The sequence below is a fragment of the Pseudomonas sp. SJZ131 genome, assembly GCF_007828705.1.
Taxonomy (GTDB): domain Bacteria; phylum Pseudomonadota; class Gammaproteobacteria; order Pseudomonadales; family Pseudomonadaceae; genus Aquipseudomonas; species Aquipseudomonas prosekii.
The window spans coordinates 410,553-465,767 of sequence record NZ_VIVC01000005.1 but is presented as its reverse complement, the minus strand read 5'-3'; the positions used below and the strand labels follow the sequence as shown (position 1 = coordinate 465,767).

Here is a 55,215-nt window from a genome sequence, read left to right as displayed (position 1 = left end):
AGCGGCAAGTAGTTGAAGGTTCCGTTTCTGCGCACAGCAATGCGCAGGCGGAGTCTAATTCAGCCGTCTATGGATAAGAGATAGGAAGGGGCCGAGATTTATGTCAGGTGATGGCAGAGGTGTTTGTAGGAAGAGTCGATTTGGAGTGGAAGTTGATTAAATAACCGCCGCTCCCTCATTGGATTGGCGGTGTATTGGAGTTGATTTACGGCATCACCGGCGCCGTATAAACCAGCGTCGTCCCCAACGCCCACAGCAGCAGCAACACCAGCGGCGTATGCACCAGCAATTGCACGAACGAGAACCCGATCAAGTCGCGCGCCTTGAGGCCGAGTACGCCGAGCAGCGGCAGCATGTAGAACGGGTTGATCAGGTTCGGCAGGGCTTCGGCGGCGTTGTAGATTTGCACGGCCCAGCCGAGGTGATAGTTGAGGTCGTTGGCCACTTGCATGACGTACGGCGCTTCGATGATCCATTTGCCGCCGCCGGACGGGATGAAGAAACCGAGGATCGCCGAGTACACGCCCATCAACAGCGCGTAGGTATCGTGGGACGCGATCTGTACGAAAAAGGTTGAGATGTGGTGGGCCAGCGTCTGCGCGTCGGTGCCTTTGACGGTGGTCATCAGCGCAGCAATCGAGCCGTACAGCGGAAACTGGATCAGCACGCCAGTGGTCGTCGGCACCGCGCGGGACACCGCATCGAGAAAGCTGCGCGGGCGCCAGTGCAGCAGCGCGCCGAGCATCAGGAAAAGGAAGTTGTACGTATTCAAACCGGAAATCGCGCTGATCGCCGGTTTGGTCGAGAACTCGTGAAACAGCCAGCCTGCCGCCAGCAACACCAGCAAAATCGTCAGCAGCGGGCTGTGCTCCAGCCACTCGCCGGGACGCGTACGCGGTTGCAGTGGCGGCAGATTGAAGCTCGGATCGATCCCGCACGCAGCGGCGTCACGCGCAGTGTTCGGGCCGGGCGCGGTGGCGTAGGCGATGATCAGCGAGACCACGATCAGCGCCAGCAACAGCACGCCGGATTGCCAGAGAAAGATCGTTTCGGTGAACGGAATAACACCGGTGATCGACAGAATCGACGGCGGCAGGCTCGCCGGGTTCGCCTGCAATTGCGCGGCGGACGACGACAGGCCCAGCGCCCACACAGCGCCGAGACCCAGATACGCGGCGGCACCGGCGGCGCGATAATCCATTTTCAGATCGACACGGCGGGCGAGGGCGCGCACCAGCAAACCGCCGAACACCAGCGACAATCCCCAGTTGAGCAGCGAGGCGACCATCGAAATCAACGCCACCCACGCCACGGCGGACCTACCGTTTTTCGGGATCCGCGCCAAGCGGTCAATCAGCTTCACGGCGGGCGGCGAACTGGCGACCACATAACCGCCGATCACCACGAACGCCATCTGCATGGTGAACGGAATCAAACTCCAGAAACCGTCGCCGAACGCCATGGCGGCGTCGGTCGGTTTGGCGCCCATGGCCATCGTCGCCACGGCAACAATGATCACCGCGAGCGCGGCAAACACCCACGAATCTGGAAACCAGCGTTCGGCAAAACTGGAGCAGCGCAGGGCAAAACGGGCATAGCGGCTATCGTCGATATCAGCGGCCACGGGACTACCTCGAATTCTTATGATTATTGTGATGTTCCGGGCCGCAAGTGCCCGGCGGGTCAGGTGCCAACAGTAAAACAATCGACCGATTGTTGTGAGGGTGTTTTGGCCAAATCGGACTTTGGTCTAAGGCCTGAGGCACGGTTCTATCGGCGAAGTCGCGCGCGCGCCGGTCGTCATTATTTTTGGCCAACCCCGGCGCGCACTCTTCAGAAAATATCCTCAGCGCCGATGGCTAGGCTGCATCCCGCACAATTTTCTGCCCATCGGTGCTTTCCTCATGTTCAACAAACGCTTGAAGCAGGAGCTCTCGGCTCTTCGCGAAGAACTCTCCAGCCTCTTGCAAGTGAAGCAAAGCCTGGAAAGCGAGATGCTGGTTCTGACCCTTGAACCCGATGGGCGGATTCAATCGATCAACCAGAATTTCCTCGACGAGATGCGCTACAACAGCAGCGATCTGGTCGGGCGGCCACTTGAAGACATCGTGCCGGCGCACGTGAAATCCGATGAATTCCATCACCGCTTCAAAGCCGCGCTGAGTCGTGGCGAACACTTTGCCGGCGCCGTGCGTTTGCTGCGTGGCAACGGTGACGAGGCGTGGCTGCGTTCGATCGTGCAACCGGTGCGTTCTTCTGACGGGCGGATTCGGCATTTCTCGATTTTTTCCAGCGACCTGACCCGCACCATCGAAGCGTCCCGTGAACACGAAAACCTGATCGGTGCGCTGGTGCGTTCGACGGCGGTGATCGAATTCGACCTCAATGGCAACGTGCTGACAGCCAATGATCGCTTCCTTGATGGCATGGGTTACAGCCTGGCGCAGATCAAGGGCAAACATCACCGCACCTTTTGTGAACCGCAGGAATACAACAGCGCCGAGTATCAAAACTTCTGGCGGCGTTTGAACAACGGCGAGTTTGTCGCCGATCGTTTCAAGCGCGTCGACAGCCATGGCCGCGTGGTGTGGCTGGAGGCGTCCTACAACCCGGTGGTCGATGCCAATAACAAGCTCTACAAAGTAGTGAAGTTCGCTACGGTGATCACCGATCAGGTCAATCAGGAACAAGCCGTGGCCGAGGCCGCGAACATTGCCTACAGCACGTCGATCCAGACCGACAGCAGCGCCCAGCGCGGCACGGCGGTGGTCACGCAAGCGGTCGGCGTGATGCGCGATTTGGCCAGGCACATGCAAACCGCCGGTGAAGGCATCGAAGCGCTGAACGAGCAATCGCAGGTGATCGGCAATATCGTCAAAACCATCAGCGGCATCGCCGAACAGACCAATCTGCTCGCGCTCAACGCCGCCATCGAAGCGGCGCGCGCCGGTGAACAGGGGCGCGGATTTGCGGTGGTGGCCGACGAAGTGCGGCAACTGGCCTCGCGCACCAGCCAGGCCACCGATGAAATTGTCGGCGTGGTGCGGCAGAACCAGGACATGGCGCGCAACGCCGTGAGCCTGATGAGCGGCGGCAAATTGCAAGCCGAGCAAGGGTTGGCGCTGGCGGCGGAGGCGGGCACGGTGATCGTCGAGATTCAGGACGGCGCGCAGAAAGTGGTGAATGCGGTCGGCCAGTTCGCCAATCAACTGGCGACTTGATGCGCGGCGGGCGGTTGCCGTTACAATCGCCGTTTTACCCTTGGAGCAGACATCCATGACCGTTTCCCATCGCCGTCCGGTGCCGTTATCCAAGGCCTATCGCCTGCTCAATCACGGCCCGACCGTGCTGGTCAGCGCCGCCCACGATGGCCAGCGCAACATCATGGCTGCCGCGTGGGCGATGCCGCTGGACTTCGAACCGCCGAAAGTTGCGGTGGTGCTCGACAAATCCACTTGGACCCGGCAACTGCTCGAGGCATCGGGCACATTTGTGCTGAACGTGCCCTGCGCCGCGCAGGCCGATATCGTCCAGACCGTCGGCTCGACGTCGGGCCTGGCGCTGAGTCAGCAGCCCGGCGAGGACAAGTTTCAGGCTTACGGCTTGCAAACCTTCAGCGGCGAACTGATCGACGCGCCGATGCTCGAAGGCTGCGTCGCGTGGCTCGAATGCCGACTGCTGCCCGAACCGCACAATCATCAGCAATACGACCTGTTCCTCGCCGAAGTCATCGCCGCGCAAGCGGACGACCGCGTGTTCAGCGAAGGGCGCTGGCACTTTGAAGGGCACGATGATTTGCGCACCTTGCACCACGTCGCCGGCGGGCACTTCCTGAAGATTGGCGATCCGCTGGATGGCAAGACGCTGGTGAAATAAGCCAAACGCATAAACTCCTGTCTGGGAACGAGCCTGCTGGCGATTGCGGTAAGTCAGCTGTCTTGAAAACGATGCCTGGCAGAATATCGCCAAAATTATCGAGTTGTCCTCATCTGGATTTATGAATGTATTACAGCAGGTAATTATTGTTTTACGATAATTTATGCCTTAGGGTTTGCGTTCATTCACTTTCTCCAGGCATCTCCCATGACATCCAATCGTCTCGCTCATCTCAGTCAGCGCATGGCGGCAGTAACGCTGTTGCTTATCGTCGTCATGCTGGCACTCAATGCAGCTCTCTGGGTGTTCCCGATCATCGCCAGCAAAAATGGCTGGGGCCTGGGGTTTGCGCTGAGCGAGCGCCAACTCTCGGATATCGCCGACAGAGCAGCGCTGTTTCCCTGGTGGCAAACATTGGGCGCGATTGCGTTATCGAGCGTGCCATTACTGGCGCTGGCATTGGGGCTGGGGCACTTGCGGCAGTTGTTTCAGAGTTACGCTCGCGGTGAGTATTTTTCCAGCGAGGCGGCTCGGCACTTTGGCAAGGTCGGACGCGCCGTGGCGATTTGGGTATTGCTCGATTTCCTCTGCGAACCGCTGTTGAGCGTGTGGGTCACGATGCTCGAACCTGTTGGCCAGCGCATGATGTCAGTGAGCATCACGGCACCGAGTTTTGTCGCGCTGTTCCTGGCCGCGTGTATTTCGATCATCGCGCGTATCCTGTTGCAGGCCAGTGAAGTGGATTCTGAAAACCGTACCTTCGTTTGAGATTTTTATGTCAATTGTGATTCATCTGGATGTGATGCTTGCGCTGCGCAAAGTCAAATCCAAAGACCTCGCGGCAGCCATCGGTATTACCGAGGCCAACCTGTCGTTGCTCAAACAAGGCAAGGTCAAAGGCCTGCGCTTGGCAACCCTGGACGCGATCTGCCAATACCTGAAATGCCAGCCGGGCGATCTGTTGATCCATGTACCCGACGTCGAATAAAACCAGGCATCAGTTGCAGCCATGCACGCGTGGCCGCAACCGGTGACCAATCGCTGATCAGTTCAGCGCGGCAACCACTGGTTCATCGATAACTCCAGCCTGCCGGTCCAGCGTTTCCGGCATCGCCACCAACAGCAACACCAGCGCGGCAGCCGCCACCGCCGCCAAGGTCAGAAACGCCGCGCTGTAACCTGCTTGCTGGACCACCAGTCCGGCCAAGCCATTACTCAGCGCGGCGCCGAGGCCAAATACCGTCGACAGCGCGCCGAGGCTGACATTGAAGCGCCCGGTGCCTTGGGTCAGGTCCTTGATCACCACGGGAAACAACGCGCCGAAGATCCCCGCGCCGACGCCGTCGAGCAACTGCACGGCGACCAGCCAATACGGATCGTCCGACAGCGTATAGAGCACGCCGCGCAATGGCAGAATCAGGAAACCGGCGAGCAGCAACGGTTTGCGTCCCCACACATCAGCCTTCCATCCCACCAGCAAAGCTACCGGGACCATCACCAATTGCGCGGCGACGATGCAGGCAGAGGTCAGCGGCGTGGCCATTTGCAGATTCACCAGAGACAATTTCTGACTCACCAGCGGCAGCATGGCGGCGTTCGCCAAATGAAACAGTCCACAGCAGATCGCGAAAATCAGCAGCGGCCGATTGTGCAGCAGCACGTTGAGCCCGGAAGGCTGTTCGCCGTGGGCCGGGCCTTGCGGGTCGAGGCCTCGGGCGACGTCATGGTCGATGGCGTGCGGCGCGATAAAACTGATCGCAATCACGCTGGCCAGCGCCATCACCGCCATCAAATAAAACACCGCCACCGGACCGAACAAATAGGCAAACCCGCCGGCCAACAATGCGGCAGCCGCGTTGCCGGCGTGGTTGAAGGTTTCATTGCGCCCGGTGCGGCGGGTGAACGCGCGCGGCCCGGTAATGCCCAGCGAAATCGCGGAAATCGCCGGGGCAAACGCCGACGCGGCGACCGCGCTCAATGCTTGGGTCAGCGCCACCAACGTGAAGGAAGTGATGAACGGCAGCAGCAGACAACTCACCGTCACCAGCAGCGCGGCGGCAATCACGACTGCGCGTTTGCGCCGGGTGCGGTCGATCAGCGCCCCCGCCGGGGTTTGCGTCAACAGCGCGGCGATGCCGGCCACGGTCATCACCAGGCCGATACTCGCCGGATCCCAGTTGTGCACCGCCAACAGATAAATCGCCAGGTACGGCCCGAGGCCGTCGCGCACGTCGGCAAGAAAGAAATTCAGCCCGTCGAGTGAGAGGGCGTTGCGACGATCGGTCGAAGCGTTCAAGGGCGGCCTCACAGGACGGAGCGCAGGCGCGTGCTGCGCATTCACAAAGACTCTTCAGCAATGACCGTCGGCCGCAGCGCGAAGTTGCAGTCGCTTTAAATCATCGGTGCCGCCGTGTTATGAAGCAGCACGTTCACGATGAGGCCAGGCAATGAGCAAGTTACGCGTTGGGATTATTTTTGGCGGCCGCTCGGCCGAGCATGAGGTGTCGCTGCAATCGGCGAAAAACATCGTCGATGCGCTGGATCGCTCACGTTTCGAGCCGGTGCTGATCGGTATCGACAAGCAGGGCCACTGGCACCTCAACGATCCCTCGAATTTCCTGCTCAACCAGGAAAACCCGGCGCTGATCGCCCTCAATCAATCCAATCGCGAGTTGGCGGTGGTGCCGGGCAAGGCCAGTCAGCAACTGGTCGAAACCAGCAGCCAGGAACTGCTCGGCCACGTCGATGTGATCTTCCCGATTGTCCACGGCACCCTCGGTGAGGATGGTTGCCTGCAAGGACTGTTGCGCATGGCCGACTTGCCGTTCGTTGGCTCCGATGTGCTCGGTTCGGCGGTGTGCATGGACAAGGACATCACCAAGCGCCTGTTGCGTGATGCCGGAATTGCCGTCGCGCCTTTCGTCACCCTCAACCGCGCCAGTGCTGCGCGGATTGACTTCGCCGAGGTGCAAGGCAAACTCGGCTTGCCGCTGTTCGTCAAACCGGCGAATCAGGGTTCTTCGGTCGGCGTCAGCAAAGTCACCAATGAAACCGAATACGCGGCAGCAGTCGAACTGGCGCTCGGCTTCGACGAAAAAGTCCTGGTCGAATCCGCCGTTATCGGTCGCGAAATCGAATGCGCGGTGCTCGGCAATGACCAACCGATTGCCAGCGGCTGCGGCGAGATCGTGGTGCGCAGCGGCTTCTATTCCTACGACAGCAAATACATCGACGACCAGGCTGCCGAAGTCGTGGTCCCGGCCAACATCAGCGCCGCGTCCAGCGAACGCATCCGCGCCCTGGCGGTAGAAGCGTTCCAGTTGCTCGGCTGCTCCGGGCTGGCGCGGGTCGACGTGTTCCTGACCGACAGCGGCGAAGTGCTGATCAACGAAATCAACTCACTGCCCGGCTTCACCCGCATCAGCATGTACCCTAAACTTTGGCAGGCGACGGGCATGAGCTATAGCGAGCTTGTGAGCCGCCTGATTGATTTGGCGGTGCAGAGGCATGAGGTGCGCAAGGGGTTGAAGATTAGTCGGTAGCGTTGCGTGTAGGAAAACGCTGCGCTTGCCCGCAGGATCGGGAACACCGTCCACCAAAAAAGGCTTACCTCTCGGTAAGCCTTTTCTCCTGCCAGCGTAAGAATCAATCCCCCAACGCTTCTCCCTCACGTCGCGGGTCGGCCCCGCCGGCCAGTGCGGATTTTCCCTGTGCGTCCTTGACCCGAACGATTGCCTGGGTGCCGCTGGTCATGTCGATTTCGTTCAACGCGTGTCCCTTGTCGCGCAGCGCCTGGATCAGCGCCGGGCTGAATTGTCCTTGCTCGAGTTCGGTCGGGCCGTTGCGGCTGCCGAAGTTGGGCAGGTTGATGGCGGATTGCGGGTCGAGATTCCAGTCGAGCAGGCCGATGGTGGATTTGGCCACGTATTCGATGATTTGCGAGCCACCGGGGGAGCCGAGGGTGGCGAGGAATTCGCCGCTCTGGCGGTCGAAAATCAGGGTTGGCGCCATCGACGAGCGCGGGCGTTTGCCAGGTTCGACGCGGTTGGCGACTTTCTGCCCGTTTTCTTCGGGGATGAACGAGAAGTCGGTCATCTGATTGTTGAGCAGGAAGCCTTGGACCATCAGGTGCGAGCCGAACGCCGACTCGACGGTGGTAGTCATCGACACCGCGCCGCCCGCGTCATCGACTGCGACCACTTGCGAGGTGGAAATGCGCAGCGGCGAACGGTCGGGCGCGTAGGCCACTTGAATGCCCGGCGGTGTGCCGGGTTTGGCCGTGCCCGTGCTGCGGTCGCCGATCAGCGCGGCGCGGCTGGCGAGGTAGCTCGGGTCGATCAGGCCTTTGACCGGCACCGGCACGAAGTCGCTGTCGGCGACATATTGCGCGCGGTCGGCGTAGGCTTGGCGTTCGGCTTCGGCGATCAGATGCACCGCTTCAGGCGTCGGTTCGATGCCGGCGGGTTTGTTGGTTTTGACTGGTTTCAGCGGCGCGAGCGCGAAACGCGGGTCGCGGGTTTCCAGAGCTTGCAACGTGCCGAGAATCTGCGCGATGGCGATCCCGCCGGAGGAGGGCGGCGGCATGCCGCAAACCTGCCAGCGTTTGTAATCGGTGCACAGCGGCGCGCGTTCCTTGGCCTGATAACCCTGAAGATCGTTCAGCGACAAACTGCCGGGGTTTTGATGGCCCTGGACCTTGGCGACGATTTCTTCGGCAATCGGCCCTTTGTACAACGCGTCGGGACCTTCTTTGGCGATCCGTTTCAGCGCGGCCGCGAGGGGCGGATTTTTCAGCAAGGTGCCGGTGGCTTTCGGGCTGCCGTCGGCGTTGAGAAAGTACGCCATCATGTCTGGCGAGCGGCGCATCGACGAGTCGGAAGCAATCAGTTGATGCAAACGCGGCGAAATCGCAAAGCCTTGCTCCGCGAGTTTGATCGCCGGCTCGAACAGCGTCGCCCACGGCAGTCGCCCATGCTGCTGATGCGCCAATTCGAGTGCGCGCAACACCCCCGGCGTACCCACCGAACGACCACCGATTTGCGCCTGGGTGAACGGCATCGGTTGGCCATCGGCCTGTAGGAAAAGTTTCTCGGTGGCGCCGGACGGAGCGGTCTCGCGACCGTCATACGTGCGCACAGCCTTGCCGTCCCACAACACAATCAACGCACCGCCGCCGATGCCCGAAGATTGCGGCTCTACCAGCGTTAGCACCGCTTGCATCGCAATCGCCGCATCAATCGCCGAACCGCCCTGACGCAACATCGCTCGCCCAGCCTCGGCCGCCAGTGGATTGGCTGCCGCCGCCATGTGTTTCGAGGCGTGACGAGTTTGCAGATCCGTGCGAAAACCCGAAGCGGCTTCCGGGGCGAGGGGCAGGTTTGCAGTGGGTGGGGCGTTGCACGCGGCGAGGGTCAGCGCGCTGGCGAGCAGCGAAATCGCTGACAGACGATAGCGATTGAGGTGGAAGGCTGAGAACACGTGAGGCACTCCGTCCGTGGGAAAGGTCTGGCGACTGTATCGACCGACCGGGCAGGACGCAAACCAGCGCCGAGCGCGACAGTGGGTTTTGACCTTCAGCAACCGGTGGATTTTCTGTAGGGGCGAAGGCCACCGCGCCGTCAGAACATTAATTCTTCCCGGAGCTGGCTGCCATGCGCGCTCAACGCCTTGATTCACGAGACTTTTTTCGACGCATAAAAAAACGGCCTACCTTTCGGTAAGCCGTTTTTAGTACTTGGTGGCTACACAGGGACTTGAACCCCGGACCCCAGCATTATGAATGCTATGCTCTAACCAACTGAGCTATGTAGCCAAGTGGCGCGCATTATTCACCTGGAATGCAGATGCGTCAAGCGTAAATCTAAAATATTTCTCTACACTTTCAACCGCTTATCCTCCCGGCCCGAAAATACGGGACGAAACGGCGGCTCAACTCAGCTGAAATCTCCCAGTATTGGCGCTCAACGCCTTGCTGCCCTGGCTCAACGTATCGGCGGCGAGGTTCACGGCGCGGGCGCCTTCGAGCAATCTCACCGCAGCCTGATCGACTTGTTGAATGTTGCCGCTGACTTCGTCGGCGGTGCTCGCCTGTTCTTCGACGGCGGTGGCGATTTGCGCGAGGGTGTCGGTGACGCTTTGCACGGCGCTGGCGATTTCGCCCAGGCGTTCGCCGAGGCCGGTGACGGCTGCGGCATCGGACTGCGCCTGGCCGCACGCCGCTTCCATCAAACTCACTGCTTCGTTGACCGTATTGCGCAGGCTGTCGACGGTGCCGGCGATTTGCGCGGTGGACGATTGCGTGCGCTGGGACAAACTGCGCACTTCGTCGGCAACCACCGCAAAACCGCGACCTTGTTCACCGGCGCGCGCCGCTTCGATGGCGGCGTTGAGCGCGAGCAGGTTGGTTTGCTCGGCGACGCCACGAATGGTGTCGACGACCAATTGAATCTGCTGCCCTTGCTCACTGACCCGGCCCAGCGCGGCAGCCGTTTCGTTGAGGCGCTGATTGAGCTGCTGAATGCTCGCCGTGGTGCGTTGGCTGTCGCGGCTGCTGTCGGCGGCGATGCGTTGCGTATGCTGCGCGCTGCCGGATGCCTGTTCGCAACTGTGGGCGACGCCTTGCGAAGTCGCGGCCAATTGCGTGGCAGCGGCGGCGATCTGGCTGATCTGAATCTGTTGCGCCTCGACTTCGCCGAGGGCGCCGCTGGAGTGATCGTTGAGCGTGCGCACCGCGTTGCTCAGTTGCAGCGTCTCGTGATCGACGCCGAGCAAACTGTTGCGCAATTGCACCACGGCAACGTTGAGCGCGGTGCTGATCGCCGCCAGTTCATCGCGTCCCTGCACCGGCACTTGCACGCTCAAATTGCCGTCACGCAGCGCTTCGGCGAGCACGGTGATGCCGCTGGCGCTGCGGCGGATCGACGCTTGCAGACACACAAACAGATACAGCGCCGCCAGCAGCAGGCAACCGAGCACGCTCGCAACAAGGATGAATTGGCGGATCGCCGAGTTGTGGTAGTAATCCAGGCGTTGATCCAGCGACGTCAGCGATTGTTGACGCAGCGACGCGAGGTCGCCGAGCAGCGAATCGAGATTGCGCTCGAAGTCTTCAGGTTTGAGGTTGATGCTGCCGCCGAACACGCCGTCATCGAGCACTTTGAGGCTGGCATCCAGATGTTGCAGGCTGTCGTGATATTGCCCGGCCCAGGTTTGCAGCGCGTTCGGCAATCGCGCTTCGAGCAGGCCGGCGGTTTTCACCAGTTGCTCGCGGGCGTCACCGATGCGCCCACGCAAATCGCGCAATTGCAGACGGCTTTGCAACGTGAATTGCCCCGACACCACCGACGCCTGGCCGACGGCGGCGAGGCGGCCGACGCGCTCAATCAGGTCCGGCGCGTGCTGGGTCGAGATTTGTGTGAGCAAATAAGTTTCGAGCCACGGCGCCAGCGTCAGGCGATTGTCCATGGCGATCTGTTCGCGCAACGCTTGCAGCGCGCTCAGGGCATTGGTGAAACGTTCGTAACCGTCCGGCCACCAGCCGACGCTGCTGAGGCTTTTCGAGTCGAGGCCATTCAGCGCGGTTTGCAGGGCGTGAAAACGCGCCTGCGTTTGCGCTTCGGCGCCTTCATTGCTCAGCGCGTTGCCCAGGTCGGTGGTGGCTTGGGCGACGGCGGGTTGCACGGCGTCGAACGCGCCCATCGCGGCGATGGTCGCCGGGGTCGGCTGACGATTGGTTTCGGTGGCGCGCCAACGGGCGGCGCGATCACGTTGCGCGGCGAGCAGGTTGTCCAGCGCGTCCAATGCAAGCAATTGCCGAACGCCGGCACGTTCGCCGGAAATTAGCTGCAGTTTGTCCCGATAATCCAGACCGATCATCCACAAGCTGCCGGCCAGCGGCAGGATGAACAGCAGAAACAGCAACTGAAATTTGCGCGCGAAGCCAAAACGCCCCAGCAGCCCGATCCCCGGTGATAAAAAAGCCTGCATGCCCCATGACTCCTGTGAGCACCACGCACCATTGGCGTGCGCCGAGGTCGTTGCGACCGCGACTTGTGCCCTTTTAAAAGGCCTCGAAAGTTCACCCTCGCCAGCTCTGTAGGCCGGCTCTGTAGCGAAACTTCCCATTCTCGACTGCCTTTGTAAGGCAGCCGCGTTGAAGCGGATAAGCAAGGCAAGATTCAGACCATGGCGTTGCGCTATCACCTGCTGATCGACAAAAGTGCAAGTCGTTAGCTCGCTAAGGGGATAGCGCTGCTGCACTGAAAAATGGCACATTGGCGAACCTGCCCGCGTGCACCCATCTGCTGTACGGAAACTCTCATGGCTATCACCAACGTCCAATCCGGCGCTACGCCGGCGTCCGCGACACCGCAAAGCAGCCCGCTGGTCATGCGCATCATCGGCGCGGTGGCGCTGGCGCATTTGATCAACGACCTGATTCAGTCAGTGCTGCCATCGATTTACCCGATGCTCAAAGCCAACTATGGCCTGACCTTCACCCAGGTCGGACTGATCACCCTGACGTTCCAACTGACCGCGTCGCTGCTGCAGCCGTGGGTCGGTTATCACACCGATCGGCATCCGAAGCCGTGGCTGCTGCCGGCGGGGACGGTGTGCACGCTGATCGGTATTTTGATGATGTCGGTGGTCGGCAGTTTCCCGATGATTCTGCTGGCGGCGGCGCTGATCGGCATTGGTTCGTCGACCTTTCACCCGGAAGCCTCTCGCGTGGCGCGACTGGCTTCGGGCGGCCGCTATGGTTTGGCGCAATCGACGTTTCAGGTCGGCGGCAATGCCGGTTCGGCGTTTGGTCCCTTGCTGGCGGCGGCGATCATTATTCCGTTCGGCCAGGGCCATGTGGCGTGGTTCGGACTGTTCGCGGTGTTTGCGCTGTTCGTGCTCTATCGCATCAGCCGCTGGTACGCCAATCACCTGAACCTGTTCAAACTCAAGCAGGGCCAGGCTGCGACGCACGGCTTGTCGAAGAATCGGGTGATCAGCGCGTTGGTCGTGCTCGGTTTGCTGGTGTTCTCCAAGTATTTCTACATGGCGAGTTTCACCAGTTACTTCACGTTTTACCTGATCGAGAAATTCGACCTGTCGGTGGCCAGTTCGCAACTGCATCTGTTCCTGTTTCTGGGCGCGGTGGCGGCGGGGACGTTCTTCGGCGGGCCGATCGGCGACAAGATCGGGCGTAAAGCGGTGATCTGGTTTTCGATTCTCGGCGTTGCGCCGTTCACGCTGATTCTGCCGCACGTCGATCTGTTCTGGACCAGCATTCTCAGCGTGGTCATTGGCTTCATCCTCGCCTCGGCGTTCTCGGCGATTGTGGTGTACGCGCAGGAATTGGTGCCGGGCAATGTCGGAATGATCGCCGGAGTATTCTTCGGTCTGATGTTTGGTTTCGGCGGGATTGGCGCGGCGTTGCTGGGGCATTTGGCGGATGTTCACGGGATTGAATACGTGTACTTCCTGTGCTCGTTCCTGCCGCTGTTCGGGGTGCTGGCAATCTTCCTGCCGCGCACCAAAAAGGCCTGATGCGGTTTCAGGGGCATCACAAAAAAACCGCGCATTGAGCGCGGTTTTTTTTGCATTGTCGTCAGACCTTGGCGGGGTTTTGCTTCTCCGGATCGATGCCATACAGCGCAATCGCCTCGGCGACTTTTTCCCTTGGCAAGGTGCCTTCGTCGGCCAACGCTTTCAACGCGGCGACCGCGATGAAGTGCCGATCAACTTCGAAGAATTTACGCAACGATTCGCGCGTGTCCGACTGGCCGAAACCATCGGTGCCTAGCGCGACGAAGCGGCGTTTTGGCACGAATGGGCGGATCTGATCGGCGAAGATCTTCATGTAATCCGTCGCCACCACCACCGGACCTTGCTTGTCCTGCAGGCAGCTTTCGACGTAGCTGACGCGTTGCGTGTCTGCCGGGTGCAGCAGATTCCAGCGCTCGACATCCTGACCTTCGCGGCGCAATTCGGTGAGGCTGGTGACGCTCCACACCTCGCTGGTGACGCCGAAGTCGGCTTCCAGCAACTGCGCGGCGGCGTTGACTTCGAGCAGGATCGAACCGCAACCCATCAACTGCACATGCTTGCCTTCGCTCGGCGACGCGCTGGCCGAGAGCGTATACATGCCTTTGAGAATGCCTTCCTCGGCACCTTCGGGCATCTCCGGGTGGGCGTAGTTTTCGTTGAGCAGGGTGATGTAGTAATAGATGTCCTCGTTGTCGACATACATGCGGCGCATGCCGTCCTGGATGATCACGGCCAGTTCATAAGCGTAGGTCGGATCGTAGGAAACGCAGCATGGCACGGTCGATGACAACACGTGGCTGTGGCCATCGTCGTGTTGCAGGCCTTCGCCCATCAGCGTGGTGCGGCCGGACGTTGCGCCGAGCAAGAAGCCTCTGGCGCGCGCATCGCCAGCGGCCCAGGCGAGATCGCCGATGCGCTGGAAACCGAACATCGAATAGAAAATGTAAAACGGCACCATCGTCACGCCGTGGTTGCTGTACGACGTGCTGGCGGCGATCCACGAAGAAACCGCCCCGGATTCGTTGAGGCCTTCCTGCATGATCTGGCCGTCGCGGGCCTCTTTGTAATAGCTCAGTTGGCCGGCGTCCTGCGGCGTATACAGTTGGCCGACGTGGGAATGAATGCCGATCTGGCGGAACAAACTTTCCATGCCGAAAGTACGCGATTCGTCCGGCACAATCGGCACGATCACCTTGCCGATATTCGGGTCCTTGAGCAGCGTGCCGAGGATGCGCACGAACGCCATGGTGGTGGAAATCTCGCGGGTGCCGGTACCTTTCAGTTGCGTGTCCATGACCGACAGCGGCGGGATTTGCAGCGGCTCGGAAACACTCACCCGAGCAGGAATGTAACCGCCCAGTTGCGCGCGCCGGGCTTGCAGATAACGCGCTTCGACGCTGTCCTCGGCGGGCTTGAGGTAAGGCATGTCGGCCAATTGATCGTCAGTGATTTCCAGCGAGAAGCGATCGCGGAAGGCACGGATCGCGTCTTCACCCATCTTCTTCAATTGGTGATTGATGTTCTGTCCTTCGCCCGCTTCACCCATGCCGAAACCTTTGACGGTTTTCGCCAGGATCACGCTCGGTCCGCCGGTGTGGCGCATGGCGGCGGCGTAGGCGTTGTAGACTTTTTCCGGGTCGTGGCCGCCGCGCGAGAGCTTCCAGATTTCGTCGTCGGTGAGGTCGCTGACCAGCTCCAGCAGTTCGGGGTATTTGCCGAAGAAATGTTCGCGAACGTAAGCGCCGTTCTGCGATTTGTAGTTCTGATATTCGCCGTCCACGCATTCCATCATGCGTTGGCGCAGCAAGCCGCTTTTGTCCTTCTCCAGCAGCGCGTCCCAGCCGCCGCCCCAGATGACTTTGATCACGTTCCAGCCAGCCGCGCGGTACAGGCTTTCGAATTCCTGGATGACTTTGGCGTTGCCGCGCACCGGGCCGTCGAGGCGCTGCAAGTTGCAGTTGACGACGAAGATGATGTTGTCGAGTTTCTCGCGGCCGGCGAGCGAGATCGCCGCCAGTGATTCCGGTTGATCCATCTCGCCATCGCCGAGGAACGCCCAGACTTTGCGCCCCTGATGTTCCTTCAAACCACGGTCTTCGAGGTAGCGCATGAAGCGCGCCTGGTACGCGGCGGTGATCGGCCCCAGGCCCATGGACACGGTGGGGAATTGCCAGAAGTCCGGCATCAGCCGTGGGTGCGGGTAGGATGACACGCCATCGCGATCGGTCTCGCGGCGGAAGTTGTCCAGTTGTTCTTCGCTCAGGCGTCCTTCGAGGAACGCGCGGCCATAAATGCCCGGCGAGGAGTGGCCCTGGATGTACACCATGTCGCCGCCGAACTGCTCGGTGCGGCCACGGAAAAAGTGTTCGAAACCGACGTCATACAGCACGGCCGCCGAGGCGTAGGAGGCGATGTGTCCGCCGACGTTCGAATGCTTGCCGGCGCGCAACACCATGGCCAGCGCATTCCAGCGGATGTAGGCGTTGATGCGCCGTTCCACTGCCAGATCGCCGGGGTAGGGTTGCTGACGATCGACTGCCACGGTGTTGACGTAGGGCGTGGTCACGCGCCCGTAGAAATCGCCGTGTTGGGCGACATCGAAGTCCAACAACTGGTCGATCAGGTAATGGGCTCGAGGGCGGCCTTCGACGCTCAGAACCGATTCGATGGATTCGAGCCATTCGCGAGTTTCTTGTGGATCCTCGTCGCGAAACATTGATTGTTGTGCCATCGTCGTCTCCTTGAAAGTGCAGCGGCAGCACCGGTTTATCGGTACCTGGCGAAGGGGATTGGTAGCCGCCAATCCCTCGGAATGCGTGTAGTTGCAATTGCAACCAGTTGCGGAATTTATCGTGCTGCGCGTTACAATTGCAACTAAATCGATTTCATTGGAAGGGTGCAGCATGTCTTCAAGCGAGCCGGATACCTGGTTCAGATTCGTCAGGGCGCATCGCTGTCTGATCCGCGAAATCGAACGTCGTCTGGCCGCCGCCGGGCTCCCGGCCTACGCTTGGTACGACGCGTTGTGGGGGCTGGAAAGCGGCCCCAATGGCACGCGCCGCATGAATGAATTGGCCGATGTCATGGCCATCGAACGCTACAACCTCACTCGCCTGATCGATCGTCTGGAGGCCGAAGGCCTGGTCGAGCGCAGCCGTGCCAGCGACGACGGGCGTGGCGCGTATGCGGCGATCACCGAAAGCGGCAAAGTGCTGCGCAAAAAGATGTGGCTGATCTACGAAGGCGCGGTCGATGAGTTGTTTCTCGCGCAATTCGATGAACAGCAACAACGCTTTTTCAGTGATGCGCTGGAGCGCGCAGCGGCGGCCGCGCGCAACAGTTCCAAACCGGCGTAAGCGCACGGCTCATTGCAATTGATAACGCTGCATCGCTTGCTCGACGCGAGCCTGCGGAATCTGACCATCCTCGGCCAGGGCGCGCAGGGCCAAGGTGACAATCCAGCGTTTATCCACGGTCTGGCCCGGGGTCGGTTCGGCCGGCATTGAGGCGGTCGAGTCGGCGCCGAGTGCAACGAAACGCGCGGTAATGTGTGCGCCAATCTGATCGACCACGTGCTGCGCATAACCGGTCACTGCAATCACCGGGGAATTCTCGGCGCTCAGGCATTCGCGCAGGTGCGAAGAGCGCCGGGGCACGTCCGGATGCACGCGACTCCAGCGTTGCGCGCTATCGGCATCCCGCGCCAGGCGCGTGTAGCTGGGGCAACTCCACAATTCGCTGGCCACGCCCCAATCCTCGCGCAGCATCTGCGCGGCAGAAATCACCGAACGCAAGGCCAGTCCGGCGCCTAGCAAGCGCACTTTCGGCTGCTCGGCGTTGCCCACGGTTTCGCTGATTTTGTACATGCCTTTGAGGGCCTGATGAGCGCTGTGGTTGCTCATCGGGCCGGTGAAATCGTTGGGCTCATCGTGCAGCGCCATGTAATAAAACCCGTCGCTGCCCTCGACGTACAAACTGTGCAACGCTGCGAGTGCAATGGCGCGGGCTTCGGCGCCGCTGGCCGGGTCGAACGGCAGGCATTGCGGGTTGGCCGCGAGCCACAGCGGCACCCATGGGTGCGCGCCTTTCGGCCAGGCGCTGGACAGCGTTTCGATGTCATTGCAGACAATCCCGCGTTGCGCCGCTTCGCTGGATAACGCGCACAGTTCGGCTGAGGTCGCGGAGCTGGTGAGGTACAACAAGGGTCTTTCGCTGGCGCAGGCCTCTGGGCTGAACCGCAGGGGCCAGGCGCTGATGCGAGTGTGAAGGTGCGGCGTGTTATGGCTGCTTTCGACGCCCGGCGGCTGGTTGGAGCGCACTACCCAAACATTTTTTGAAGTCTGCGGATCGCGTTCCAGACGGTCGGCAATATCGATCATGGTGTAGAGCGGCGAAGCGCATTGCGCGTGGGATTGATCGGCGAGGGCCTGGATCTTTTCAATGCAGGCCTGGGCTGCCTGGCCGGTCTCGCGGGTGGTATTGAAGCTGGAAAAACCGATCATATTTCAACTCGCTCCGTGCGTTCCGTCGTTCTTGCACCATACTGCACGCCTCAATATGATTGCAAATGCAATGACATTCAGCGTGACTCAATGGAGTTTTGTTCGATGAATACGTCCTATCCCCTGACGCTCTACACGGCTGATACGCCCAACGGGCAGAAGATCAGTATTTTCCTAAAAGAGGCCGGCATCGACTGCGAACAGGTGAAATTCAATCTGTCCGAAGGGCGCCAGCATTCGCCGGAATACCTGCAGATCAACCCGAACGGCAAGATCCCGGCGATCGTTGATCACGAGGCTGGCGTCTCGGTTTTCGAATCGGCGGCGATCCTCGGTTACCTGTCGCAGAAGTACGATTGCCTGCAACCCAAATCCACCGCAGAGCAGTTGGTGGTGCAGCAATGGCTGTACTTCCAGGTCGGCGCCATTGGTCCGATGCTGGGCCAGTTGTGGTGGTTTTTACACGGCACTACCTCGGCGAATGAGCAGGCGATCACGCGTTATCGCAACGAGGCGTTGCGCATCTACGGCGTGGTCGACAAGCAATTGGCGAAAAGCACCTATCTGGCCTCGGACAACTATTCGATTGCCGACATCGCAGCGTTTCCGTGGTTGCGCACGCACGAAGAACTTGCGCTGGACATCTCGGCGTTCAGCCACGTCAATCGTTGGTTGCAGGCCATCGAGGCGCGGCCGGCAGTGCAGGCGGGGCTGGCTGACTCGCGGGAAACGCGCGCAAGTTAATGTCCTTCATTCAACACGAGCCTGATGTTCGAGAGCCGCGTTATCCCCTCGGGAAAGGGCGGCTCGGTTATTTGGAGTATTTACACAATCAATTAGCGTATGCTTTTATTCGATTAATGATCAGTCCGAAGTTAATACGTTCAGTGTGCAACCACGCTATTGCGGCAATCGCGCTTGAACGCAATTAGGTAGTGATCATTTATCTTTACTACAAGAAGGACTCTTGGGTTGGATATCGAAACATAATCGATGCCAAACGGGGATTCAAGAATCTGAATACTATAAGAAAACAGGATTTCTGATGAGTACTCGATTATTAAATTGCGACGTTATGGCCAAGCACGAGTCTGAGCCGGATTACCAATTGCGTTGTGCCTTTGAAAAGCACTTGCAGTCTCTCAATGGTTGTCACTATGCGTATTTTGTTACGCATAAAGGCCTGGACGTCAAACCGCGAATCATTTCCAACTACCCTGAGCGTTGGCTCAGGGCTTATAGAGCTGCCAACTATCATTTGATCGACCCGGTGATCAATCACGGGCTGAAATGCGTGGCGCCGTTCTCCTGGCGAGAAGCGCTCGAGGCCAAGGAGTCAGCACAGAGCGATGATGTATTCGCCTTGTCGCAGAAGTACCAGATCTCGATGGGCTACACCTTCAACCTGCATGACTCCAACGGGTTGTTCGCCGCGCTGAGCATTTGCAACACCGAGCGCCGCGTCGATTTCGAGCAAGTCATGCAGCAGCGCGCGGCGGAAATCCAGATGACCCTAATCCAGTTTCACAACAGCCTGACCGCCACTTTTGCGCCGAACGAGCTGTTTCCCGCGTCGGCGGATACCAGCCTGTCGGACCGCGAAATGGGCGTACTCAAGTGGGTGGTGATGGGCAAGGCTTATAGAGAGATCGCAGCGATGCACGCGATTTCCGTGCGCACCGTGAAGTTTCATATGTCCAACGTGGTTCACAAACTTCAGGTGCGCAACGCCAAGCAGGCAGTCTACAAGGCCGTCAGCCTGGGCCTGGTCTGATTCACGGGCGATTCAGGCGAGCGCGGTTGGCTGGCAGTTGATGTCCACCACCGCGCTCAATGGTTGGCCGTTCTTCGCTTCGATCGCCTCGACGAGGCGCTGATCGTTTTCGCGCGAAACCGGCATGTTCAGCAGCAGCACCTTCTCACCCGGCGAGGCTTCCCCGCTGTCGAGAATTTCGTAGTGCCAGCCGGCCTTGCGCACGATGCGCGACATGGCTTGGCTGACCACCGTGATGATCGATTCCAGACCAGCGCGGGCGGCGTAGGTGTGCATCGCCAGCAAGAGCATTTCAGTCAGGCCCAGTTGCCCCAGTCCCAGTGCACGGGAGCGCGTCTTGTCGACGAAAAATCGACTGGACTCGGCGATCCGGCAATTCTTCGGCAAGGTGTGCTCGAAGAAACTGCGAAACGGGCCTTCGACCATATACGGGTAAACGGTGTTGATCAGGCGCAGGCTGGCGAGTGAAACGCCTGAGCAGGTGCCGACAAGATAAGTCGAATGCGCATTATCGTATTCATCGACTTCATGCCCGCCGCAAATATTGACTCGCCAGTTAAGCCGGTCGGCGAACACTTCTTTTCTTAACCCATATAAGTTTCCCAGTAACTCTGGGGAAGCTTGCGAGTGCTCGACGTTATAAAAACTTACTTTGTCCATAATTGTTATTGTCCATCCCTGGAAGAAAAGGCAGTCGCGATTTTATCCCGCGCGCGGGGAGGATGAAGTGAAGTGCCGGGAAAATCAACTGTACCTAGATACAGTTGCCAGGCTTCATTGGCCAGTTGCTCGGTTAAATGCTCAACCGTTGTTGATTCGCACCAAGGTACAGTTGTCGGTTGTATTGGCAGCGTCAAGTATAGGCGGGCGATATCCAACGGCTGGTCATCCAACTCTTACAGGAATAACAATATGAGTGTCGTGAGCACGCGTCTGAAAACCAAAGAAGACATCACGCAACACGAAATATCTGCCTTGAAGACCCGGTTCAATCTTGCAGATGCCCATACGCACCAGGATCAGAGCCTTACCCAACAGAAGATCGTCGATAGCCTGCCTGAGTTGTGGTATCGCGCTCAGGGGCAGACTCAGTACAAGAGTGAACAGGAATTCATCAAGGCCTTCTTTACCTTTCACGGTCAGGAACATGCGCTCAAGCGCCATGATGAGATTTACCTGGTGTACGCCGCGTCTGTGGCCATGCACATCACCGCGACTTACTTGCGCAAGCGCGACATGAGCGTGGGCCTGATCGAACCGTGTTTCGATAACCTGCACGATTTGCTCAAGCACATGGAAGTGCCGTTGTCGCCGTTGGACGAGTCGCTGTTTCGGTCGGCCAAGGATGTCTACGCCAACCTGCAAACAGCGGCGGCCAAGGTTGATGCGATCTTCCTCGTGGACCCTAACAATCCGACCGGCACCAGTATGTTTGCCAACGGTGCGCAGACCTTCATGGAAGTGGCGCGTTATTGCCGCGACCATGGCAAGTTGCTGATTCTGGATTTCTGCTTCGCCGCGTTCATCAAAACAGCTGGGGGCAGTCGAGTTGACGCCTACGCCATCCTCGATGAGATCGGCACGCAGTACATCATCATGGAAGACACCGGTAAAACCTGGCCGCTGCAAGACACCAAGTGCGCCACGATCATGTCCAGCCGCGCACTTAATGCCGATATCTACAGCATCGTCACCAGCGTCCTGCTGAACGTTTCGCCGTTTATTCTCAATGTCGTCACGCAGTACATCAACGACAGCAGCGACGACGACTTCGAGTCGGTGCGCTCGGTACTCGATATCAATCGCGAGGCTGCGCAAAAGCACCTGCACGGCAACTTTCTCAAGTACCTGACGCCGATGGTCGAGACCAGCGTGGCGTGGTTCGAGATCCTGCGTGACGGTGTATCGGCCGACGATCTGCAAGCCTATCTGATGAACTACGACGTCTACGTCCTGCCCGGCAAATACTTCTTCTGGAACAAACCGCAGACCGGGCAGAAGTACATTCGCCTGGCACTGGCGCGCAAACCCGAAGAGTTCAAGTTGGCAGTCGAGACGATTGCGGTAGCGCTGGAGAATTATCATGAGTGAGGCCGGCGTGCCGATTATCGATGCCACCGTGTTCATGGGCATGCATCACAGCGATCCTGACATCCGTGCGAAATCACTGGGTTTCTTCAAACAGTTTTACCAACGCCAGGCGCTGATGAGCTTCGGCCAGATTGGTATCTGTGACGCGATCATCTGGAAAAAGAGCCGCGAGTTGCAGGATCTGTATTACCCGTTCATGGATGTTCTGCACACGGAAATGAACATCCAGCGTCAGGGTTACTGCAATAAGGTACTGCGCCGCGCCTGCCTGGAAGCGGAGTGGGCGCATTTGAACGTCGAGCAAAAACTGCTCGCCGCGCAAGTGGTCGAACATCGCCGGCCGCTGTTTACCCACGACCAGGCATTGCATCAACTGCCTGAACTGCAACCGTTCCTGCAGTCTTTCCCGCAATGGACTTCCGGCCCGGCGTTCCCGCCCTCGTTACAGGCGCTGTTCGAGCAATCTCGGGACATGCTGATCGAGCAAGAGGACTTCCGAAATGTCAGCTAAGAGTATTTTCGTTCCGCTCATCACGCCACTGGATCAGCACTCGGACATCTGTGAATCGAGCGTGCGCCAGTTATTGCAGTGTTCACATCCGTATGTGGACGGCTACATTCCGTGCCTGACTTCCGGCGAAGGCTGGCGACTGGAGCGGCGGGACTGGTTGCGCATGCTTGAACTGACGCTGGCGCATGCGCAGGACAAAACGGTGATCGCCGGAATCGAACGCGCCACTACCGCCGAAGTTCTTGAATATGCGCTGTTGGCGCAAGAGGCGGGGGCGCAGGCGATCATGTTTACTTCGCCGTTTGCGCCGGGCACGACTCAAGCAGAGATCATCGAGCACTATCGTGAAGTTCACGATTCGACTTCACTCGACCTTTACATCTACAACGAGTCGGCGCTGTCCGGTAATGAAAAAACCTTCGAGACCTTACTTGCCATCGGCGAACTGCCGCGGGTGATCGGGATCAAGGATTCGCCTTCCAATCCGCGCACGCAAAAAGAAATCGAGCGGTTGCGCGCAGAAGGTCTGGATTACTTCATCGGTTGGGAAATGCTGCTGGCGCGGGACTTGGAGTCTGACGGCAATGTTGTTTCGTTGGCCAATCTGGAACCGGCGCTATGCCGGTTGGCGATCAGTGCGCGGCAACAGTCGGTCGGCGAAATGATCGAGACACTCAACGGCTATTTCGACTTGGGCGCCGATGACTGGTACGCGCAGGTCAAGAAAGAACTCAAGGCCCGAGGTGTGATCAGCACAGACAAAGTGTTCGCAGAAAAGGGGTCGGCATAATGAGCGATCTGCAGAAAGAACTGTTCCTGGCCAATCGCGCTTGCATCAAGAAACTTGAACCGCTGGATAGCCGGCTTGCTGCGTTCGAACATGACTGGATCTATTCCACCATCGACAAGACGCGCACTGCGGATGCACCAACCGATCTCGCCGGATTACGTCAGCGTCTGGCCGCGTTGGTGGAAGAAGATCGCAGCGAAGTTCCGCCGAGCGCAGTGTATGTGGCTGAGCAGATGACGCGGGATGAGTTCAAGATCCTCGTTCAGGAGTTTGCTCTGGACGGTCTGACCGAGGCGCAGGTGTTTTATCACTTGATGCCAAGACTCAGCCTGGCCGCGCAAATGCCAGTGTTGCGGATGATGATCGACGAGTTCGGCTCCGGCAATCTCAAGCGCTCGCACACCACGCTGTATGTCGACCTACTCAAAGAACTGGAAATGCCGGTCGACCTGGAGTTTTACATCGACGCCAATTCCTCGGCGGGTTACTCGTTTCCCAACATGTTTTGCTGGTTGGCGATGCGCGCCGATGACCCTTCGTACTTCGCCGGGGTGATTACGTACTTCGAGACGGTCGTGCCGTTCTTCTTCGAGTGTTACACCACGATTTGCGAGCGGTTGCAGATCAAGGCGCATACCTATTATTCGGAGCACGTACACATCGATGTATTCCACGCCATCGAAGGCCAACGCTTGCTCAAAGCCATGGACGTTACCGGCGATCTGGATCCGGTAAAAGCCTGGAACGGCATCTGTATGGGCCGCGATATTACTAACGCAGCATTTGATGCCGCCGTGGCAAAGGCACAGCATCAAAAGCACTTCGATAAGGAGCGAATGATTGAACGAGCCTTCTGAATTTGATCATTCCGGCACTTTCACCGTCACCGTCGACAATCAGCAATACCAAGTGCCGCACGCCTGTCCGCACCGAGATGGCTGGTTAGTTCACGGCACGATCAATGAGCAGCGCAAAAGCATTACCTGCCCGTTGCATTTCTCGGTGTTCAGCCTGGAAACCGGTGAGCAACTAAGCGGTCCGCCGTGCGGCCGACTTGATGTGAAGCGCATGGCCTAGGGCGATTCACTAAGGTTATTTGCGGGCACTTTCCCGCGCCCAAAAAAAATCCCCGTATCAATCAATGATGACGGGGATTTTTTTGGTTTAGCGCGATCCGTGGAAAACCACGGCCTGCGTTAAACGTTGAAGCGGAAGTGCATCACGTCGCCGTCCTTGACGATGTAATCCTTGCCTTCCAAACGCCATTTGCCTGCTTCTTTGGTACCGGCTTCGCCCTTGTACTGGATGAAGTCGTCGTAGGCGATTACTTCGGCGCGGATGAAGCCTTTTTCGAAGTCGGTGTGGATCACGCCAGCGGCTTGTGGTGCGGTGGCACCGACGCGGACGGTCCAGGCGCGGACTTCTTCGACGCCGGCGGTGAAGTAGGTCTGCAAGTGCAGCATCTCGTAACCAGCGCGGATCACGCGGTTCAGGCCAGGCTCTTCGAGGCCCAGGGCTTCGAGGAACATGTCTTTCTCTTCGCCGTCTTCCAGTTCGGCGATTTCCGCTTCGATTTTGTTGCAGACCGGAACCACCATGGCGCCTTCTTCTTCGGCGATGGCTTTGACGATGTCCAGCAGCGGGTTGTTCTCGAAACCGTCTTCAGCGACGTTGGCGATGTACATGACCGGCTTGGTGGTCAGCAAGTGGAAACCACGAATCACCGCTTTGTCGTCGGCACCCATGGTTTTCATCAGCGTGCGCGCTGGTTTGCCGAGGGTGAAGTGGGCGATCAGTTGCTCGAGCAGGGCTTTCTGGACCACGGCGTCCTTGTCACCACCCTTGGCGTTGCGCGCGACTTTCTGCAGTTGCTTCTCGCAGCTGTCGAGGTCGGCGAAGATCAATTCCAGGTCGATGATTTCGATGTCGCGTTTCGGGTCGACACTGTTGGAGACGTGAATCACGTTCTCGTCTTCGAAGCAGCGGACTACGTGGGCGATGGCATCGGTTTCGCGGATATTGGCGAGGAACTTGTTGCCCAAGCCTTCACCTTTCGAGGCGCCAGCAACGAGGCCGGCGATGTCGACGAATTCCATGGTGGTCGGCAGGATGCGCTTTGGATTGACGATGGCTGCCAGAGCTTCCAGACGCGGATCCGGCATCGGCACGATCCCGGTGTTCGGCTCGATGGTGCAGAAGGGGAAGTTCTCGGCCGCGATCCCGGATTTGGTCAGGGCGTTGAACAGGGTGGACTTGCCGACGTTAGGCAGGCCGACGATGCCGCAATTGAATCCCATGGTGTATCCCCTCGGATTAGAGTCAGGCCTTCTGGCTGTGCAGGTTTTTCATCGCGCGGTTCCATTCCCCGGCGAGGATATCCGGCAGCACGCCGAGGGCAAAGTCGATGCTGGCATCGAGTTTTTCCTGTTCGGCGCGTGGCGCACGACCCAGGACGAAATTTGAAACCATACTGGCAACGCCCGGGTGGCCAATGCCAAGCCGCAAGCGGTGAAAGGTATTCTGATTGCCCAGTTGCGCAATGATGTCGCGCAACCCGTTGTGACCGCCATGGCCGCCGCCCTGTTTGAGCTTGGCAACGCCCGGAGGCAAGTCGAGTTCGTCGTGCGCCACGAGGATTTCTTCAGGCGTAATGCGGAAGAAATTGGCGAGTGCCGCGACGGCCTGGCCGCTGCGGTTCATGTACGTGGTGGGAATCAGCAGACGAACATCCTGACCCTGATGCGAATAGCGCCCGGTCAGGCCGAAATATTTACGATCCGCCACAAGGTTTACGCCTTGCGCGTTCGCGATGCGCTCAACAAAAAGGGCCCCTGCGTTATGCCGGGTCTGTTCGTATTCAGCGCCTGGATTTCCCAGGCCAACGATCAGTTTTATGGCAGTCACGATAGGGGCCCTTCCTTGGAGTGGTGGATAACATCGCCGCAATCAGGGAGTGCGGCGAAAGTGGACGACAAGTGCTCATTTACCATTATGTAAACTCCGCGTTTTCGCCCGCTTTCTCGCTACGTACTAGTCCGCGATGTTACCGGTCACTCCGGCGAACAGAGTGAAATTACTCTGCTGCGCCTTCTTCTGCTGCTGCGTCTTCTTCTGGAGCAACACGTGGAGCGTGAACGTTGGCTACTGCCTTGTCGTCACCGTGTGCCAGAGCAACAAACTCAACGCCTTTAGGGGCTTTGAGGTCGGACATGTGGATGATGTCGCCGATTTCGGCCTTGGACAGGTCGACTTCGATGAACTCAGGCAGGTCCTTCGGCAGGCAGGTCACTTCGATTTCCGAAGTCACGTGCGAAACTTCGCCGCCTTTCTTGATCGGAGCTTCTTCGCCGATGAAGTGTACAGGCACGATAGCAGTCAGCTTCTGACCAGCTACAACGCGTACGAAGTCAGCGTGCAGTACGTGGCCTTTAGCCGGGTGACGCTGCAGAGCCTTGATGATGACGTTCTGCTTTTTGCCGCCGATGTTCAGCTCGATGATGTGGCTGTAAGCCGCGTCGTTTTCGAGCAGTTTGGCAACTTCTTTAGCCAGCATGCTGATGGATTCAGGGGCTTTTTCGCCACCGTAAACTACAGCAGGTACCAGGCTTGCGAGACGACGCAGGCGGCGGCTCGCACCTTTCCCCAGGTCGGAACGCACTTCAGCATTCAGAGTAAAATCGTTCATGTTGTATCTCCAAAATAACCACATTCGCCCCAGCGGTTGCGACCAGCGCTAAAGGCGATATGGGCAAAAAAGCCCCGCCCCGACAGGAATGCCGGGGCGGGGCGCTTTTCGTCAACGAGACATTCGAGAAGGGCAGGGCCCTTAACGGAACATCGCGCTGATCGATTCTTCATTGCTGATGCGGCGAACCGCCTCGGCAACTACCGGCGCGATATCCAGTTGACGGATACGCGAGCAGGCTTGAGCAGCAGCGGACAACGGGATGGTGTTAGTCACCACCAGTTCGTCCAGCATGGAATTTTCGATGTTTTCGATCGCCCGACCGGACAGCACAGGGTGCGTGCAGTAAGCGAAAACCTTGGCAGCGCCATGCTCTTTCAGGGCCTTGGCCGCGTGGCACAGAGTGCCGGCGGTATCGACCATGTCATCGACCAGAATACAGGTGCGCCCTTCGACATCACCGATGATATGCATCACTTCAGAGTGATTGGCTTTCTCACGGCGTTTGTCGATGATCCCGAGATCCACACCCAGGGATTTGGCAACGGCACGTGCACGCACGACGCCACCAATGTCCGGAGAGACGATCATCAGGTTTTCGAAGCGCTGATCTTCAATGTCATCCACCAATACCGGGGAGCCGTAGATGTTATCTACCGGAATATCGAAGAAACCCTGGATTTGGTCAGCATGCAAATCAACCGTGAGCACACGATCGATGCCGACTACGGTAAGCATGTCAGCGACGACTTTCGCGCTGATAGCCACACGTGCGGAACGCGGACGGCGATCCTGACGGGCATAACCAAAGTAAGGAATAACAGCAGTGATACGAGTAGCCGAGGAGCGGCGGAAGGCGTCAGCCATCACTACCAGTTCCATCAGGTTATCGTTGGTCGGAGCGCAAGTCGGCTGAATAATGAAGACATCTTTACCGCGGACGTTTTCATTGATCTCGGCAGTAATTTCGCCGTCGGAAAACTTGCCGACAGAGATGTCACCGAGAGGGATATGCAGCTGACGTACAACACGCCGAGCCAGATCGGGGTTAGCGTTCCCCGTAAAGACCATCATCTTGGACACGCGCAGTACCTGAAGGCTGAGGGTAACCTGGATGAGTATAGGAAAATGGCAGGGGCGGCTGGATTCGAACCAACGCATGGCAGGATCAAAACCTGCTGCCTTACCGCTTGGCGACGCCCCTGTATCTGTTGCAACGATTACCCAGTAATCGGTTCTTTTAGAGCAGACTTTGAAGCTTGCGATGCAACATCGAAATGTTGCTTCCCTTTGCTACAAACCCTGTAAGGGTCTCTGTCAGAAGGGCCGAGACTTTATCAGCTTCAGCTTTGCTTGGGAAGCCCCCAAACACACAACTTCCAGTGCCGGTGAGTTTTGCTTCGGTAAATTTACCTAACAAATTCAATGCGTTACGTACCTCTGGATAACGCCTTGCTACTACCGGCAAGCAGTCATTTCGACTGTTTCCCTTGGGAACGGGGCGCACTTTAATGGCAGAAGAGTTACGTGTCAACAACGGATCGGAAAAAATTTCTGCTGTACTTACAGATACTTGCGGCACCAGCACGAGATACCAAGGTTCTTCGGGCTCTACAGGGGTGAGTTTCTCCCCGACACCTTCGGCGAAAGCCGCGTGCCCACGGACGAAAACCGGCACGTCGGCGCCCAGGGTCAAACCCAGCGTGGCCAGGCGATCTTCATCCCAGCCCAGTTGCCACAGGTGATTGAGCCCGAGCAAAGTGGTCGCCGCGTTTGAACTGCCGCCGCCGATCCCGCCACCCATCGGCAAGACCTTGTCGATCCAGATGTCGATGCCGAGCGTACAAGCCGACTGCGCCTGAAGTTGTTTCGCGGCGCGCACGATCAGGTTGCTGTCGTGCGGCACGCCGTCGAACTCGGTGTGCAAACGAATCACGCCGTCATCGCGCACGGCAAAAGTGATTTCATCGCCGTAATCGAGAAACTGAAAAATTGTCTGCAACTCGTGATAACCGTCTTCACGGCGCCCGAGAATGTGCAGCATCAGGTTGAGTTTGGCCGGGGAGGGCAAGGTCAAACGCGCAGCAGTCATGTTCACTGCCCCAGTTTGCGTGGTTGCCATTCCTTGATCACCAGCGTGACATCAAGGTCGGTGCCGTGCAGTTTGATCCGCTCGGGCAACCAGTAGCCGTTTTGCTCGGCGTAACTGAGGTATTCGACTTTCCAGCCATCCTGTTCAAGGTTGGCCAGGCGGCTGTCAGTGTCCAGCGTCAGGCGACTCTTGCTGTCCGGCGCCGGGAGCCCCCGAACCCACCAGGCCAGGTTGGACACCGGCAATTTCCAGCCCAGTTGCTCTTCGAGCAAGGCTTCCGGGGTCGGCGCTTCGTAGCGGCCCTGATTGGCGACTTCCAGCGATACCTTGCCCGGGCGACCGGTCAGGCGAGCGGCGCCGCGACCCAGTGGGCCGGACAGACGAATGTCGTAGTAATCCTGACGCTGCAGCCAGAACAACGTGCCGCTGCCCGAATCCTTCGGTGCGCGAATGCCGATCTTGCCGTTGATTTGCCAGCCGTCGAGGCTGGTCATCTGCTGTTTGTAGACGTTCCATTGGGCCGGGTTGCCCTGGCCCTGGACGGATTCGCGAGCGCCGAAACCCGCGCAACCGGCGAGCAGGGCAATAAAACTGAAAACAATAACGTGGCGCAAAAACATAATCTTAAAGAGTCTCTGATCCGGTCAGGCGCTTGATGGTGCTGCGCAGGGTAGGGCTGTCGGGTTGATCCTTGAGGAACTTGCCCCAGATCTGTTTGGCTTCGCGTTGTTTGCCGTTGGCCCACAGGACTTCGCCGAGGTGAGCAGCGACTTCCTGATCGGGGAAACGCTCCAGCGCCTGACGCAGCAAACGTTCGGCTTCGTCGAGATTGCCGAGGCGGAAATTCACCCAGCCAAGACTGTCGAGGACCGCCGGGTCTTCCGGATTGATCTGGTGCGCCTGTTCGATCAGCGCTTTGGCTTCTTCGTAACGCGTGGTGCGGTCGGACAAGGTGTAGCCGAGGGCGTTCAGCGCCATCGCATTGTCCGGATCGCGCTTGATGATCAGGCGCAGGTCTTTTTCCATTTGCCCGAGATCATTGCGTTTTTCCGCAAGCATCGCGCGGGTGTACAGCAGATTCAGATCGTCCGGGTATTGCTGCAAGGCTTTCTGCAACACGCCCCAGGCGCGGTCGCCCTGTTTGTTGGCGGACAGGGTTTCGGCTTCGATCAGGTACAGCTGAATCGCGTAATCCGGCTGCTCATCGCGTTCGGCGGCGAGTTTTTTCTGCGCTTCGGCGGTCTTGCCGTTGTTCATCAGGATATCGGCCTGACGCAATTGCGCCGGCAGATAGTCGTTGCCGGGGCCGACCTGGGCGTATTCGAGCAGCGCGCCTTGCGGGTCGTTGCGCTCTTCAGCGATCCGGCCGAGGTTCAAATGCGCCGAATCGACGTGGCTTTCGCGAGCGATCAAATCTTCGAGGTAACCCTTGGCCTCTTCCCAGGCCTTGGCTTCCAGGCACACCAGCGCCAAGGAATAACGCAACTCGTCGTCTTCCGGGTATTGCTGAACCAGGCTGGAGAACTCGACTTTGGCGTCGTCCATGCGGTCCTGCTCGACCAGCATGCGCGCGTAAGTCAGGCGCAGGCGTTTGTCGTCCGGGTACTTCTTGATGCTTTTTTGCAGCAGCGGCAGTGCTTCGTCGCCACGATTGAGCGTTTGCAGCAAACGCGCGCGCAGCAGGATCGGGGCAATTTCGCCGTCGTCCGGCGGGTTGTCTTCGAGCAGGGCCAGCGCGCCTTTGGCGTCGCCGTCCTGTTGCATCAGCAAAGCCTTGCCGAAAATCAGCTGGCTGTTCTTCGGATGACGCTGCAACAACCGGTCAAAACTTTTCATCAAGCCGTTGCGCGTGTCCTGGTCGGTATCGGCCGCAGACAAGGCGAGGAAGTCGAAATGCGTGTCGCCCTTGCCCAGCAGGACTTTCTCCATATACACCATGGAGTCGTCATAGCGCCCGGCACGCGCCAGTTGCACGGCGGCGGCGCGTTGCGCTTCGAGGTCGTCCGGGGCGTTTTTGGCCCAGATCAGTGCGGTATCCAGAGCGGCCTGATCGGCGCCCAGGTACTCGGCGATCCGGAAGGCCCGCTCGGAAATGCCCGGATCCTGCGTGTTGATGGCCTGGGTCACGTAGTTGTCCAGCGCAATGTCGAAACGATTGCGCTGGCCAGCCAGCTCGGCGCTCAACAGGCTGAACACGGTGTCTTCGCTGAAGGAACCGTAAACCTTGGGCTTTTCAGGGGCCGGAGTGCTGTCTTCGACCGGCGGCGTACCGTCCGACGAAACGGGTGCCATGGCCTGGCAGCCGCTGAGGAACACAAGGGCAAGGAGCAACGCGGAAGATCTATTCATATAAGAGAAGGACGACTAACCTGCGGTCGGAGCATCATGACACAAGCCTTCGGTCAAACATAACCGAGTCTCAATTGATGCCTTTATAGAGGCAAGACATTGGGACAATAGTCAGCGGTAGTTGTTCTGGCTGTGTCGAAGTAGGACAATTGCCGGCTTCACGTCACCATCAGCGACCTTGAATGGCCTTCCTTGCACTCGGTATCAACCACAAGACTGCTTCAGTAGACGTCCGCGAGCGCGTGGCCTTTACCCCTGAGCAACTGGTGGAGGCGTTGCAGCAGCTCTGCCGACTGACCGACAGCCGCGAAGCTGCGATCCTTTCCACCTGCAATCGCAGCGAGCTGTACATAGAACAGGACCACCTTTCGGCGGACATCATCCTGCGCTGGCTGGCCGATTATCATCATTTGAGCCTCGATGAGCTGCGTGCCAGCGCTTATGTGCACGAAGATGATGCGGCAGTTCGTCACATGATGCGCGTCGCCTCCGGGCTCGATTCGCTGGTGTTGGGCGAACCGCAGATTCTCGGCCAGATGAAATCGGCCTACGCCGTGGCGCGCGAGGCCGGGACCATCGGCCCGCTGCTCGGCCGACTGTTCCAGGCAACCTTCAATGCCGCCAAACAAGTGCGCACCGACACCGCCATCGGCGAAAACCCGGTGTCCGTGGCGTTTGCCGCCGTCAGCCTGGCGAAACAGATTTTCAGCGACTTGCAGCGCAGCCAGGCGCTGCTGATCGGCGCCGGCGAGACCATCACCCTGGTCGCCCGCCATCTGCATGAGTTGGGCGTAAAACGCATCGTCGTCGCCAACCGCACCCTCGAACGCGCGAGCATTCTCGCCGAACAGTTCGGCGCCCACGCCGTGTTGCTCTCCGACATTCCCGCCGAACTGGTGCGCAGCGACATCGTCATCAGTTCCACGGCCAGCCAGTTGCCGATCCTCGGTAAAGGCGCGGTGGAAAGTGCGCTGAAACTGCGCAAGCACAAACCGATTTTCATGGTCGACATCGCCGTGCCGCGCGACATCGAGCCGGAAGTCGGCGAGCTCGACGACGTGTACCTGTACAGCGTCGACGATCTGCACGAAGTGGTCGCGGAAAACCTCAAGAGTCGCCAGGGCGCTGCGCAAGCGGCCGAAGAAATGGTGTCGATCGGCGCCGACGACTTCATGGTGCGCCTGCGCGAACTGGCGGCAGTTGATGTGCTCAAGGCCTATCGTCAACAAAGCGAACGCCTGCGCGACGAAGAATTGCAAAAGGCCCAGCGCATGCTGGCCAACGGCAGCAGCGCCGAAGACGTGCTGGTGCAACTGGCGCGTGGCTTGACCAACAAACTGCTGCACGCACCTAGCGTACAGTTGAAAAAGTTGACTGCCGAAGGCCGCCTCGATGCGTTGGCCATGGCCCAGGAACTCTTTGCCCTCGGTGAGGGCTCGTCGGATAGCTCGGATAAAAAACTGCAATGAAAGCGTCACTGCTCAATAAGCTGGACATCCTCCAGGACCGTTTCGAGGAATTGACCGCTCTGCTTGGCGATAGCGAAGTCATTTGCGATCAGAGCAAATTCCGCGCTTATTCCAAGGAATACGCGGAGGTCGAGCCGATTGTCGAAACCTATAAACAGTTGCTCAAAGTGCAAGGCGACCTCGAAGGTGCGCAGGCACTGCTCAAGGACAGCGACCCGGACATGCGCGAAATGGCCGTGGAAGAAGTGCGCGAAGCCAAAGAGCAACTGATCGAACTCGAAGCGCAGCTGCAACGCATGCTGCTGCCCAAGGATCCGAACGACGGGCGCAACGTTTTCCTCGAAATCCGTGCCGGCACTGGCGGCGACGAGGCGGCGATCTTTTCCGGCGACTTGTTTCGGATGTATTCGCGTTACGCCGAGCGACGTGGCTGGCGTGTGGAGATTCTCTCGGAAAACATCGGCGAGCACGGTGGCTTCAAGGAAGTCATTGCCCGCGTTGAAGGCGAGAATGTCTACGCCAAGCTCAAGTTCGAATCCGGCGTGCACCGCGTGCAGCGGGTTCCGGCGACGGAATCCCAGGGCCGCATCCACACCTCCGCGTGCACCGTCGCGGTGTTGCCCGAGCCGGACGAGCAGGAAGCCATCGAGATCAACCCGGCGGATATCCGCGTCGATACCTACAAGTCTTCCGGTGCTGGTGGCCAGCACGTCAACAAGACCGACTCGGCGATCCGCATTACGCATTTGCCGTCCGGCATCGTTGTGGAGTGTCAGGAAGAGCGTTCGCAGCACAAGAACCGCGCCCGGGCGATGGCCTGGTTGTCAGCCAAACTGAATGACCAGCAGACCAGCGCCGCCGCCAACGCCATCGCCAGCGAACGCAAGTTGTTGGTCGGTTCGGGTGATCGCTCCGAGCGCATCCGCACCTACAACTTTGCCCAGGGCCGGGTCACCGACCATCGGGTCAACCTGACGCTGTATTCGCTCGACGAAATCCTTGCCGGTGGCGTTGAAGCGGTGATCGAGCCGTTGTTGGTCGAGTTCCAGGCTGACCAATTGGCCGCCATAGGTGAATAAATGACGATCATTGCCAGTTTGTTGCGGGCTGCCGATTTGCCCGATTCGCCGTCGGCGCGCCTCGATGCCGAGCTGTTGCTGGCCGCCGCGCTGGGCAAGAACCGCAGTTTTCTGCACACCTGGCCCGAGCGCATCGTGCCGAGTGAAGCGGCGCTGACGTTCGCCAGTTATCTGCAACGTCGACGTGGCGGCGAGCCGGTGGCCTATATTCTCGGCCAGCAAGGTTTCTGGAAACTTGATCTGGAAGTCGCGCCGCACACGCTGATCCCGCGTCCCGACACCGAACTGCTGGTGGAAACCGCGCTGCAATTATTGCCCGCGACCCCAGCCAGGGTGCTCGACCTCGGCACCGGCAGCGGCGCGATTGCCTTGGCGTTGGCCAGCGAACGTCCGGCGTGGAACGTCACCGCAGTCGATCGGGTGATCGAAGCCGTGGCGCTGGCCGAACGCAACCGTCAGCGCCTGCACCTGAAAAACGCCACGGTGCTGAGCAGTCACTGGTTCAGCGCGCTGGAGGGGCAGCGGTTTGAACTGATCATCAGCAACCCGCCCTACATTGCGTCCGCCGACCCGCATCTGGTCGAGGGCGACGTGCGTTTCGAACCTGCCAGTGCGTTGGTCGCCGGTATCGACGGGCTCGACGATCTGCGTCTGATCGTCGCCCAGGCGCCGGATTACCTCGAAGCGGGCGGCTGGTTGATGCTCGAACATGGTTACGATCAAGCCGAGGCAGTGCGTGATTTGCTGCTGACCCGAGGGTTTGCAGAGGTCCATAGCCGCAGCGATCTGGGCGGTCACCAACGAATCAGCCTGGGACGCCTGCCGTGCTGAATGATCAGGAATTGCTGCGCTACAGCCGCCAGATTCTGCTGCAACACGTCGACATCGACGGCCAATTGCGGCTCAAGCAAAGCCGTGTATTGATCGTCGGCCTCGGCGGACTCGGCTCGCCGGTGGCGCTGTACCTCGCGGCTGCCGGGGTTGGCGAGTTGCACTTGGCGGACTTCGACACCGTCGACCTGACTAACCTGCAACGCCAGATCATTCACGACACCGACAGCGTCGGCGTGAGCAAGGTTGATTCGGCGATCCGCCGCTTGAGCGCGATCAATCCCGACATTCAATTGGTCGCCCATCGTGCGGCGCTCGACGAAGATTCGCTGGCCGCCGCCATTGCCGCAGTGGATCTGGTGCTCGATTGCTCGGACAATTTCGCCACTCGCGAGGCTGTCAACGCCGCGTGTGTCGCTGCCGGCAAACCGCTGGTCAGCGGCGCGGCGATTCGCCTCGAAGGGCAGTTGTCGGTATTCGACCCGCGCCGCCCCGAGAGCCCGTGTTACCACTGTTTATACGGGCATGGCAGCGAAGCTGAACTGACGTGCAGCGAAGCCGGGGTCATCGGCCCGTTGGTCGGCCTGGTCGGCAGCCTGCAAGCGCTCGAAGCGCTGAAGTTGCTGGCCGGTTTCGGCGAGCCGCTGGTGGGGCGCTTGTTGCTGATCGATGCCTTGGGCACGCGTTTCCGCGAGTTGCGGGTCAAGCGTGATCCGGGTTGCAGCGTCTGTGGTCGCAAGCATGCGTGAAGCGCCGATTGGCGTGTTCGATTCTGGCGTCGGTGGGCTGTCGGTGCTGGCCGAGATTCAGCGCCTGCTGCCCAACGAGTCGCTGTTGTACGTCGCTGATTGCGGCAACATTCCCTACGGCGAGAAAACTGCGCAATTCATCCAGCAGCGTTGCAGCGCCATCGCCGGGTTTCTTCAACAGCAGGGCGCCAAGGCTCTGGTGGTCGCGTGCAACACGGCGACCGTCGCGGGCGTCGCCGATTTGCGCCGCGATTATCCGCAATGGCCAATCGTGGGCATGGAACCGGCGGTGAAACCGGCAGCGGCGGCCACGCGCAGTGGGGTGGTCGGCGTGTTGGCCACTACCGGCACTTTGCAGAGCGCCAAGTTCGCTGCACTGCTCGACCGTTTTGCCACCGATGTGCGGGTCATCACCCAGCCGTGTCCGGGCCTGGTCGAGCTGATCGAGAACGGCGATCTGCACAGCCCGCCGTTGCGCCAGATGTTGCAGAGCTATGTCGAGCCGCTGCTGGCGGCCGGTTGCGACACGATCATTCTCGGCTGCACGCATTATCCGTTTCTCAAACCATTGCTCAAGCAGATGATCGCGGACGATATCAGCCTGATCGACACTGGCGCCGCCGTAGCGCGGCAATTGCAGCGTCTTCTGGCCGAGCGAGACCTGCTTGCCCACGGGGCCGCGAGCGCCGCGCAGTTCTGGACCAGTGGCGAGGAACAGCATTTCAGAAATATCCTACCGAAGCTGTGGACATCTTCTGGCATCGTGCAAAAATTCGACGTGTAAAAATTTGTGAAATTAGTGTGAAATCACTGAACTTCTGAATTGGCCTGGGCTTCTATAGCCTAGTCTGTTGAGATCACCAAAAAACCACATGTTATTTGAGTAAAGGAACTTCTCGTGAAGCGACTATTTTGCTTGGCTGCGATTGCGGCCGCACTTCTGGGGCAAAGTTTGACTGCACAGGCTGCAGGCGTTGAATTCGGGGTGGGCGCGACTAGCGACTCAACCATGACTTACCGTCTGGGCATGCAATTCGATTGGGATCAGAGCTGGTTGCAGAGCGACGTCGGTCGCGTCACCGGTTACTGGAGCGGCGCTTACACCTACTGGGATGGCGACAAGACTTCGGGCACCAGCAGCCTGTCGTTCTCGCCGGTATTCGTTTACGAATTCGCCGGTCAAAACGTCAAGCCATATGTCGAGGCAGGCATCGGTGTTGCGTTGTTCTCCAACACGCAGATGGAAGACAACAACATTGGCCAGTCTTTCCAGTTTGAAGACCGCATCGGTTTCGGCCTGCGCTTCGCCGGTGGTCATGAAGTCGGGATTCGCGCGACGCATTATTCCAACGCCGGGATCAGCAGCGACAACGATGGTGTAGAAAGCTACGCGCTGCACTACACGATGCCGCTGTAAGGTCAAAAGCTTCGCGGGCAAGCCTCGCTCCTACAGGTTTAGCGTCGATCAATCACACGACGAAATCATGTAGGAGCGAGGCTTGCCCGCGAAAGCGTCCTTCAGCGATAAACCGACACAATCCCCTGCCGTTCTTCGATGCATTCCGGTGAGCCCGTCTCGAACTCCCGGCAGATCAGCGGACGCTTTTCGTAAATCGTGCACATCATCGTGTTGCGATCCAGCGCTGCACACCAGCCGTCGTCCAGACGCAACATCACTTCGCCGCCCCAATCATCGACATCGATAAACCGTTCGGGCACGCCCGTTTCGGTGATCAGCATGACTTCGAGCTGACAGCAGCAGGCTGAGCAGGTCGAGCAAGTGATCGCCGGTTCGGCGATTTGCGTGTGTGGGATGGTTTTCATGGCGCGCAGTGTAAGGCAGTGCGCCGCAGCTGTGTGAAAGGCCTGACGGACGCTCAGTCGTGGGAGTCCGCCGCCAGCCGTTGCGCCATGAAGTGCAGCGCCGGAAACAGCAGCGCCCAGAGCATGCCGAGCCCCAGCAACGTGACGAATTGGCCGTAGGGAAACTGCACGCCGGCCAATTGGCTGCCGGCGTAATAAGACAGCGGCCCGCCGATGGCACCGAGCAGGCTGGCCAGCCACCACGGCTTGGCGCTCCATTGCAGGCAATGGCGCAACGTCGTCGCCAGCAGCGCCCAGAGCAACATCAGCCACAGCGGAATCAGCGGTGCGACGTCGCTGAACTCGAACACGCCCAACCAACGCAAGGTACTGTCGACCGTGGTCCCGAGCAGCACCACGCTCAGAATCAACCGGCCTTCATCGACCCAGCGACTTATCCACAGCAGGTGAATCACCAGCGCCGCCACTGCCACCCATAACCACAGGCTGTCGCCGCCGAGCACACAGGCGAACCAGCCGAGCTGAAACAACGCTGCATTGACCAGGCGTTCAAGCATCAAACCGCCCCAGCAATGGCGCGGTGATTGCCGCCGGTTTTGCCAGCAACAACTGCGCGGTGCCGATGGTCCGTTCGAGGAAACCACCTTCGCAGTAACACAAGTAAAACTCCCACAAGCGCAGGAAATAATCGTCGTAGCCCAACTCGGTCAAACGCCCGTGGGCGTGGCGAAAGTTCTCGTGCCACAGGCGCAGCGTGCGCGCGTAGTGCAGGCCGAAATCTTCCATGTGCAGCAGGTTCATGTCGGTGTCGCGGCTGACGATTTCGAGCATCTTCTGCACGCACGGCAATGCGCCGCCGGGGAAGATGTAACGTTGGATGAAATCAACCTGGGTCCGCGCCTGCTCGTAGCGTTGATCGCGGATGGTGATCGCCTGCAACAGCATCAAGCCGTTGCTCTTGAGCAGGTGCGCGCATTGCTTGAAATAGGTCGGCAGGAAACGATGGCCGACCGCTTCGATCATCTCGATTGAAACCAGTTTGTCGTATTGCCCGGTGAGGTCGCGGTAGTCCGAGAGCAGCAACGTCACTTGCTTCTGCAAACCCAGGGTTTCGATGCGTTGTGCGGTGTAGGCGTATTGCTCTTTGGACAGCGTGGTGGTGGTTACCTGACAACCGTAATGCTGCGCCGCGAAAAGCGCCATGCTGCCCCAGCCTGTGCCGATCTCCAGCAAATGGTCGGTGGGTTTGAGGTCGAGTTTCTGGCAGATTCTTTCCAGTTTGTTCAGTTGCGCCTGTTCCAGGGTGTCTTCAGGACGGAGGAACTGCGCCGCCGAATACATCATCGTCGGGTCGAGAAACTGTTCGAACAGATCGTTGCCGAGGTCGTAATGCGCGGCGATGTTTTTCTGCGAGCCCTTGCGCGTGTTGCGATTGAGCCAATGCAGGCCTTGCACGAAAGGCCGACCGAGTTTGGCCAGACCGCCCTCCATCGCATCCAGCACTTCGAGGTTGCTGACAAACACCCGGACCACCGCCGTCAGGTCCGGCGACGTCCAGTAACCGTGGATAAAAGCCTCGCCCGCGCCAATCGAACCGTTGCTCGCAACCATGCCCCAGGCGGCCGCGTCGAGAATCTCGATCTCCCCGAGCAGATGATCGCCGGCCGTGCCGAAGACATGCCGTTCGCCGTCCTCGATCACCACCAGTTGGCCGTGTTTGAGCTGCGCCAATTGCCGCAGAACGCCCCGGCGCAGCAGCGAGCCGGACCAGCCATTGCTGCCGAGTAGATTGGCTTTGGCCGAAACGCTAGAGGATTTCATGATGGCGATCCTGTGGTGCAACGGTTGCGGTTTGAAAGCTGCCATCGGCAGCCTGATGGGCAAAAATCGGTGCTCGTTTGAATAACAGTCGCAGCGCCTGCCAATAGATCGCCAGGGCGGTTTTCGCAGTCATCCACGGAAAGCGCCGCAGGTAACGGTGCAGGCTGGCGCGATCAAGGGCTTCGCGTTGCAGGTTGAGCGTGGCATCGAACAGTTTCAGTTCGCCTTGCCAGTCCGCCATGTGCACGCCGAGGCGTTGCGCGGCAGGACTGAAGCTCATGCGGTATTCGAGATCGCGCGGCAGAAACGGCGACACATGAAACGCCTTGGCCACCGCAAAGTGCTGGTGCTGGCCGTGCAGCGATTCGGCCGCTTGCGCCGGCAGCACGTAGTGATAGCGCTCGCGCCACGGCGTGTTGGTCACTTCGCAGAGAATCGCCGCCAGTTGCCCGTCCGCCTCGTGGCAGTAGAAAAAACTCACTGGGTTGAACGACAAACCCCAACTGCGCGCCTGGGTCAGCAAACAGATCGAGCCTTGCGGCTGATGGCCGATGGCTTCGCCGACCTGTTGGCGCACGGCATCGATCAGACGCATGCCGCGGCCGGTAAACGCTTTCAGATAGTCGCCTTCGCGAAACGAGAACGGCGCGAAGCGGCTGGTGCCGGCAAATGGCGACAACCCGAGCACCGCGTCCTGCTCGTCGAGGTCGAGGTACAGCAGCCCGATCCGGTAACGGAACGCATGCGCTCTGGGCGCAAAACGCCGATGGCCGATCCAGCCGCTGTAGAGGGCGCTGTTCACAGCACTTCACCCAACGAGCGAGCCACGCGCAATGCGCTGACCACACCGTCTTCATGGAAACCGTTGGCCCAATACGCGCCGCAGTAATAAGTGTGCTGCGCGCCGTCCAATTCGTCCCAGCGCTGCTGCGCCGCCACCGCTTTCAAACTGTATTGCGGATGGGCGTAGGTGAATCTGGCGAGGACTTTGCTCGGGTCGATGCCGGCGCTTTGGTTGAGGCTGACGCAGAACGTGGTGTCGCTCTGCAAGCCTTGCAGGATGTTCATGTCATAGGTGACGGCGGCGTGGGTGTGACCGGCGCCGTTGAGACGGTAATTCCAACTGGCCCAGGCGAGTTTGCGTTTTGGCAGCAGACCGATGTCGGTGTGCAGCACCACTTCGTTGTCGGCGTAGGGCAGGGCGCCGAGGATCGATTGCTCGGCCGAACTCGGCTCGGCCAGCAGCTTCAGCGCCTGATCGCTGTGACAGGCAAAAATCACTTTATCGAAACGTTCGCTGCCGGCAGTGCTGTGGATCACCACGCCGTCGCGGTCGCGCTCGACTCGCGTTACCGGGCAATTGAGGCGAATCCGCTCTTTGAAAGAAGCCGTCAGCGGCGCGATGTAGGCGCTGGAACCGCCCTCGATCACGCACCATTGCGGCCGGTCGTTGACCGACAACAAGCCATGATTCTTGAAAAACCGCACGAACAGTTGCAGCGGAAAACCGAGCATGTCGGCCATCGACATCGACCAGATCGCCGCGCCCATCGGCACGATGTAATGCAGGATAAAACGCTCGCTGTAACCGTTGGCCTGCAAGTAATCATTGAGCGTGGTGTCGGCGGCGATCCGTTGTTGTTCGAGGTCGCGCAAGGCTTCTTTGTTGAAGCGCAGGATGTCGCGCAACATCTTCCAGAACCCCGGCGACAGCAAATTGCTGCGCTGGGCGAACAGGCTGTTGAGGTTGTTGCCGTTGTACTCCAGGCCGCTGTCCGGGTCGTTGACCGAAAAACTCATTTCGGTCGGTTTGAACCTGACGCCGAGTTGCCCGAGCAGGCGGATGAAATTCGGGTAGGTCCAATCGTTGAACACGATAAACCCGGTATCCACCGCGTGCGTCTGGCCATCAACCGTAACGTCGACGGTGTGGGTATGCCCGCCGACCCAGTCGCTGGCCTCGAACACGGTGATATCGTGGCGACGATTGAGCAGATAGGCGCTGGTCAGCCCGGAAATGCCGCTACCGATTATGGCGATGTTCACGGTTGATCCTTGATCGGCGGACTGCTGCGCACCATCCGTTTGCCGATCGCCAGTTTTACCCGGTTAGGCATTTTCGACAGCGGCCACAGCGCGGCCATGAACAGCGCCGGGAAGGCGATTTCCAGCGGCCGGTTCTGCAGTTTGTTGAAGATATGCCGCGCGGCTTTTTCCGCTGGCCAACTGAGCGGCATCGGGAAATCGTTTTTCTCGGTCAGCGGCGTATCGACAAAACCGGGGCTGACCACGGTGACTTCAATGCCTTCGTCGGCCAGATCGATACGCAACGACTCGAACAGATAACGCAGCCCGGCTTTCGATGCGCCATAGGCTTCGGCGCGTGGCAGCGGCAGGTAAGTCACCGAACTGGCGACCCCAACCAGATGCGGCGCAGTGCCGGCGCGTAACAACGGCAGGGCGGCTTCGATGCAATAACTGCTGGCGAGCAGATTGGTGCGCACCACGTGCTCAATGATCGAGGCGTCGAACTGCTTGGCGTCAACGTATTCGCACGTCCCGGCGTTGAGAATCACCGTGTCCAGCGAACCCCAGTCCTCGGTGATCTGTTCACCGATTTCGCGCACGGTCTGGCTGTCGGTCAGGTCGCCGGGGACCACCAGCACTTGTCCCGGATAACGCTGGGCGAGGACTTTGAGCGGCGCCAGCGAACGTGAACTTACGGCCAGGTGCGCGCCGGTTTTCAGTATTTCTTCGGCCAAAGCGGCGCCAATGCCGCTGCTCGCGCCCGTCAACCAGTAACGCCGTGGTGGTGTGAGGCTCATCCCATGCTCCTTTTCAGCCAGGCAATGACCCGGCCCAATACGGGTAGATGTTCATAAAGCAGTGCGCCGGCATCGAAATAATCGCGGTGCCGATAGACCTTGTCGCGCCAGAGCAAATGCGAGCAGCCGTCTACTGTTATCAGCCGTCCGCCGTCGAGACGCGGGTGGCGGTAGCTCATGACCCAACGCAGATAACCTTCGCCGTCACGAACTTGATCGAAACCGCGAAAGTCAAAACTCAGTTCGCTGACGTTGGCGTAGAGCTTGGCGAAATAGCCGTGTAGATCACTGAGCCCGTGCACGTCATGCAGCGGATCGGTGAAGTGCACGTCGTCGCTGTACAGCTCGCCGAGGCGCTGCAAGTTGTCTTTATTCAGCCCGGCGAATTGCCGGGCGAAGTGTTCGAGAAACTCACTCATCGCCACCTCCGGCAACCGCTTGGCGTGACGGCAGATTCTTGAACGCCGCCAGTGCCCGGGCGCGCGAATTGCTCAGGTTGACGATCGGCGACGGGTAATCGGCGACGCCAAACAAGCCGCCGACATTGGCCGGGTTGTGCACTTCTTTTTTGTTCAGCGCGGCCAGTTCCGGCAGCCAGTGCTTGATGAACAGACCCTGCGCGTCGAATTTTTCCGACTGGCTCAGCGGGTTGAAAATGCGGAAGTACGGCGCCGAATCGGTGCCGGTGGATGAACTCCACTGCCAGCCACCGTTGTTCGCCGCCAAGTCGCCGTCGATCAAGTGGCGCATGAAAAAGCGCTCGCCTTCACGCCAGTCGATCAACAGGTTTTTGGTCAGGAACATCGCCACAACCATGCGCAGACGATTGTGCATCCAGCCGGTTTCGAGCAATTGGCGCATCGCCGCGTCGATGATCGGCAGGCCAGTGCGCGCTTCTTGCCACGCCTTGAGTTCTTCCGGGGCATCGCGCCAGGCCAGCGCTTCGGTTTCCGGGCGAAAGGCGCGGTGCCGCGAAACCCGTGGGTAGCCGACCAGAATGTGTTTGTAGAATTCGCGCCAGAGCAGCTCATTGACCCACGTCACCGCGCCGACACTGCCGCTGTCGAATTCGCCCTGATTGCTTTGCAGCGCCGCGTGCAGGCACTGGCGCGGGGAAATCACCCCGGCGGCCAGATACGCCGAAAGTTGGCTGGTGCCGGGTTTGGCGGGGAAGTCGCGCTCGCTGAGGTAATAGTCGATGTGCGCGTCGGCGAACGTCTCGAGACGCCGCCGCGCTTCGGCTTCACCCGCCGGCCACAACGCGCGCAAGCTGTCTGGCGGCGTGGCAAAACCGTCGACGCTGGCCGGGATTTTGTCGCTGCTGATGGTCAGTTTCGCCTGCTTGCCGGGCGCCGACACGATGCCGGGCAGCGAGTGGCGCAGTCGCTCGTAGCAGACTTTGCGGAACTGACTGAACACCTGAAAGTAGGTGCCGGTCTTGGTCAGCACAGTGCCGGGGGCGAAAAACAGTTGGTCGAGATAACTGTTGAACGTTACGCCGACCTTATCCAGCGCGTGCGCCACGGCTTGATCGCGCCGTGTCTCGTCGATGCCGTATTCCTCGTTGACGTGCACCGCGCCAATGTTCAATTCCTGGCACAGCTCCAGCAGGACTTTCGGCGCCTGCTGCCAATGCGCCGCGCTGCGGATCAGCAACGGAATATTCAACTGTCCCAGCGCTGTGCTGAGCTCAGCGAGGTTGCGCAACCAGAAATCGACTTTGCACGGCGCGTCATCATGTTCCTGCCATTGCTGCGGGCTCAGCAGATACACCGCGACGGTCGGGCCACGCGCGGCGGCGGCCGAAAGGGCGGTGTTGTCATGCAGGCGCAAGTCGCTGCGCAGCCAGATCAATTGCAAGGAATGGTCCGCGCTCGACATTAGATAATTCCTCGCTGGACCAACTCCTGATGCGCCGCCAACGGATCTTCGGCGATGAACAGTTCAGCGATTTCCGTAGTCTTCGCCGACAGCTCGGCTTGGTGGATAACCACCGCTGGCCCGACGATGATTTTTGCGCAACTGACGCCACTCAGCAGTTTGTGCAACTGCGTCAGGTTCATGGCTTTGCTCGAATACAGCAGCACGCCGCGTGCTTGCAGGTGTTCGACCGCTAACGCCAGTTCGCCAACCGGCAATGGCCAGTCGAATACTTCCACGGGGCAATCGGCACTGCTGATCAGCCACGCGGTCAGCCACAGGTGCGGTTCCAGCGCCAGGTCCGAGTGGTTGACCAACAACAGTGGCGCGCTGCGCAACTGGCGGTTGTTGTGATAAATCCGCGCGCCGAACTTGCTTCGCAGCCACGAGTAGAAAAATACCCGTTCCATCTGCGCGCCGAATTGGCCTTGCCAGCGCTGTTCGAGTTCGCTCAGCAACGGCATCAGCAGTTGTTCGCACAAGGTCCGTGGCGGGTACAGCGCCATGGCTTGGTTGACGGTGTCGTCGAGGGTGCGCTCGGCCAGTTCGGTCACGGCTTGCAGCAAGGTTTGGCGCAGCAGTTGCCAGTCGTTTTCAACCGATTCGGTAAAGGCTTGCGGGGTGTCGAGCAGTTGCTTGACCTGGCTGACGGCGACGCCACGGTTGAGCCAGGTGAGGATGGTCAAAATCCGCTGCACGTGTTCGGCGGAGAACAGCCGATGACCCTTGGGCGTGCGTTGCGGCACGATCAGTCCGTAACGCCGTTCCCACGCACGCAGGGTGATGGCGTTGACGCCGGTCTGCCGCGCGACTTCGCGAATCGGCAGCCAGCCTTCGTCCAGGGCTTTCTTGAAATCGGCGCCGAGGTCTTCCTGGGCGCTGGTATCGGGGGTCGTATTCATTTAAATCGCATTTCGCAGACTGAGATTTTCCGGGTGCGGCTGCAGGTAAACCTGCTGCGCAATGTACGGATCAGGGTATTGGCGGAAGTAATGTTTGAGCAGCGTCAGCGGCACCACCAACGGCACGATGCCGAGGCGATATTGGCCGATGACGTGCAGCACTTCCTGTTTGTCTTCAGCGCTGATCACCTGTTTCAGGTAACCGAAAATGTGCTGCAAGACATTGGTGTGCGTGCGGCGCGTGGCGCATTTTTTCAGCGCCGCCATCAGCTCGCTGAAATAACGCGGGCCGAGTTCTTCGGGATCGGTCTGGCCCATGTTGCCGAGCAGGTTGCCGAGGGTTTTGTATTGCACCGGATTGTGCGCCATCAGCAGGTATTTGTAGCGCGAGTGAAAGTCGATCAGCGCGCGCCGCGTCAGGCCTTCGCGGCGCAGTTGCTGCCAGTCACTGTAGGCGAATACGCGGGTGAGGAAGTTCTCGCGCAGCACCGGATCGTTGAGGCGGCCGTCTTCTTCGACCGGCAGGTCCGGATGTTCGGCGCAGAACGCCTGGGCATAGACGCCGCGCCCGCCACCGTCCACCGGCGCGCCGTTGGCGTGGTAAACCTTGACCCGCAACAAGCCGCAGGACGGCGACTTCTGCATGAAGATGTAGCCGCAGATGTCGTGCAGTTCGGCGGCCATTTGTTGACCGTACTCGGCGAGGGGTTGGGTGACGTTGATCGCGGGGTGGACGGTGCCGATGGCTTGCGGATGGTCGGGGTCGCCGACCAGGCGAATCGGCTCGCGCGGGATGCCGAGGCCGATCGCGACTTCCGGGCATACCGGCACAAAATCGAAATAGTCGGTGAGGGTGCGACTGCACAGCCGCGACTCCTTGTGCCCACCATTGAAACGCACCTCGGCTCCCATCAGGCAGGCGCTGATTGCGATTTTCGGTTTGGCGGGGGCATTGAACATCGGAGCACCTCGAATCTAAACCTGTACAGAGCGTAGGCGCTGTACAACATGCAGTTCATCATAGATTCAAAGCTGTACAAGTCAAATTGTTTGTATAGGTTTTAGCGAAGGGCCCAAGAGTCGTGGAGCGGCTGCGGCAGAAAAATCTATTTCCAGCCCAGCAACCAACTGTCGCTGTTTTTCAGCAAATGCCAGTCCAGCCGCTCGCTGCGCTGGGTCAGCACCGCTTGCAGTTCAACCTGCAGCACCGTGCCTTCCTCGTCGCGGAAAACCTCGGTCACCAGAAAATGCTTCTCGCGGTTTTTTGGCAGGGCTGCTGTCCACTTCGACAGCAGCAATTTACCCGGATTGATGCGGTTCATTGCAGGTGCGCATGCAAACGGCGGGCGGCTTCCTGGCCGCTGAGCCACGCACCTTCGACGCGACCGGACAAGCACCAGTCGCCGCATACGTACAAGCCCAGATCGGCATCCGCCAACACGCCCCATTCGTGGCTGCTGGCGGGGCGCGCATAGAGCCAGCGGTGGGCGAGGCTGAACGTTGGCGCAGGCATGGCGCTGTGCAGCAGTTCGGCGAATGCGCCGTGCAATTGCTCGATCACGGCTTCTTTGGGCAGGTCGATGTGTTGCCGGCTCCAGGCGCTGGTCGCGTGCAACACCCAAGTGTCCAGGGTGTTGTCACGTCCCGGTTTGCTGCGGTTGCGCGCCAGCCAGTCGAGCGGGCTGTCTTGCACGAAGCAGCCTTCCATGGGCGTATCCAGCGGCGTGTCGAAGGCCAGCGCAATCGCCCAGGTCGGCTCCATTTTCACCCCGGCAGCGGCGCCGGCGAGTTTCGGCGCGGCGGCCAACAGCGCGGTGGCTTGCGGCGCCGGCGTTGCGATCACCACGTGGCTGAACGGACCGTGGGTGAAGCCTTCGGCGTCCTGCAAATGCCAGTGTTCTTCACCGCGAAAAACTTCGGTGATGCGGCAAGCGAACTGCACTTCGAGGTCGCCGAGCAGGGCGCGGGTGATGGCGCTCATGCGTGGCGTGCCGACCCAGCGTGTCTGCTCGTCCGGCGACAGATTGAGTTGGCCGCCCTGATAGGTATAAAGCTGCGGCGTCCATTCGGCCACCCAGCCATTGGCTTGCCAGCGCTGCACTTCGGTGACGAAGCGGCGGTCGCGAGCGGTGAAATACTGCGCACCCATGTCCAGAGCGCCGGCATCGCTGCGTTTGCTCGACATGCGTCCGCCGCTGCCGCGGCTTTTATCGAATAGTTGAACGACATGCCCGGCCTGCGTCAGGGCCTGGGCGGCGGAGAGTCCGGCGATGCCGGTGCCGATGATTGCGATAGGTACAGTCATAGGGGCCTCGTTTACCTTTCTGTACAGACTACGCCGTGGTTTAAAGCTGTACAATATTGTTTTTTGGTATAACTTTCAGCGTTCTCGTTCTGACAGCTTGGCCTATTGTTAAGCACATAGCGTTGTTAAACATGCAGTGTTGTTGAACACAAAGCGTTGTGAACACAAAGCGTTGTTGAAAACATTAGCGTGCTAAACCAAGAGCCTGCCCGATACCAAAGATCCCTGCTTATAAAAATAGACTAGTGATCCGGGTAAAACGCCACGCGAGGAAGAAGTCATGCGCATATTGCTGACCGGCGGTACTGGTTTGATAGGACGTCAGCTCTGCCGACACTGGTCGAGCCAAGGGCATCACCTGACGGTCTGGAGTCGTTCGCCGGAGAAAGTCGCCGGGATTTGTGGTCCCCAGGTGCGCGGCATTGCCCGCCTTGAAGACCTCGGACAAGAACCGCTGGACGCGATCATCAACCTGGCCGGTGCGCCGATTGGTGATCGTCTGTGGACCCACAAACGCAAGGCGTTGCTCTGGAGCAGTCGCATCACCTTGACCGAAACCCTGCTGGCGTGGCTGGAAAGCCGCGAGCAGAAACCCGAAGTGTTGATTTCCGGCTCGGCGGTGGGCTGGTACGGCGATGGCGGCGAGCGCGAGTTGAGCGAGGATTCGCCGCCGGTCATCGATGATTTCGCCAGCCAGTTGTGCATCGCCTGGGAGGAAACCGCGCAGCGCGCCGAAGCCATGGGTATTCGCGTGGTGCTGGTGCGCACCGGGTTGGTGGTGTCGGCGGAGGGCGGCTTTTTGTCGCGGCTGTTGCTGCCGTTCAAACTGGGTCTGGGCGGGCCGATTGGCAACGGTCGGCAGTGGATGCCGTGGATTCATATCAAGGACCAAATCGGCGCGATTGATTTTCTTCTGCAGCGCATCGACGCCAGCGGTCCATATAATGCCTGCGCGCCGCAACCGGTGCGCAATCGCGAGTTTGCCAAGACGCTGGGCAGCGTGCTCCACCGCCCGGCGTTCATGCCGCTGCCGACGCTGGTGTTGAAGGTCGCGCTGGGCGAAATGTCATTGCTCTTGCTGGGCGGCCAGAAGGCTGTTCCGGCGCGCTTGCTGGAAGCGGGTTACACCTTCCAGTTCACTGATTTGCGCGCGGCTCTGGACGACGTGTCCAGCCGCCTCTGAAATAGGACGTTGCATGACCGATCACGCGTTGCTTCTGGTCAATCTGGGCTCACCTGCTTCCACCTCGGTGGCGGATGTGCGCAGTTACCTCAACCAGTTTTTGATGGACCCGTATGTGATCGACCTGCCGTGGCCGGTGCGGCGCTTGCTGGTGTCGCTGATCCTGTTCAAACGCCCGGAGCAGTCGGCCCACGCCTACGCTTCGATCTGGTGGGAGGAGGGCTCGCCGCTGGTGGTGCTCAGCCGTCGCCTGCAACAAGCGATGACCACGCAGTGGACCCAGGGCCCGGTGGAATTGGCGATGCGTTATGGCGAGCCGTCGATCGAGACGAAATTGCTGCAACTGGTCAAGCAGGGCCACCGCAGAATCACCCTCGCGCCGCTGTATCCGCAGTTTGCCGACAGCACCGTGACCACGGTGATCGAAGAAGCCAAACGGGTGATCCGCGCGCACAAACTTGATGTTCAGTTGTCGATTCTCCAGCCGTTCTACGATCAGCCGGAATACCTCGATGCGCTGGTCGCCAGCGCCAAGCCTTATCTGGAGCAAAGCTACGATCATTTGCTGCTGAGTTTTCACGGTTTGCCGGAACGGCATCTGACCAAACTCGACCCGACGGGCCAGCACTGTTTCAAGAATCAGGACTGCTGCAAAAACGCTTCCCCGGCAGTAATGGCGACGTGTTACCGCGCGCAATGCCTGCGCACCGCCGAGCAATTTGCCGAGCGCATGGGGTTGCCGGACGGCAAGTGGTCGGTGTCGTTTCAGTCGCGTCTGGGCCGAGCGAAATGGATCGAACCGTACACCGAAGCGCGGCTTGATGAGTTGGGCAAAAGCGGCGTGAAGAAGATCCTGGTGATGTGCCCGGCGTTTGTTGCCGATTGCATCGAGACCCTGGAAGAAATTGGTGATCGCGGTCTGGAACAGTTCCGCGAAGCCGGCGGCGAAGAGTTGGTGCTGGTGCCGTGCCTCAACGACGACCCGCAATGGGCCAAGGCGTTGAGCGTATTGTGCGAGCGAGCGCCGTTGGCACTCTAAAAGCTTCGCGGGCAAGCCTCGCTCCTACAGGGTTGTGTCGATCATGAACACGACGAAATCCTGTAGGAGCGAGGCTTGCCCGCGAAGGCATTCTTTCAGGCGATGAAGATTCAGCCTGTTTACAGCAAAGGCTCATCCGCTTTCTTGTGCTTCCAGCTGTCATTGCCCGGCAGCAACAGGTTCAGCGCAATCGCCACCACCGCGCACAGCGCGATGCCTTTGAGGCCGAAGTCGTCCGGGCCGGTGCCGGTGCCGACCAGCACACCGCCAATCCCGAACACCAGGGTCACCGAGACAATCACCAGATTGCGCGCCTCGCCCAGATCGATCTTGTGGCGGATCAGCGTGTTCATGCCCACCGCCGCAATCGAACCGAACAACAGACACAGAATCCCGCCCATCACCGGCACCGGAATGCTCTGCAGCAGCGCGCCGAACTTGCCGACGAACGCCAGGCTGATGGCGAAAATCGCTGCCCAGGTCATGATTTTCGGGTTGTAGTTCTTGGTCAACATCACCGCGCCAGTCACTTCGGCATACGTGGTGTTAGGCGGACCGCCGAACAGGCCGGCAGCCGTCGTCGCAATGCCATCGCCCAGCAACGTGCGGTGCAGACCGGGTTTCTTCAGGTAATCGCGACCGGTCACGCTACCCACGGCAATCACCCCGCCGATGTGCTCGATGGCCGGGGCCAGCGCCACCGGGACGATAAACAGAATCGCCTGCCAGTTGAACTCCGGCGCGGTGAAGTGCGGAATCGCAAACCACGGCGCGGCGGCAATCTTCGCCGTATCGACCACGCCGAAATAGAACGCCATGGCAAAACCGACCAGCACGCCGGAGATGATCGGCACCAAGCGAAAAATCCCTTTGCCGAACACCGCGACAATCAGCGTGGTCAGCAGCGCCGGCATCGAGATCAGCATCGCGGTCTGATAGTGAATCAGCTCCGAGCCGTCGCCAGCCTTGCCCATCGCCATGTTGGCGGCAATCGGCGCCATGGCCAGGCCGATGGAGATGATCACCGGACCAATCACCACCGGTGGCAGCAGTCGATCAATGAAACCGGTGCCTTTGATCTTCACCGCGAGGCCGAGGAAGGTGTAGACGAAACCGGCCGCCATTACCCCGCCCATGGTCGCTGCGAGGCCGAACTGGCCCTTGGCGAGAATGATCGGGGTGATGAAGGCAAAGCTCGACGCCAGGAACACCGGCACCTGACGCCCGGTGACGATCTGGAACAGGATCGTCCCCAGACCTGCGGTGAACAGCGCCACGTTGGGGTCGAGGCCGGTAATCAGCGGCATCAGCACCAGGGCGCCGAACGCCACGAACAGCATCTGGGCGCCGGACAGCACCGTGCGCCAGAGCGGATCGTTGAACTCTTCCTGCATGCTCAAGCGTCCTTCTGCTTGGTGCCGAAGATCTTGTCGCCGGCATCGCCCAGGCCCGGGATGATGTAGCCGTGCTCGTTGAGTTTTTCATCAATGGAGGCGGTGTAGATGATCACGTCCGGATGCGCTTTTTCGACGGCGGCGATGCCTTCGGGGGCAGCGACCAGGACCATCGCGCGGATGTCACGGCAACCGGCTTTTTTCAGCAGGTCGATAGTGGCGACCATGGAACTGCCGGTGGCGAGCATCGGGTCGATGATCATGGCCAGGCGTTCGTTGATTTCCGGCACCAGTTTTTCCAGATAGGTGTGCGCCTGCAGTGTTTCTTCATTGCGGGCCACGCCCACGGCGCTGACTTTGGCGCCCGGGATCAGGCTCAGCACGCCTTCGAGCATGCCGATACCGGCACGCAGGATCGGCACCACGGTAATCTTCTTGCCGGCGATTTTCTCCACCGACACGGTGCCGCACCAACCTTCAATATCGTAGGTTTCGAGCGGCAAATCTTTGGTAGCTTCATAGGTCAGCAGCGCACCGACTTCCTGAGCGAGCTCACGGAAATTCTTCGTGCTAATGTCTGCGCGGCGCATAAGGCCAAGTTTATGACGGATCAGCGGATGGCGGATCTCTTGGATGGGCATGGGGAAAGGCTCCGGCGGCGGGCAAAAAAACCGGCCTAGATTAATCTATCCGAGGGTGTTGTCCTATAGACATACAGTACGTTAGTCCACAAACGCTTGATTCGGCCTCGCTGGATGCGTACCTTTGCCCGCTTTTCCTGCATAAGCCACCCCTTGGAGAGCGCCATGTCCGCTGATCTCGAGCATATCCGTCAAATCATGCGAGAGGCTGACTGCCTGTACACCGAAGCTGAAGTCGAGGCGGCCATCGCCCGCGTCGGTGCACACATCAACGAACAACTGGCTGACACCAACCCGGTGGTTTTCTGTGTGATGAACGGCGGGCTGATTTTTGCCGGCAAGTTGCTCACCCATCTGCAATTCCCGCTGGAAGCGTCGTACCTGCACGCTACCCGCTATCGCAACGAAACCAGCGGCGGCGACCTGTTCTGGAAAGCCAAGCCTGAAGTGTCGTTCCTCGATCGCGACGTGCTGATCATCGACGACATCCTCGACGAAGGTCACACCCTCGGCGCCATCATTGATTACTGCAAACACGCCGGCGCCCGCGCTGTGCACACTGCCGTGCTGATCGACAAGGACCACGACCGCAAGGCGCGTCCGGACCTCAAAGCGGATTTCGTCGGCCTGCCGTGCATCGACCGCTACATCTTCGGCTACGGCATGGATTACAAAGGTTACTGGCGTAACGCCAATGGCATTTTTGCCGTTAAAGGAATGTAAAAAATGACCACGCCGAGCTTTCTTGATCAAACCCTGTTCGCGGAATTGGCCGAGAAGGCTGCGGCGAATCCTCGCGGGCGCCAGCATCACAACTTCCATCAGATGGAAGACGCCTGCCACCGCATGGCGGTGGGCCTGCAACCGAGCACCTATATTCCGCCGCATCGACACTTGGGCGACAACAAGGCTGAAACCCTGTTGGTGCTCAAGGGGCGCCTCGGTTTGTTGATTTTTGACGAGTCGGGCGCGGTGGTGCGCAAGCAGGTTCTGCAGGCGGGCGGCGACTGTGTCGGCGTCGATCTGCCGACCGGGGTGTTCCACGGTCTGGTGGTGCTGGAAGCGGACAGTTTGATGTTCGAGTGTAAGGCCGGCCCTTATCGCCCGGTCGGCGAGGGTGAGCTTGCCCACTGGGCGCCGCGTGAAGGCGAGCCGGGTGTCGCCGAGTACCAGGCGTGGATGCTCGCGCAGTTTGATTGATCGGTAATCCCTGTCATTAATCCTCGGTGGGAGCGAGGCTTGCCCGCGAAAGCGCTGTGTCAGCCGACAAAGATGTTGGATGTGCCGGCCTCTTCGCGGGCAAGCCTCGCTCCTACAGGGATCGGGGTTTGCCCATTCCTTTGCCATGTTAGAGTGCTCGGCCCCGTCCCCCGGAGCCTGTCATGAGCCTTTTGACCCGCTGCTGCGCCGTCCTGTTACTGTCCGCAAGCCTGCCGCTGGCCGCCGCGCCGGCGCCGATGCACGCGCAGTTTCTGCCGCCGGACGACTTGACCCTGCGTGACGCCGAGCCTGAGCAGCAACAACTGTTGCAAGTCACCGACTATTCGGTGGTGGTCGGCAGCCAGCGTCAATCCTCGCAACAGCCGATCCCGGTGACGTCGCCATTGCTGATCCGCCTCAAGGGCAAATCCCTGAACAAAGGCGCGACCATCAACCAGGTGTTGGTCAATTTTGATGGCGAAAGCAAAAGCCTGAAAAAGCCGATCTACGACGAAAAAAGCAAAACGCTGACGATGTATTACCCGCTGGCGCAATACCGCGTGGTCATTGACCTGCTGCGCAACGACACCGTGTATTGCCAGTTCCTCAGCTACGCCAATGGCCATGTCTGGGCCGATCTGCACACCGGCAGTGTGCGTCCGCGTTGAGCCCGGCGGCCAGTGAGGGGTAAACTGCCCGCCCCGTGAAATGTCTGCGAGCTGGAGTCGGCAATGCGTAAAGATAAGAAGCAAGTGATTGGTGACGAGATCGGCGATGAGCAGATCAAACTGTTCCTCGATTTTGAACCGGTCGATGCCACTTCACCGTCGCTGCACAAACTGATCAAAGCCTACCGCGGTCTGCGCATCGACGATTTCGAGCGCTTCCTGACGTTTTTCGTCGAGGCCGGTTTTGATCTGGACGGCAAGGATGAGCACGGCAATGACTTTGTGGCGGTGATCAAGGACCAGCGCAATGCGGCCGAATACATCGAGCTGATCGCCAAGGCGCGCGGCTGATTTGCTGATTTGGCGGTGTTGCTGCTGGACCCATCGCGAGCAGGCTCACTCCTACATTTGATTGGTGCACACCCGTCTATTGTAGGAGTGAGCCTGCTCGCGATGAGGCCCTCACCAGCTCCGCAAATCCTCGATAAGCCAATCCACCGCCCATAAAAAAACGCCCCGCTCTCAATCAGAGCGGGGCGTTTTTTTGTGGAGCCGAATCAAGCGTAGCTTTCGGTCTCGTTACTGGCTTCAACCAGTTCCAGCGCGACGTTGTTGTGTGCGTTGATCTTGCGATACAGCGCTGCGTCGGTTTCCAGAAGTTTTTCCCGGGCCGGGAAGATTTCCGCCAGTTTAGCCGCCCATTCGCCGGAAGCCTTGTTCGGGAAGCACTTCTCGATCAGCTCAAGCATGATCGAAACCGTCACCGAAGCGCCTGGCGAAGCGCCGAGCAGTGCCGCCAGAGAACCATCCTTGGCCGCCACCAGTTCGGTACCAAACTGCAGAACACCACCCTTTTTCGGGTCTTTCTTGATGATCTGCACCCGTTGGCCGGCCACTTCCAGGCGCCAGTCTTCAGCCTTCGCTTGCGGGTAGAAACGACGCAGCGATTCCAGGCGTTGCTCCATCGACTGCATCACTTCGCTGACCAGGTACTTGGTCAGGTCCATGTTGTTTTTCGCCACGGCCAGCATCGGGCCGATGTTGCCGGCGCGCACCGACAGCGGCAGGTCCATGAAGGAGCCGTGCTTGAGGAACTTGGTGGTGAAACCGGCGTATGGCCCGAACAGCAACGACTTCTTGCCATCGACTACGCGGGTGTCCAGGTGCGGCACCGACATCGGCGGCGAACCGACCGCTGCCTGGCTGTACACCTTGGCCTGGTGATGCTTGACCACTTCCGGGTTATCGCAACGCAGCCACTGGCCGCTGATCGGGAAGCCGCCGAAGCCTTTGCTTTCTTCGATGCCCGACGCCTGCAACAGCGGCAATGCCGCGCCGCCCGCGCCGAGGAAAACAAACTTGGCGTCGACTTCACGGCTGTTGCCGCTGTTGACGTCCTTGATGCTGACGGTCCAGCCGTTGGCGTTACGCTTCAGGCCAGTGACGCGCTTGCAGTACTTGACCTGCGCATCGGGTGCGCTGGTCAGGTGCTTGAGCAGTTGATTGGTCAGCGCGCCGAAATTGACGTCGGTGCCATTCATCACGCGGGTCGCGGCGAGAACTTCGTCGGCCGGACGGCCCGGCATCATCAGCGGCATCCACTCGGCCATTTTGGCTTTGTCTTCGGTGTATTCCATGTCAGCGAAAGCGTGGTGCTTGCTCAGCACCTCGAAGCGCGACTTGAGGAAAGACACGCCGCTGTCGCCCTGCACGAAGCTGAGGTGCGGCACCGGGCTGATGAACGATTTGCACGAGCCGAACGTGCCTTTTTTGGTCAGGTACGACCAAAACTGTTTCGACACCTCGAACTGCGTATTGATGTGCACGGCTTTCTTGATGTCGACGGAGCCGTCGGCGGCCTGCGGCGTGTAGTTCAACTCACACAGCCCGGCGTGACCGGTACCGGCATTGTTCCACGGGTTGGAACTCTCCGCAGCACCGGAATCCATCAGCTCGACGACTTCCAGCTTGATCGCGGGGTCGAGCTCTTTGAGCAGTACAGCGAGGGTGGCACTCATGATGCCGGCCCCAACGAGTACTACGTCGACTGCTTCGTTATGCGCCATTTAACGCGTCTCCAAAATCTGCAGCACCAAATTGTCGGCATAGCTGCCAGGCGTGCCGGGGCGTGTCATGTGTGCCCCAGGTACTCATGGCC

General features: G+C 59.5%; 55 protein-coding genes, 2 tRNA genes and 1 pseudogene. 27 read left to right on the top strand and 31 right to left on the bottom strand.

The window, feature by feature from the left end:
• Window positions 1–205 precede the first annotated feature (205 nt).
• Window positions 206–1,624, bottom strand: a complete 1,419-nt coding sequence (locus FBY12_RS23125) for a short-chain fatty acid transporter (RefSeq protein WP_145256194.1) — start codon at window positions 1,622–1,624, stop codon at window positions 206–208.
• Window positions 1,625–1,904: 280 nt separating this feature from the next.
• Here FBY12_RS23125 and FBY12_RS28225 point away from each other — a divergent pair.
• The 5 genes and pseudogenes from FBY12_RS28225 to FBY12_RS23105 all read left to right on the top strand — a co-directional run.
• Window positions 1,905–2,633: pseudogene (locus FBY12_RS28225) on the top strand (PAS domain-containing protein); the annotation flags it as partial.
• A gap of 156 nt (window positions 2,634–2,789) precedes the next feature.
• Entirely contained in the window at window positions 2,790–3,221 is a 432-nt protein-coding gene (locus FBY12_RS28220) for a methyl-accepting chemotaxis protein (RefSeq protein WP_371927526.1), read from the top strand.
• 55 nt (window positions 3,222–3,276) lie between these two features.
• Window positions 3,277–3,876 (top strand): flavin reductase family protein, encoded by a 600-nt coding sequence (locus tag FBY12_RS23115; RefSeq protein ID WP_145256188.1) that lies wholly within the window; start codon window positions 3,277–3,279, stop codon window positions 3,874–3,876.
• Window positions 3,877–4,083: 207 nt separating this feature from the next.
• Entirely contained in the window at window positions 4,084–4,644 is a 561-nt protein-coding gene (locus FBY12_RS23110) for a DUF2975 domain-containing protein (RefSeq protein WP_145256185.1), read from the top strand.
• 7 nt (window positions 4,645–4,651) lie between these two features.
• Window positions 4,652–4,864, top strand: coding sequence for a helix-turn-helix transcriptional regulator (locus tag FBY12_RS23105; RefSeq protein WP_121731875.1), 213 nt, complete (start codon window positions 4,652–4,654; stop codon window positions 4,862–4,864).
• A gap of 57 nt (window positions 4,865–4,921) precedes the next feature.
• Here FBY12_RS23105 and FBY12_RS23100 read toward each other — a convergent pair whose 3' ends face one another.
• The gene (locus FBY12_RS23100; RefSeq protein WP_121731874.1) at window positions 4,922–6,172 is read right to left on the bottom strand and encodes an MFS transporter; all 1,251 of its coding nucleotides are present in this window, start codon (window positions 6,170–6,172) and stop codon (window positions 4,922–4,924) included.
• Window positions 6,173–6,323: 151 nt separating this feature from the next.
• Here FBY12_RS23100 and ddlA point away from each other — a divergent pair, with 151 nt between their 5' ends.
• Entirely contained in the window at window positions 6,324–7,418 is a 1,095-nt protein-coding gene (ddlA, locus tag FBY12_RS23095; RefSeq protein WP_145256182.1) for a D-alanine--D-alanine ligase, read from the top strand.
• 103 nt (window positions 7,419–7,521) lie between these two features.
• Here the strand turns inward: ddlA and ggt are convergent, their stop codons facing one another.
• The 3 genes from ggt to FBY12_RS23080 form a co-directional block, all read right to left on the bottom strand.
• Window positions 7,522–9,354, bottom strand: a complete 1,833-nt coding sequence (gene ggt, locus FBY12_RS23090; RefSeq protein ID WP_145256179.1) for a gamma-glutamyltransferase — start codon at window positions 9,352–9,354, stop codon at window positions 7,522–7,524.
• A gap of 257 nt (window positions 9,355–9,611) precedes the next feature.
• Window positions 9,612–9,688, bottom strand: a tRNA-Met gene (locus FBY12_RS23085).
• Between the two features lie 116 nt (window positions 9,689–9,804).
• Window positions 9,805–11,862 (bottom strand): methyl-accepting chemotaxis protein, encoded by a 2,058-nt coding sequence (locus FBY12_RS23080; RefSeq protein WP_145256176.1) that lies wholly within the window; start codon window positions 11,860–11,862, stop codon window positions 9,805–9,807.
• Between the two features lie 333 nt (window positions 11,863–12,195).
• Between FBY12_RS23080 and FBY12_RS23075 the strand changes: the two genes are divergently transcribed.
• The gene (locus tag FBY12_RS23075) at window positions 12,196–13,413 is read left to right on the top strand and encodes an MFS transporter (protein ID WP_145256173.1); all 1,218 of its coding nucleotides are present in this window, start codon (window positions 12,196–12,198) and stop codon (window positions 13,411–13,413) included.
• A gap of 61 nt (window positions 13,414–13,474) precedes the next feature.
• Here FBY12_RS23075 and aceE read toward each other — a convergent pair whose 3' ends face one another.
• On the bottom strand, window positions 13,475–16,144 hold the full coding sequence (gene aceE, locus FBY12_RS23070; protein WP_145256170.1) for a pyruvate dehydrogenase (acetyl-transferring), homodimeric type: 2,670 nt from the start codon (window positions 16,142–16,144) through the stop codon (window positions 13,475–13,477).
• Window positions 16,145–16,316: 172 nt separating this feature from the next.
• Here aceE and FBY12_RS23065 point away from each other — a divergent pair, with 172 nt between their 5' ends.
• Window positions 16,317–16,769 carry a MarR family winged helix-turn-helix transcriptional regulator gene (locus tag FBY12_RS23065; RefSeq protein ID WP_145256167.1) on the top strand — a complete coding sequence of 151 codons (453 nt, stop codon included), beginning with the start codon at window positions 16,317–16,319 and terminating at the stop codon, window positions 16,767–16,769.
• Between the two features lie 9 nt (window positions 16,770–16,778).
• Here the strand turns inward: FBY12_RS23065 and FBY12_RS23060 are convergent, their stop codons facing one another.
• Window positions 16,779–17,915 (bottom strand): pyruvate dehydrogenase, encoded by a 1,137-nt coding sequence (locus FBY12_RS23060; protein ID WP_145256164.1) that lies wholly within the window; start codon window positions 17,913–17,915, stop codon window positions 16,779–16,781.
• 105 nt (window positions 17,916–18,020) lie between these two features.
• On the opposite strand from FBY12_RS23060, the gene FBY12_RS23055 reads away from it, so the two are divergent.
• Together FBY12_RS23055 and FBY12_RS23050 are read left to right on the top strand one after the other, a co-directional pair.
• Window positions 18,021–18,659: a glutathione S-transferase family protein gene (locus FBY12_RS23055; RefSeq protein WP_145256161.1), complete on the top strand. Its 639-nt coding sequence runs from the start codon at window positions 18,021–18,023 to the stop codon at window positions 18,657–18,659.
• Between the two features lie 301 nt (window positions 18,660–18,960).
• Complete coding sequence (locus FBY12_RS23050; protein ID WP_256663346.1) at window positions 18,961–19,689, top strand: LuxR family transcriptional regulator; 729 nt, start codon at window positions 18,961–18,963, stop codon at window positions 19,687–19,689.
• Window positions 19,690–19,701: 12 nt separating this feature from the next.
• On the opposite strand, the gene FBY12_RS23045 is transcribed toward FBY12_RS23050, so the two are convergent.
• On the bottom strand, window positions 19,702–20,349 hold the full coding sequence (locus tag FBY12_RS23045) for an acyl-homoserine-lactone synthase (protein WP_145256158.1): 648 nt from the start codon (window positions 20,347–20,349) through the stop codon (window positions 19,702–19,704).
• Window positions 20,350–20,601: 252 nt separating this feature from the next.
• Between FBY12_RS23045 and FBY12_RS23040 the strand changes: the two genes are divergently transcribed.
• The 5 genes from FBY12_RS23040 to FBY12_RS23020 are packed head-to-tail and all read left to right on the top strand — an operon-like array spanning window position 20,602 to window position 24,158.
• On the top strand, window positions 20,602–21,780 hold the full coding sequence (locus FBY12_RS23040; protein WP_121731864.1) for a pyridoxal phosphate-dependent aminotransferase: 1,179 nt from the start codon (window positions 20,602–20,604) through the stop codon (window positions 21,778–21,780).
• Window positions 21,773–22,291: a DUF6190 family protein gene (locus FBY12_RS23035; protein WP_121731863.1), complete on the top strand. Its 519-nt coding sequence runs from the start codon at window positions 21,773–21,775 to the stop codon at window positions 22,289–22,291. Before FBY12_RS23040 ends, FBY12_RS23035 begins: the two co-directional genes overlap by 8 nt.
• A complete protein-coding gene (locus FBY12_RS23030; protein WP_145256155.1) occupies window positions 22,281–23,081 on the top strand; it encodes a dihydrodipicolinate synthase family protein in 801 nt (266 codons plus the stop codon). The genes FBY12_RS23035 and FBY12_RS23030 overlap by 11 nt, the downstream gene beginning before the upstream one ends.
• On the top strand, window positions 23,081–23,938 hold the full coding sequence (locus FBY12_RS23025; protein WP_145256151.1) for an iron-containing redox enzyme family protein: 858 nt from the start codon (window positions 23,081–23,083) through the stop codon (window positions 23,936–23,938). Before FBY12_RS23030 ends, FBY12_RS23025 begins: the two co-directional genes overlap by 1 nt.
• Window positions 23,922–24,158: a Rieske 2Fe-2S domain-containing protein gene (locus FBY12_RS23020; RefSeq protein ID WP_092278049.1), complete on the top strand. Its 237-nt coding sequence runs from the start codon at window positions 23,922–23,924 to the stop codon at window positions 24,156–24,158. The genes FBY12_RS23025 and FBY12_RS23020 overlap by 17 nt, the downstream gene beginning before the upstream one ends.
• A gap of 119 nt (window positions 24,159–24,277) precedes the next feature.
• Here the strand turns inward: FBY12_RS23020 and ychF are convergent, their stop codons facing one another.
• The 8 genes from ychF to FBY12_RS22980 form a co-directional block, all read right to left on the bottom strand.
• Window positions 24,278–25,378: a redox-regulated ATPase YchF gene (gene ychF, locus FBY12_RS23015; RefSeq protein WP_121731861.1), complete on the bottom strand. Its 1,101-nt coding sequence runs from the start codon at window positions 25,376–25,378 to the stop codon at window positions 24,278–24,280.
• A 22-nt stretch (window positions 25,379–25,400) separates the two neighbouring features.
• Window positions 25,401–25,985 (bottom strand): aminoacyl-tRNA hydrolase, encoded by a 585-nt coding sequence (gene pth / locus FBY12_RS23010; protein ID WP_092278053.1) that lies wholly within the window; start codon window positions 25,983–25,985, stop codon window positions 25,401–25,403.
• Between the two features lie 169 nt (window positions 25,986–26,154).
• Window positions 26,155–26,766 (bottom strand): 50S ribosomal protein L25/general stress protein Ctc, encoded by a 612-nt coding sequence (locus FBY12_RS23005; RefSeq protein WP_121731860.1) that lies wholly within the window; start codon window positions 26,764–26,766, stop codon window positions 26,155–26,157.
• 141 nt (window positions 26,767–26,907) lie between these two features.
• Window positions 26,908–27,849, bottom strand: coding sequence for a ribose-phosphate pyrophosphokinase (locus FBY12_RS23000; RefSeq protein ID WP_003208392.1), 942 nt, complete (start codon window positions 27,847–27,849; stop codon window positions 26,908–26,910).
• Between the two features lie 46 nt (window positions 27,850–27,895).
• A tRNA-Gln gene (locus tag FBY12_RS22995) sits at window positions 27,896–27,970 on the bottom strand.
• Between the two features lie 36 nt (window positions 27,971–28,006).
• The gene (gene ispE, locus FBY12_RS22990) at window positions 28,007–28,858 is read right to left on the bottom strand and encodes a 4-(cytidine 5'-diphospho)-2-C-methyl-D-erythritol kinase (protein WP_092278057.1); all 852 of its coding nucleotides are present in this window, start codon (window positions 28,856–28,858) and stop codon (window positions 28,007–28,009) included.
• 2 nt (window positions 28,859–28,860) lie between these two features.
• On the bottom strand, window positions 28,861–29,478 hold the full coding sequence (gene lolB, locus FBY12_RS22985; protein ID WP_121731858.1) for a lipoprotein insertase outer membrane protein LolB: 618 nt from the start codon (window positions 29,476–29,478) through the stop codon (window positions 28,861–28,863).
• Window positions 29,479–29,482: 4 nt separating this feature from the next.
• Window positions 29,483–31,207 carry a tetratricopeptide repeat protein gene (locus FBY12_RS22980; RefSeq protein ID WP_145256148.1) on the bottom strand — a complete coding sequence of 575 codons (1,725 nt, stop codon included), beginning with the start codon at window positions 31,205–31,207 and terminating at the stop codon, window positions 29,483–29,485.
• Window positions 31,208–31,389: 182 nt separating this feature from the next.
• On the opposite strand from FBY12_RS22980, the gene hemA reads away from it, so the two are divergent.
• The 6 genes from hemA to FBY12_RS22950 all read left to right on the top strand — a co-directional run bounded on the left by hemA (window position 31,390) and on the right by FBY12_RS22950 (window position 36,752).
• The gene (gene hemA, locus FBY12_RS22975) at window positions 31,390–32,676 is read left to right on the top strand and encodes a glutamyl-tRNA reductase (protein ID WP_092278063.1); all 1,287 of its coding nucleotides are present in this window, start codon (window positions 31,390–31,392) and stop codon (window positions 32,674–32,676) included.
• Window positions 32,673–33,755 (top strand): peptide chain release factor 1, encoded by a 1,083-nt coding sequence (gene prfA, locus FBY12_RS22970; protein WP_145256145.1) that lies wholly within the window; start codon window positions 32,673–32,675, stop codon window positions 33,753–33,755. Before hemA ends, prfA begins: the two co-directional genes overlap by 4 nt.
• Window positions 33,756–34,586, top strand: a complete 831-nt coding sequence (prmC, locus tag FBY12_RS22965; RefSeq protein ID WP_145256142.1) for a peptide chain release factor N(5)-glutamine methyltransferase — start codon at window positions 33,756–33,758, stop codon at window positions 34,584–34,586.
• The gene (locus FBY12_RS22960) at window positions 34,580–35,335 is read left to right on the top strand and encodes a molybdopterin-synthase adenylyltransferase MoeB (RefSeq protein ID WP_145256139.1); all 756 of its coding nucleotides are present in this window, start codon (window positions 34,580–34,582) and stop codon (window positions 35,333–35,335) included. The genes prmC and FBY12_RS22960 overlap by 7 nt, the downstream gene beginning before the upstream one ends.
• A complete protein-coding gene (murI, locus tag FBY12_RS22955; RefSeq protein ID WP_145256136.1) occupies window positions 35,328–36,119 on the top strand; it encodes a glutamate racemase in 792 nt (263 codons plus the stop codon). Before FBY12_RS22960 ends, murI begins: the two co-directional genes overlap by 8 nt.
• A 114-nt stretch (window positions 36,120–36,233) precedes the next feature.
• Window positions 36,234–36,752, top strand: coding sequence for an acyloxyacyl hydrolase (locus FBY12_RS22950; protein ID WP_121731852.1), 519 nt, complete (start codon window positions 36,234–36,236; stop codon window positions 36,750–36,752).
• Window positions 36,753–36,853: 101 nt separating this feature from the next.
• On the opposite strand, the gene FBY12_RS22945 is transcribed toward FBY12_RS22950, so the two are convergent.
• The 12 genes from FBY12_RS22945 to FBY12_RS22890 all read right to left on the bottom strand — a co-directional run bounded on the left by FBY12_RS22945 (window position 36,854) and on the right by FBY12_RS22890 (window position 46,932).
• A complete protein-coding gene (locus tag FBY12_RS22945; protein WP_092278075.1) occupies window positions 36,854–37,159 on the bottom strand; it encodes a YkgJ family cysteine cluster protein in 306 nt (101 codons plus the stop codon).
• Between the two features lie 53 nt (window positions 37,160–37,212).
• Window positions 37,213–37,716: a DUF2878 domain-containing protein gene (locus FBY12_RS22940; RefSeq protein WP_121731851.1), complete on the bottom strand. Its 504-nt coding sequence runs from the start codon at window positions 37,714–37,716 to the stop codon at window positions 37,213–37,215.
• Window positions 37,709–38,980 (bottom strand): cyclopropane-fatty-acyl-phospholipid synthase family protein, encoded by a 1,272-nt coding sequence (locus FBY12_RS22935; RefSeq protein ID WP_145256132.1) that lies wholly within the window; start codon window positions 38,978–38,980, stop codon window positions 37,709–37,711. The genes FBY12_RS22940 and FBY12_RS22935 overlap by 8 nt, the downstream gene beginning before the upstream one ends.
• Entirely contained in the window at window positions 38,967–39,782 is an 816-nt protein-coding gene (locus FBY12_RS22930; RefSeq protein WP_145256129.1) for a DUF1365 domain-containing protein, read from the bottom strand. Before FBY12_RS22930 ends, FBY12_RS22935 begins: the two co-directional genes overlap by 14 nt.
• Window positions 39,779–41,026, bottom strand: coding sequence for an NAD(P)/FAD-dependent oxidoreductase (locus FBY12_RS22925; RefSeq protein WP_145256127.1), 1,248 nt, complete (start codon window positions 41,024–41,026; stop codon window positions 39,779–39,781). The genes FBY12_RS22930 and FBY12_RS22925 overlap by 4 nt, the downstream gene beginning before the upstream one ends.
• Window positions 41,023–41,805, bottom strand: a complete 783-nt coding sequence (locus FBY12_RS22920) for an SDR family oxidoreductase (RefSeq protein WP_145256124.1) — start codon at window positions 41,803–41,805, stop codon at window positions 41,023–41,025. Before FBY12_RS22920 ends, FBY12_RS22925 begins: the two co-directional genes overlap by 4 nt.
• Window positions 41,802–42,224, bottom strand: coding sequence for a nuclear transport factor 2 family protein (locus FBY12_RS22915; protein ID WP_145256122.1), 423 nt, complete (start codon window positions 42,222–42,224; stop codon window positions 41,802–41,804). Before FBY12_RS22915 ends, FBY12_RS22920 begins: the two co-directional genes overlap by 4 nt.
• A complete protein-coding gene (phrB, locus tag FBY12_RS22910; protein WP_178111800.1) occupies window positions 42,217–43,665 on the bottom strand; it encodes a deoxyribodipyrimidine photo-lyase in 1,449 nt (482 codons plus the stop codon). Before phrB ends, FBY12_RS22915 begins: the two co-directional genes overlap by 8 nt.
• A gap of 20 nt (window positions 43,666–43,685) precedes the next feature.
• Entirely contained in the window at window positions 43,686–44,627 is a 942-nt protein-coding gene (locus tag FBY12_RS22905) for a MerR family transcriptional regulator (protein ID WP_145256117.1), read from the bottom strand.
• Window positions 44,628–45,587, bottom strand: coding sequence for a 2-thiouracil desulfurase family protein (locus tag FBY12_RS22900; RefSeq protein ID WP_121731844.1), 960 nt, complete (start codon window positions 45,585–45,587; stop codon window positions 44,628–44,630). It lies immediately after the preceding gene.
• A gap of 146 nt (window positions 45,588–45,733) precedes the next feature.
• Complete coding sequence (locus FBY12_RS22895; RefSeq protein ID WP_121731843.1) at window positions 45,734–45,949, bottom strand: TIGR02450 family Trp-rich protein; 216 nt, start codon at window positions 45,947–45,949, stop codon at window positions 45,734–45,736.
• Entirely contained in the window at window positions 45,946–46,932 is a 987-nt protein-coding gene (locus tag FBY12_RS22890) for an NAD(P)/FAD-dependent oxidoreductase (RefSeq protein ID WP_121731842.1), read from the bottom strand. Before FBY12_RS22890 ends, FBY12_RS22895 begins: the two co-directional genes overlap by 4 nt.
• 280 nt (window positions 46,933–47,212) lie before the next feature.
• On the opposite strand from FBY12_RS22890, the gene FBY12_RS22885 reads away from it, so the two are divergent.
• Both FBY12_RS22885 and hemH read left to right on the top strand, forming a co-directional pair.
• On the top strand, window positions 47,213–48,115 hold the full coding sequence (locus FBY12_RS22885) for a TIGR01777 family oxidoreductase (RefSeq protein WP_121731841.1): 903 nt from the start codon (window positions 47,213–47,215) through the stop codon (window positions 48,113–48,115).
• Window positions 48,116–48,128: 13 nt separating this feature from the next.
• A complete protein-coding gene (gene hemH / locus FBY12_RS22880; protein WP_145256114.1) occupies window positions 48,129–49,154 on the top strand; it encodes a ferrochelatase in 1,026 nt (341 codons plus the stop codon).
• Between the two features lie 119 nt (window positions 49,155–49,273).
• Here the strand turns inward: hemH and FBY12_RS22875 are convergent, their stop codons facing one another.
• Entirely contained in the window at window positions 49,274–50,548 is a 1,275-nt protein-coding gene (locus FBY12_RS22875) for a uracil-xanthine permease family protein (RefSeq protein WP_121757255.1), read from the bottom strand.
• A gap of 2 nt (window positions 50,549–50,550) precedes the next feature.
• A complete protein-coding gene (gene upp, locus FBY12_RS22870; RefSeq protein WP_092278103.1) occupies window positions 50,551–51,189 on the bottom strand; it encodes a uracil phosphoribosyltransferase in 639 nt (212 codons plus the stop codon).
• Window positions 51,190–51,354: 165 nt separating this feature from the next.
• Between upp and FBY12_RS22865 the strand changes: the two genes are divergently transcribed.
• From FBY12_RS22865 to FBY12_RS22850, 4 genes are all read left to right on the top strand, one after another.
• Complete coding sequence (locus FBY12_RS22865; protein ID WP_121733322.1) at window positions 51,355–51,912, top strand: hypoxanthine-guanine phosphoribosyltransferase; 558 nt, start codon at window positions 51,355–51,357, stop codon at window positions 51,910–51,912.
• A gap of 3 nt (window positions 51,913–51,915) precedes the next feature.
• The gene (locus FBY12_RS22860; protein ID WP_145256111.1) at window positions 51,916–52,389 is read left to right on the top strand and encodes a WbuC family cupin fold metalloprotein; all 474 of its coding nucleotides are present in this window, start codon (window positions 51,916–51,918) and stop codon (window positions 52,387–52,389) included.
• Between the two features lie 182 nt (window positions 52,390–52,571).
• Window positions 52,572–53,057, top strand: a complete 486-nt coding sequence (locus FBY12_RS22855; RefSeq protein WP_092278107.1) for a hypothetical protein — start codon at window positions 52,572–52,574, stop codon at window positions 53,055–53,057.
• A gap of 63 nt (window positions 53,058–53,120) precedes the next feature.
• Window positions 53,121–53,408, top strand: coding sequence for a PA4642 family protein (locus FBY12_RS22850; protein ID WP_092278109.1), 288 nt, complete (start codon window positions 53,121–53,123; stop codon window positions 53,406–53,408).
• 206 nt (window positions 53,409–53,614) lie between these two features.
• Here FBY12_RS22850 and mqo read toward each other — a convergent pair whose 3' ends face one another.
• Window positions 53,615–55,123, bottom strand: coding sequence for a malate dehydrogenase (quinone) (mqo, locus tag FBY12_RS22845; RefSeq protein ID WP_121733319.1), 1,509 nt, complete (start codon window positions 55,121–55,123; stop codon window positions 53,615–53,617).
• Between the last annotated feature and the right edge of the window lie 92 nt (window positions 55,124–55,215).

What these genes read in the sequence shown, in the direction of transcription:
- FBY12_RS28220 (WP_371927526.1), top strand. Translation starts at nt 2,790, where the DNA reads ATGCGCGATTTGGCCAGGCACATGCAAACCGCCGGTGAAGGCATCGAA.
- FBY12_RS23115 (WP_145256188.1), top strand. Translation starts at nt 3,277, where the DNA reads ATGACCGTTTCCCATCGCCGTCCGGTGCCGTTATCCAAGGCCTATCGC.
- FBY12_RS23110 (WP_145256185.1), top strand. Translation starts at nt 4,084, where the DNA reads ATGACATCCAATCGTCTCGCTCATCTCAGTCAGCGCATGGCGGCAGTA.
- FBY12_RS23105 (WP_121731875.1), top strand. Translation starts at nt 4,652, where the DNA reads ATGTCAATTGTGATTCATCTGGATGTGATGCTTGCGCTGCGCAAAGTC.
- ddlA (WP_145256182.1), top strand. Translation starts at nt 6,324, where the DNA reads ATGAGCAAGTTACGCGTTGGGATTATTTTTGGCGGCCGCTCGGCCGAG.
- FBY12_RS23080 (WP_145256176.1), bottom strand. Translation starts at nt 11,862, where the DNA reads ATGCAGGCTTTTTTATCACCGGGGATCGGGCTGCTGGGGCGTTTTGGC.
- FBY12_RS23075 (WP_145256173.1), top strand. Translation starts at nt 12,196, where the DNA reads ATGGCTATCACCAACGTCCAATCCGGCGCTACGCCGGCGTCCGCGACA.
- aceE (WP_145256170.1), bottom strand. Translation starts at nt 16,144, where the DNA reads ATGGCACAACAATCAATGTTTCGCGACGAGGATCCACAAGAAACTCGC.
- FBY12_RS23065 (WP_145256167.1), top strand. Translation starts at nt 16,317, where the DNA reads ATGTCTTCAAGCGAGCCGGATACCTGGTTCAGATTCGTCAGGGCGCAT.
- FBY12_RS23060 (WP_145256164.1), bottom strand. Translation starts at nt 17,915, where the DNA reads ATGATCGGTTTTTCCAGCTTCAATACCACCCGCGAGACCGGCCAGGCA.
- FBY12_RS23055 (WP_145256161.1), top strand. Translation starts at nt 18,021, where the DNA reads ATGAATACGTCCTATCCCCTGACGCTCTACACGGCTGATACGCCCAAC.
- FBY12_RS23050 (WP_256663346.1), top strand. Translation starts at nt 18,961, where the DNA reads ATGAGTACTCGATTATTAAATTGCGACGTTATGGCCAAGCACGAGTCT.
- FBY12_RS23045 (WP_145256158.1), bottom strand. Translation starts at nt 20,349, where the DNA reads ATGGACAAAGTAAGTTTTTATAACGTCGAGCACTCGCAAGCTTCCCCA.
- FBY12_RS23040 (WP_121731864.1), top strand. Translation starts at nt 20,602, where the DNA reads ATGAGTGTCGTGAGCACGCGTCTGAAAACCAAAGAAGACATCACGCAA.
- FBY12_RS23035 (WP_121731863.1), top strand. Translation starts at nt 21,773, where the DNA reads ATGAGTGAGGCCGGCGTGCCGATTATCGATGCCACCGTGTTCATGGGC.
- FBY12_RS23030 (WP_145256155.1), top strand. Translation starts at nt 22,281, where the DNA reads ATGTCAGCTAAGAGTATTTTCGTTCCGCTCATCACGCCACTGGATCAG.
- FBY12_RS23025 (WP_145256151.1), top strand. Translation starts at nt 23,081, where the DNA reads ATGAGCGATCTGCAGAAAGAACTGTTCCTGGCCAATCGCGCTTGCATC.
- ychF (WP_121731861.1), bottom strand. Translation starts at nt 25,378, where the DNA reads ATGGGATTCAATTGCGGCATCGTCGGCCTGCCTAACGTCGGCAAGTCC.
- FBY12_RS23005 (WP_121731860.1), bottom strand. Translation starts at nt 26,766, where the DNA reads ATGAACGATTTTACTCTGAATGCTGAAGTGCGTTCCGACCTGGGGAAA.
- ispE (WP_092278057.1), bottom strand. Translation starts at nt 28,858, where the DNA reads ATGACTGCTGCGCGTTTGACCTTGCCCTCCCCGGCCAAACTCAACCTG.
- lolB (WP_121731858.1), bottom strand. Translation starts at nt 29,478, where the DNA reads ATGTTTTTGCGCCACGTTATTGTTTTCAGTTTTATTGCCCTGCTCGCC.
- FBY12_RS22980 (WP_145256148.1), bottom strand. Translation starts at nt 31,207, where the DNA reads ATGAATAGATCTTCCGCGTTGCTCCTTGCCCTTGTGTTCCTCAGCGGC.
- hemA (WP_092278063.1), top strand. Translation starts at nt 31,390, where the DNA reads ATGGCCTTCCTTGCACTCGGTATCAACCACAAGACTGCTTCAGTAGAC.
- prfA (WP_145256145.1), top strand. Translation starts at nt 32,673, where the DNA reads ATGAAAGCGTCACTGCTCAATAAGCTGGACATCCTCCAGGACCGTTTC.
- prmC (WP_145256142.1), top strand. Translation starts at nt 33,756, where the DNA reads ATGACGATCATTGCCAGTTTGTTGCGGGCTGCCGATTTGCCCGATTCG.
- murI (WP_145256136.1), top strand. Translation starts at nt 35,328, where the DNA reads ATGCGTGAAGCGCCGATTGGCGTGTTCGATTCTGGCGTCGGTGGGCTG.
- FBY12_RS22945 (WP_092278075.1), bottom strand. Translation starts at nt 37,159, where the DNA reads ATGAAAACCATCCCACACACGCAAATCGCCGAACCGGCGATCACTTGC.
- FBY12_RS22940 (WP_121731851.1), bottom strand. Translation starts at nt 37,716, where the DNA reads ATGCTTGAACGCCTGGTCAATGCAGCGTTGTTTCAGCTCGGCTGGTTC.
- FBY12_RS22935 (WP_145256132.1), bottom strand. Translation starts at nt 38,980, where the DNA reads ATGAAATCCTCTAGCGTTTCGGCCAAAGCCAATCTACTCGGCAGCAAT.
- FBY12_RS22920 (WP_145256124.1), bottom strand. Translation starts at nt 41,805, where the DNA reads ATGAGCCTCACACCACCACGGCGTTACTGGTTGACGGGCGCGAGCAGC.
- FBY12_RS22915 (WP_145256122.1), bottom strand. Translation starts at nt 42,224, where the DNA reads ATGAGTGAGTTTCTCGAACACTTCGCCCGGCAATTCGCCGGGCTGAAT.
- FBY12_RS22905 (WP_145256117.1), bottom strand. Translation starts at nt 44,627, where the DNA reads ATGAATACGACCCCCGATACCAGCGCCCAGGAAGACCTCGGCGCCGAT.
- FBY12_RS22900 (WP_121731844.1), bottom strand. Translation starts at nt 45,587, where the DNA reads ATGTTCAATGCCCCCGCCAAACCGAAAATCGCAATCAGCGCCTGCCTG.
- FBY12_RS22895 (WP_121731843.1), bottom strand. Translation starts at nt 45,949, where the DNA reads ATGAACCGCATCAATCCGGGTAAATTGCTGCTGTCGAAGTGGACAGCA.
- FBY12_RS22890 (WP_121731842.1), bottom strand. Translation starts at nt 46,932, where the DNA reads ATGACTGTACCTATCGCAATCATCGGCACCGGCATCGCCGGACTCTCC.
- FBY12_RS22885 (WP_121731841.1), top strand. Translation starts at nt 47,213, where the DNA reads ATGCGCATATTGCTGACCGGCGGTACTGGTTTGATAGGACGTCAGCTC.
- hemH (WP_145256114.1), top strand. Translation starts at nt 48,129, where the DNA reads ATGACCGATCACGCGTTGCTTCTGGTCAATCTGGGCTCACCTGCTTCC.
- FBY12_RS22875 (WP_121757255.1), bottom strand. Translation starts at nt 50,548, where the DNA reads ATGCAGGAAGAGTTCAACGATCCGCTCTGGCGCACGGTGCTGTCCGGC.
- upp (WP_092278103.1), bottom strand. Translation starts at nt 51,189, where the DNA reads ATGCCCATCCAAGAGATCCGCCATCCGCTGATCCGTCATAAACTTGGC.
- FBY12_RS22865 (WP_121733322.1), top strand. Translation starts at nt 51,355, where the DNA reads ATGTCCGCTGATCTCGAGCATATCCGTCAAATCATGCGAGAGGCTGAC.
- FBY12_RS22860 (WP_145256111.1), top strand. Translation starts at nt 51,916, where the DNA reads ATGACCACGCCGAGCTTTCTTGATCAAACCCTGTTCGCGGAATTGGCC.
- FBY12_RS22855 (WP_092278107.1), top strand. Translation starts at nt 52,572, where the DNA reads ATGAGCCTTTTGACCCGCTGCTGCGCCGTCCTGTTACTGTCCGCAAGC.
- FBY12_RS22850 (WP_092278109.1), top strand. Translation starts at nt 53,121, where the DNA reads ATGCGTAAAGATAAGAAGCAAGTGATTGGTGACGAGATCGGCGATGAG.
- mqo (WP_121733319.1), bottom strand. Translation starts at nt 55,123, where the DNA reads ATGGCGCATAACGAAGCAGTCGACGTAGTACTCGTTGGGGCCGGCATC.